49 protein-coding genes and 1 pseudogene are annotated in these 57,671 nt (G+C 69.0%); 20 read left to right on the plus strand and 30 right to left on the minus strand.

What is annotated here, in order from left to right:
• Nucleotides 1-163 precede the first annotated feature (163 nt).
• From M1M07_RS17315 to alaS, 4 genes are read right to left on the minus strand one after another with little or no spacing between them, the layout of a single operon-like run.
• Nucleotides 164-997 carry a shikimate dehydrogenase gene (locus tag M1M07_RS17315; protein WP_197255795.1) on the minus strand — a complete coding sequence of 278 codons (834 nt, stop codon included), beginning with the start codon at nucleotides 995-997 and terminating at the stop codon, nucleotides 164-166.
• Nucleotides 987-2,846 carry an endolytic transglycosylase MltG gene (gene mltG, locus M1M07_RS17320; RefSeq protein ID WP_248674996.1) on the minus strand — a complete coding sequence of 620 codons (1,860 nt, stop codon included), beginning with the start codon at nucleotides 2,844-2,846 and terminating at the stop codon, nucleotides 987-989. The genes M1M07_RS17315 and mltG overlap by 11 nt, the downstream gene beginning before the upstream one ends.
• A complete protein-coding gene (gene ruvX / locus M1M07_RS17325; protein ID WP_197255797.1) occupies nucleotides 2,843-3,364 on the minus strand; it encodes a Holliday junction resolvase RuvX in 522 nt (173 codons plus the stop codon). The genes mltG and ruvX overlap by 4 nt, the downstream gene beginning before the upstream one ends.
• 2 nt (nucleotides 3,365-3,366) lie before the next feature.
• Nucleotides 3,367-6,033 carry an alanine--tRNA ligase gene (alaS, locus tag M1M07_RS17330; RefSeq protein WP_197255799.1) on the minus strand — a complete coding sequence of 889 codons (2,667 nt, stop codon included), beginning with the start codon at nucleotides 6,031-6,033 and terminating at the stop codon, nucleotides 3,367-3,369.
• Nucleotides 6,034-6,242: 209 nt separating this feature from the next.
• On the opposite strand from alaS, the gene M1M07_RS17335 reads away from it, so the two are divergent.
• The gene (locus M1M07_RS17335; RefSeq protein WP_197255801.1) at nucleotides 6,243-6,485 is read left to right on the plus strand and encodes a hypothetical protein; all 243 of its coding nucleotides are present in this window, start codon (nucleotides 6,243-6,245) and stop codon (nucleotides 6,483-6,485) included.
• Here M1M07_RS17335 and M1M07_RS17340 read toward each other — a convergent pair.
• Complete coding sequence (locus M1M07_RS17340; protein ID WP_248674997.1) at nucleotides 6,482-7,888, minus strand: replication-associated recombination protein A; 1,407 nt, start codon at nucleotides 7,886-7,888, stop codon at nucleotides 6,482-6,484. The genes M1M07_RS17335 and M1M07_RS17340 overlap by 4 nt on opposite strands.
• 159 nt (nucleotides 7,889-8,047) lie before the next feature.
• Here M1M07_RS17340 and M1M07_RS17345 point away from each other — a divergent pair, with 159 nt between their 5' ends.
• The gene (locus M1M07_RS17345) at nucleotides 8,048-9,667 is read left to right on the plus strand and encodes an alkaline phosphatase (RefSeq protein WP_248674998.1); all 1,620 of its coding nucleotides are present in this window, start codon (nucleotides 8,048-8,050) and stop codon (nucleotides 9,665-9,667) included.
• Nucleotides 9,668-9,692: 25 nt separating this feature from the next.
• On the opposite strand, the gene M1M07_RS17350 is transcribed toward M1M07_RS17345, so the two are convergent.
• Together M1M07_RS17350 and aspS are read right to left on the minus strand one after the other, a co-directional pair.
• On the minus strand, nucleotides 9,693-10,862 hold the full coding sequence (locus tag M1M07_RS17350) for a kinase (protein WP_248674999.1): 1,170 nt from the start codon (nucleotides 10,860-10,862) through the stop codon (nucleotides 9,693-9,695).
• A 314-nt stretch (nucleotides 10,863-11,176) separates the two neighbouring features.
• Nucleotides 11,177-12,985, minus strand: a complete 1,809-nt coding sequence (aspS, locus tag M1M07_RS17355; protein ID WP_248675000.1) for an aspartate--tRNA ligase — start codon at nucleotides 12,983-12,985, stop codon at nucleotides 11,177-11,179.
• Between the two features lie 140 nt (nucleotides 12,986-13,125).
• Here aspS and M1M07_RS17360 point away from each other — a divergent pair, with 140 nt between their 5' ends.
• The gene (locus M1M07_RS17360) at nucleotides 13,126-14,037 is read left to right on the plus strand and encodes a neutral zinc metallopeptidase (protein WP_197255809.1); all 912 of its coding nucleotides are present in this window, start codon (nucleotides 13,126-13,128) and stop codon (nucleotides 14,035-14,037) included.
• 619 nt (nucleotides 14,038-14,656) lie between these two features.
• On the opposite strand, the gene M1M07_RS17365 is transcribed toward M1M07_RS17360, so the two are convergent.
• Nucleotides 14,657-15,157, minus strand: coding sequence for a macro domain-containing protein (locus M1M07_RS17365; RefSeq protein ID WP_248675025.1), 501 nt, complete (start codon nucleotides 15,155-15,157; stop codon nucleotides 14,657-14,659).
• A gap of 51 nt (nucleotides 15,158-15,208) precedes the next feature.
• A pseudogene (locus M1M07_RS17370) lies at nucleotides 15,209-16,120 on the minus strand (ADP-ribosylglycohydrolase family protein); the annotation flags it as partial.
• A gap of 64 nt (nucleotides 16,121-16,184) precedes the next feature.
• On the opposite strand from M1M07_RS17370, the gene M1M07_RS17375 reads away from it, so the two are divergent.
• On the plus strand, nucleotides 16,185-16,865 hold the full coding sequence (locus M1M07_RS17375; protein WP_197255813.1) for an NUDIX hydrolase: 681 nt from the start codon (nucleotides 16,185-16,187) through the stop codon (nucleotides 16,863-16,865).
• A 58-nt stretch (nucleotides 16,866-16,923) separates the two neighbouring features.
• Nucleotides 16,924-17,115, plus strand: coding sequence for a hypothetical protein (locus M1M07_RS17380; protein WP_197255815.1), 192 nt, complete (start codon nucleotides 16,924-16,926; stop codon nucleotides 17,113-17,115).
• 9 nt (nucleotides 17,116-17,124) lie between these two features.
• Here the strand turns inward: M1M07_RS17380 and M1M07_RS17385 are convergent, their stop codons facing one another.
• Nucleotides 17,125-17,505: a hypothetical protein gene (locus M1M07_RS17385; protein ID WP_248675001.1), complete on the minus strand. Its 381-nt coding sequence runs from the start codon at nucleotides 17,503-17,505 to the stop codon at nucleotides 17,125-17,127.
• Nucleotides 17,506-17,799: 294 nt separating this feature from the next.
• Here M1M07_RS17385 and M1M07_RS17390 point away from each other — a divergent pair, with 294 nt between their 5' ends.
• A complete protein-coding gene (locus M1M07_RS17390; RefSeq protein ID WP_248675002.1) occupies nucleotides 17,800-18,171 on the plus strand; it encodes a polynucleotide kinase in 372 nt (123 codons plus the stop codon).
• Here M1M07_RS17390 and M1M07_RS17395 read toward each other — a convergent pair.
• The 4 genes from M1M07_RS17395 to M1M07_RS17410 are packed head-to-tail and all read right to left on the minus strand — an operon-like array spanning nucleotide 18,147 to nucleotide 23,021.
• Nucleotides 18,147-19,598 carry an FGGY-family carbohydrate kinase gene (locus M1M07_RS17395; protein WP_248675003.1) on the minus strand — a complete coding sequence of 484 codons (1,452 nt, stop codon included), beginning with the start codon at nucleotides 19,596-19,598 and terminating at the stop codon, nucleotides 18,147-18,149. The genes M1M07_RS17390 and M1M07_RS17395 overlap by 25 nt on opposite strands.
• Complete coding sequence (locus M1M07_RS17400) at nucleotides 19,595-20,527, minus strand: carbohydrate kinase (protein ID WP_248675004.1); 933 nt, start codon at nucleotides 20,525-20,527, stop codon at nucleotides 19,595-19,597. Before M1M07_RS17400 ends, M1M07_RS17395 begins: the two co-directional genes overlap by 4 nt.
• Nucleotides 20,524-21,996, minus strand: a complete 1,473-nt coding sequence (locus M1M07_RS17405) for a mannitol dehydrogenase family protein (protein WP_197256252.1) — start codon at nucleotides 21,994-21,996, stop codon at nucleotides 20,524-20,526. Before M1M07_RS17405 ends, M1M07_RS17400 begins: the two co-directional genes overlap by 4 nt.
• A gap of 5 nt (nucleotides 21,997-22,001) precedes the next feature.
• Complete coding sequence (locus M1M07_RS17410) at nucleotides 22,002-23,021, minus strand: NAD(P)-dependent alcohol dehydrogenase (protein ID WP_197256250.1); 1,020 nt, start codon at nucleotides 23,019-23,021, stop codon at nucleotides 22,002-22,004.
• 108 nt (nucleotides 23,022-23,129) lie between these two features.
• Here M1M07_RS17410 and M1M07_RS17415 point away from each other — a divergent pair, with 108 nt between their 5' ends.
• From M1M07_RS17415 to M1M07_RS17440, 6 genes are all read left to right on the plus strand, one after another.
• Nucleotides 23,130-24,197, plus strand: coding sequence for a sugar-binding transcriptional regulator (locus M1M07_RS17415; protein ID WP_248675005.1), 1,068 nt, complete (start codon nucleotides 23,130-23,132; stop codon nucleotides 24,195-24,197).
• Between the two features lie 98 nt (nucleotides 24,198-24,295).
• Nucleotides 24,296-25,651 carry a sugar ABC transporter substrate-binding protein gene (locus M1M07_RS17420; protein WP_197256243.1) on the plus strand — a complete coding sequence of 452 codons (1,356 nt, stop codon included), beginning with the start codon at nucleotides 24,296-24,298 and terminating at the stop codon, nucleotides 25,649-25,651.
• Complete coding sequence (locus M1M07_RS17425) at nucleotides 25,648-26,613, plus strand: carbohydrate ABC transporter permease (RefSeq protein ID WP_197256242.1); 966 nt, start codon at nucleotides 25,648-25,650, stop codon at nucleotides 26,611-26,613. The genes M1M07_RS17420 and M1M07_RS17425 overlap by 4 nt, the downstream gene beginning before the upstream one ends.
• Before the next feature lie 89 nt (nucleotides 26,614-26,702).
• The gene (locus M1M07_RS17430; protein ID WP_231611494.1) at nucleotides 26,703-27,500 is read left to right on the plus strand and encodes a carbohydrate ABC transporter permease; all 798 of its coding nucleotides are present in this window, start codon (nucleotides 26,703-26,705) and stop codon (nucleotides 27,498-27,500) included.
• Between the two features lie 33 nt (nucleotides 27,501-27,533).
• Nucleotides 27,534-28,613: an ABC transporter ATP-binding protein gene (locus M1M07_RS17435; protein WP_197256240.1), complete on the plus strand. Its 1,080-nt coding sequence runs from the start codon at nucleotides 27,534-27,536 to the stop codon at nucleotides 28,611-28,613.
• A gap of 51 nt (nucleotides 28,614-28,664) precedes the next feature.
• On the plus strand, nucleotides 28,665-30,407 hold the full coding sequence (locus tag M1M07_RS17440; protein ID WP_197256239.1) for an alpha/beta-hydrolase family protein: 1,743 nt from the start codon (nucleotides 28,665-28,667) through the stop codon (nucleotides 30,405-30,407).
• 55 nt (nucleotides 30,408-30,462) lie between these two features.
• On the opposite strand, the gene M1M07_RS17445 is transcribed toward M1M07_RS17440, so the two are convergent.
• The 5 genes from M1M07_RS17445 to M1M07_RS17465 all read right to left on the minus strand — a co-directional run bounded on the left by M1M07_RS17445 (nucleotide 30,463) and on the right by M1M07_RS17465 (nucleotide 35,175).
• Nucleotides 30,463-30,960, minus strand: coding sequence for a DUF2505 domain-containing protein (locus tag M1M07_RS17445; protein ID WP_197256237.1), 498 nt, complete (start codon nucleotides 30,958-30,960; stop codon nucleotides 30,463-30,465).
• Nucleotides 30,961-31,053: 93 nt separating this feature from the next.
• Nucleotides 31,054-32,100, minus strand: a complete 1,047-nt coding sequence (locus M1M07_RS17450; protein WP_248675006.1) for an alpha/beta hydrolase — start codon at nucleotides 32,098-32,100, stop codon at nucleotides 31,054-31,056.
• 86 nt (nucleotides 32,101-32,186) lie between these two features.
• Nucleotides 32,187-33,569: an NAD(P)-binding protein gene (locus M1M07_RS17455; RefSeq protein WP_197256235.1), complete on the minus strand. Its 1,383-nt coding sequence runs from the start codon at nucleotides 33,567-33,569 to the stop codon at nucleotides 32,187-32,189.
• An 80-nt stretch (nucleotides 33,570-33,649) separates the two neighbouring features.
• Nucleotides 33,650-34,213, minus strand: a complete 564-nt coding sequence (locus M1M07_RS17460; RefSeq protein ID WP_231611488.1) for an LppP/LprE family lipoprotein — start codon at nucleotides 34,211-34,213, stop codon at nucleotides 33,650-33,652.
• A gap of 110 nt (nucleotides 34,214-34,323) precedes the next feature.
• Nucleotides 34,324-35,175, minus strand: a complete 852-nt coding sequence (locus M1M07_RS17465; protein WP_197256231.1) for a universal stress protein — start codon at nucleotides 35,173-35,175, stop codon at nucleotides 34,324-34,326.
• A gap of 84 nt (nucleotides 35,176-35,259) precedes the next feature.
• Between M1M07_RS17465 and M1M07_RS17470 the strand changes: the two genes are divergently transcribed.
• The 6 genes from M1M07_RS17470 (at nucleotide 35,260) to M1M07_RS17495 (ending at nucleotide 42,705) form a co-directional block, all read left to right on the plus strand.
• Nucleotides 35,260-36,504, plus strand: coding sequence for a serine hydrolase (locus M1M07_RS17470; protein ID WP_197256229.1), 1,245 nt, complete (start codon nucleotides 35,260-35,262; stop codon nucleotides 36,502-36,504).
• Between the two features lie 107 nt (nucleotides 36,505-36,611).
• A complete protein-coding gene (locus M1M07_RS17475; protein ID WP_248675007.1) occupies nucleotides 36,612-38,012 on the plus strand; it encodes a wax ester/triacylglycerol synthase family O-acyltransferase in 1,401 nt (466 codons plus the stop codon).
• A gap of 400 nt (nucleotides 38,013-38,412) precedes the next feature.
• The gene (locus tag M1M07_RS17480; protein ID WP_197256225.1) at nucleotides 38,413-39,585 is read left to right on the plus strand and encodes an LLM class flavin-dependent oxidoreductase; all 1,173 of its coding nucleotides are present in this window, start codon (nucleotides 38,413-38,415) and stop codon (nucleotides 39,583-39,585) included.
• Nucleotides 39,582-40,796, plus strand: a complete 1,215-nt coding sequence (locus tag M1M07_RS17485; RefSeq protein ID WP_248675008.1) for an SfnB family sulfur acquisition oxidoreductase — start codon at nucleotides 39,582-39,584, stop codon at nucleotides 40,794-40,796. The genes M1M07_RS17480 and M1M07_RS17485 overlap by 4 nt, the downstream gene beginning before the upstream one ends.
• A 313-nt stretch (nucleotides 40,797-41,109) precedes the next feature.
• Nucleotides 41,110-42,228, plus strand: coding sequence for a dimethylsulfone monooxygenase SfnG (sfnG, locus tag M1M07_RS17490; RefSeq protein ID WP_197256221.1), 1,119 nt, complete (start codon nucleotides 41,110-41,112; stop codon nucleotides 42,226-42,228).
• Nucleotides 42,229-42,408: 180 nt separating this feature from the next.
• Nucleotides 42,409-42,705 (plus strand): hypothetical protein, encoded by a 297-nt coding sequence (locus tag M1M07_RS17495; protein WP_197256219.1) that lies wholly within the window; start codon nucleotides 42,409-42,411, stop codon nucleotides 42,703-42,705.
• Nucleotides 42,706-42,750: 45 nt separating this feature from the next.
• On the opposite strand, the gene M1M07_RS17500 is transcribed toward M1M07_RS17495, so the two are convergent.
• Nucleotides 42,751-43,134 carry a VOC family protein gene (locus M1M07_RS17500; RefSeq protein ID WP_248675009.1) on the minus strand — a complete coding sequence of 128 codons (384 nt, stop codon included), beginning with the start codon at nucleotides 43,132-43,134 and terminating at the stop codon, nucleotides 42,751-42,753.
• Nucleotides 43,135-43,206: 72 nt separating this feature from the next.
• Nucleotides 43,207-43,914 (minus strand): hypothetical protein, encoded by a 708-nt coding sequence (locus tag M1M07_RS17505; RefSeq protein WP_248675010.1) that lies wholly within the window; start codon nucleotides 43,912-43,914, stop codon nucleotides 43,207-43,209.
• A gap of 169 nt (nucleotides 43,915-44,083) precedes the next feature.
• On the opposite strand from M1M07_RS17505, the gene M1M07_RS17510 reads away from it, so the two are divergent.
• Nucleotides 44,084-44,233, plus strand: coding sequence for a hypothetical protein (locus tag M1M07_RS17510; protein WP_197250450.1), 150 nt, complete (start codon nucleotides 44,084-44,086; stop codon nucleotides 44,231-44,233).
• Between the two features lie 97 nt (nucleotides 44,234-44,330).
• Here M1M07_RS17510 and M1M07_RS17515 read toward each other — a convergent pair whose 3' ends face one another.
• Nucleotides 44,331-46,151 (minus strand): NAD(P)/FAD-dependent oxidoreductase, encoded by a 1,821-nt coding sequence (locus tag M1M07_RS17515; protein ID WP_197250451.1) that lies wholly within the window; start codon nucleotides 46,149-46,151, stop codon nucleotides 44,331-44,333.
• Nucleotides 46,152-46,311: 160 nt separating this feature from the next.
• Between M1M07_RS17515 and M1M07_RS17520 the strand changes: the two genes are divergently transcribed.
• Nucleotides 46,312-47,571, plus strand: a complete 1,260-nt coding sequence (locus M1M07_RS17520; protein WP_248675011.1) for a GAF domain-containing protein — start codon at nucleotides 46,312-46,314, stop codon at nucleotides 47,569-47,571.
• Nucleotides 47,572-47,757: 186 nt separating this feature from the next.
• On the opposite strand, the gene M1M07_RS17525 is transcribed toward M1M07_RS17520, so the two are convergent.
• The 8 genes from M1M07_RS17525 to M1M07_RS17560 form a co-directional block, all read right to left on the minus strand.
• Nucleotides 47,758-48,576 carry a sugar phosphate isomerase/epimerase gene (locus M1M07_RS17525; protein ID WP_248675012.1) on the minus strand — a complete coding sequence of 273 codons (819 nt, stop codon included), beginning with the start codon at nucleotides 48,574-48,576 and terminating at the stop codon, nucleotides 47,758-47,760.
• Entirely contained in the window at nucleotides 48,573-50,300 is a 1,728-nt protein-coding gene (locus M1M07_RS17530; protein WP_248675013.1) for an FAD-dependent oxidoreductase, read from the minus strand. The genes M1M07_RS17525 and M1M07_RS17530 overlap by 4 nt, the downstream gene beginning before the upstream one ends.
• Nucleotides 50,297-51,385, minus strand: coding sequence for a Gfo/Idh/MocA family protein (locus M1M07_RS17535; RefSeq protein WP_248675014.1), 1,089 nt, complete (start codon nucleotides 51,383-51,385; stop codon nucleotides 50,297-50,299). The genes M1M07_RS17530 and M1M07_RS17535 overlap by 4 nt, the downstream gene beginning before the upstream one ends.
• Nucleotides 51,385-52,230, minus strand: coding sequence for an aldo/keto reductase (locus M1M07_RS17540; protein WP_248675015.1), 846 nt, complete (start codon nucleotides 52,228-52,230; stop codon nucleotides 51,385-51,387). Before M1M07_RS17540 ends, M1M07_RS17535 begins: the two co-directional genes overlap by 1 nt.
• Nucleotides 52,227-54,176 (minus strand): FAD-dependent oxidoreductase, encoded by a 1,950-nt coding sequence (locus M1M07_RS17545; RefSeq protein ID WP_248675016.1) that lies wholly within the window; start codon nucleotides 54,174-54,176, stop codon nucleotides 52,227-52,229. Before M1M07_RS17545 ends, M1M07_RS17540 begins: the two co-directional genes overlap by 4 nt.
• On the minus strand, nucleotides 54,173-55,114 hold the full coding sequence (locus tag M1M07_RS17550) for a shikimate dehydrogenase (protein WP_197250457.1): 942 nt from the start codon (nucleotides 55,112-55,114) through the stop codon (nucleotides 54,173-54,175). The genes M1M07_RS17545 and M1M07_RS17550 overlap by 4 nt, the downstream gene beginning before the upstream one ends.
• 47 nt (nucleotides 55,115-55,161) lie before the next feature.
• Entirely contained in the window at nucleotides 55,162-56,526 is a 1,365-nt protein-coding gene (locus M1M07_RS17555) for an MFS transporter (RefSeq protein ID WP_248675017.1), read from the minus strand.
• Between the two features lie 147 nt (nucleotides 56,527-56,673).
• Nucleotides 56,674-57,567, minus strand: coding sequence for a LysR family transcriptional regulator (locus M1M07_RS17560; protein ID WP_197250459.1), 894 nt, complete (start codon nucleotides 57,565-57,567; stop codon nucleotides 56,674-56,676).
• Nucleotides 57,568-57,671: the final 104 nt, after the last annotated feature.

Consider the following 57,671-nt stretch of genomic DNA (forward strand, 5'->3'; position numbering starts at 1 on the left):
GGGGTGACACAGTCGAGGACTCGTCCTGCACCCGAAGCGTCGGTGTGGGACACGGTCGAGCCCGCAACATCGCACGATGGTGTGGTGGGTAGCCGTGAGAAACGTGGATCTTCACCGCCTGCCACGTCAGTGGCAGGAAGTATCAGATCTACGAAGACGCTCCCTACAGTCCGACGGCCTTCGCCATCTCGTCGCGCGGTGCGGGACGGCCCGTGAACTGTTCGACCTGACCGAACGCCTGGTGCAGCAGCATGTACAAGCCGGACACGACGACGCTGCCCCGGGCCTGCGCCGCCGACGCGAGCGGCGTGGGCCACGGGTCGTAGATCGCGTCGAGGATGAACGGGGCGCGCGCCAGAACGTCGGCGAACGGTGCGGCGCCCGCGGCCGGGACGGTCGACACCAGGGCCCCCGCCTCGGCACACACGTCGCCGAGGCCCGGATCGTCGAATGCGACCCACCGCGGCGTGACCCCGACGGCTTCGGCGCAGTCGAACGTCTCGGTGGCGCGAGCCTCCGACCGGGCGACGACGGTGATCTCCCGAACGCCGAGGGACGCCAGTCCGACGATGGCCGGCCGGGACGTTCCGCCGTTGCCGACGACGACAGCGGAACGGCCGGTGAGGTCGGTGACGCCGATCGTGCCGAGCGCGCCGGTCACGCCGTCGACGTCGGTGCAGTCGGCACGCCAACCGCTCTGGGTGCGGACGAGGGTGTTCGCCGAGCCGATGGTCACCGCTCGGTCGGTGCGTTCGTCGGCGTAGGCCAATGCCGCGAACTTCCCGGGCATCGTGACCGACAGGCCGACCCATTCCGGGCCCAGCGAGTCGACGAATGCGGGAAGCTGCTCGCCGGCGCACTCGATCCGGTCGTACGTCCAGTCGGTCAGGCCCAGGGCCCGGTAGGCGGCCAGGTGCAGCAGCGGCGACTTCGAATGCTGGATCGGGCTGCCGAGGACCGCGGCCTTGCGCGCACCGGTCGGGTTGTCATCTACCACTGTCGAGAATTCCGCTTTCCAAGGCTCGTTCGGTGTTCACGAGGTGCTCCTCGTAGTTGTCGGCGAACAGGGTCGTGCCCTGCGCGTCGATGGTCACGAAGTAGATCCAGTCGCCCGGCTCCGGGTTCTCCACGGCCTGCAACGCACCGATGCTCGGCGACGAGATCGGCGTCGCCGGCAGGCCGGGGCTCGCGTAGGTGTTCCACGGAGTCACCCGTTCCCGGTCCGCATCGGTCGTGGCCAGTTCGGTTTCGTCGAGCGAGTAGTTGACCGTCGAGTCGAACTGCAACGGCATGTCGATCGCGAGCCGGTTGAGGACCACGCGCGCGACCTTCGTGAAATCCGGAGGGAGCGCTTCACGTTCGACGAGGGACGCCGCGACGAGCAGTTCGTAGGGCGACAGACCGGCCTTGGCGGCGGCCTCGGCGATCCCCGTGCGGTCGTACTGCTCGGCGCTGGCCGACACGAGCTTGGCGAGCACCTCGGTGGCGCTGGCGGACGGATCGAAATCCCAGCTTCCCGCCGCGATGAGCCCTTCGAGCTGCCGATCACGGTCCGGCACACCGGTGACCGCCTGGCGTGCCCACGCGGGAACTCCGAGCGCGGCGAGATCGGTGCTCGCGCCGGCTCGGTTGAGTTCGTCGTATGTCAGGCAGTGGGAGGTTCCGCTGTCCTCGTAGCAACTCGCTTCCGCGATCAGCGTGTAGATCCCCTTGCGGACCGCGCCCGTGTTGACGTCGCGAATGTCGTGCAGCTGGCGGCCTTCGGACACGACCAGCGCACCGACCCGGGATGTCGGATCGACAAGTTCGGCGACGGCCTCGACAGCCGGGAGGTTCGTCGCGAGAGCGTAGAAGCCCGGTTGCAGCGAGTTCATCCCGGTGTTCTGCACGGCAGCATTGAAGAACGCGGACGCGCTGGCGACGACGCCCTTCTCGGCGAGTTCGACGGCGATGTCGTCGGCGGTTTCACCCGAGCGGACCTGCACGATGACGGCCGGACCGGCGGGGCCGGTGAAGTCCGGGGGCAGGTCGGGACCGACGATCTTCTTGTACACGAAGAAGCCGCCGCCGACGGCGAGGACGAGCAGCAGCGCCACGGCGAGCGAACCGATGACCCGCCCGCGCTTCTTCCGTGCGCCGGCCTCCCGTTCGTGTGCGCGCCGCGCCGGGGACACGCCCACCGCGGCCGGTTCGGCGCGCTCGGCGTCGGGCCACGGTGTGGGTTCGTTTTCGTAGGGTGCGGCGTAGGGGTCCTCATCGGCATAGCGGGCTTCCTCGCCGGCACTGTCTCCCCGGCCGTAGACCTCGGCGCGATCGGCATAGCGATAGCCGCCGACGTACTCGTCGTCGTCGTAGCCGTCGCCCCTGTAGTCGTAGGCGTACCCGTCACCGCTGTAGTCGGCCTCGGCGGTGCCGACCTGAGAGCCACCGTCGGCGGCGCCGACCTGATAACCACCGTCGGCGGCGCCGACCTGATAGCCACCGTCGGCCGAACCGACCGCATAACCACCGTCGGAGGTACCGAACGCGTAACCACCCTCAGAGGCGTAGCCACCGTCGGCGGCGCCGACCTGGTATCCACCGTCGGCAGCGCCGACCTGGTAACCAGCGTCGGCGCTCCCGGTGCTCGGCGGCGGGCCGTCGAACACACCCTCCTCGAAGTGCAGAACCGTCGTCGGTTCGTCGTCGGGGCGTGTTTTCGGTCGGAGCTCCTGCTCCGGCTCCGAGCGGATTCTGTCGAAGGCGCCACCGACCTTCCGGCGACCGTCCACGGGTTCTTCCCCGAAACCGTCACCGAAGAAATGCTGCTGTGTTGCCTCGTTGTCGTCGTCGGACCGTCCGGTCACCGGCCACCCCCCTGGTCGCCGTCCTCGGCCACGTTCAAAGCTGCACTCCGCTCGTCCAACCAACCCTGCAAGATGGCGACGGCCGCGGCCTGGTCGATGACCGGCCGTGCACCGCGCGCGCTGACTCCGCTTTCGCGGAGGGCTCGCGCCGCAGTGACCGTGGTGAAGCGTTCGTCGGCCATCCGTACGGGAACGTCGGGAAGTTGCCGCCGAAGCCGGCGCGCGAAGTCGCTCGCCAGTTTCGCAGCCTTGCCGGGCTCACCGCGCAGCGTCTGCGGCAGACCGACGATAACCTCAACGGCTTCGTATTCCATAACGATTTGGATAATGCGCCGGATGTCGGGCGCGTCGGGCCCGCGGTCCTTGGACCGCGGGACCGTCTCCACCGGAGTCGCGAGGATGCAGTCGGGGTCGCTCGAGGCGACCCCGATCCGGACGCTGCCCACATCGATGCCGATGCGGCGGCCGCGTCCGGGGTCGTCGTCGCCCGGGCGATCCGGGCCGGCGACTGCCGCCACGGTCAGCCGGCCAGCTCGCGCAGTCGCGCCCGGAATGCTTCGAGCGCCGCGGGGATTCCGGAGGCATCCGAACCCGAGCCCTGAGCCATGTCCGGCTTGCCGCCGCCGCGGCCGCCGATCGCCGGTCCGAAGCTCGACACCAGCTCGCCGGCCTTGATGCCCTTCTCCTGGGCCGCCTTGGTGGTGGCGACCACGAACGGAACCTTGCCGTCGGCGCTGCCGAGCAGCAGCACGACAGCGGGTTCGCTGCCGAGGCGACCACGCACGTCCGTGGCGAGGCTGCGCAGGTCGTTGCCCGCGACGCCCTCGGGTGCCGCTTCGGCGATGACAAGGACATCGCCGATCCGCTGGGCCTTCTCGGCGAAGGTGCCGGCCGACGCGAGGACCGCGGCGGCGCGGGTCTTCTCGAGTTCCTTCTCGGCGACCTTGAGACGCTCGATGAGCGATTCGACGCGGCCGGGCACTTCTTCGGACGGCACCTTCAGGGTCGAGGACAGACCGGCGAGCAGTGCGCGTTCCTTCGCGAGGTGCCGGTAGGAATCGAGACCGACGTAGGCCTCGACGCGACGGACGCCGGAGCCGACGGACTGCTCCCCGAGGAGGGTGACGGTGCCGACGTGCGACGAGTGCTGCACGTGGGTGCCACCGCACAGTTCCATCGAGAACGGTCCGCCGATCTCGACGACGCGCACTTCGTCGCCGTAGTTCTCGCCGAACAGCGCCATCGCGCCCATCTTCTTGGCCTTGTCCAGGTCGGTGACGAAGGTGTTCACCGGGAAGTTCGCGGCCACGGCCTCGTTGGTGACGGCCTCGATGTCCTGCTTCTGCTGCTCCGACAGGGCGCCCGGCCAGGAGAAGTCGAAGCGCAGGTAGCCGGGCTTGTTCAGCGAGCCGGCCTGCACGGCGTTGGGGCCGAGAACCTGCCGCAGCGCGGCGTGCACCAGGTGCGTGCCGGAGTGGCCCTGGGTGGCACCCTTCCGCCAATCGGGGTCGACCTGCACGAGGACGGTGTCGCCCTCGGTGACCTGACCTTCGAGCACCGTGACCTTGTGCACCCACAGCTGCTTCGCGATCTTCTGCACGTCGTTGACCTTGATGCGCAGTCCGGTCGCGGTAATGGTGCCGATGTCGGCGATCTGGCCGCCGGCTTCGGCGTAGAGCGGGCTGCGGTCGAGGATCAGCTCGACGTCCTGGCCTGCCTGCGCGGCGTGGAGGCGTTCGCCGCCCGTGATGACGGCGAGCACGTTCGCCTCGGACACCAGTTCGGAGAAGCCGGTGAACTCGGTGGGTCCGCGGTCGAGCAGTTCCTTGTACACGGTGAGGTCGGCGTGCGCGTGCTTGCGGGCACGGGCGTCGTCCTTGGCGCGCTGGCGCTGCTCGGCCATGAGCGACCGGAAGCCCTCTTCGTCGACGGACAGGCCGGCCTCGGACGCCATCTCCAGCGTCAGGTCGATCGGGAAGCCGTAGGTGTCGTGCAGCGTGAACGCCTCGGCCCCGCCGAGCACGGTCCGACCTTCGGACTTGACCGCCTCGACGGCACCCTCGAACAGCTTCGAGCCGGTGTCGAGGGTCTTGAGGAACGCCGTCTCCTCACCGACCGCGACCGTTTCGATACGCGAGAAGTCGGTGGCCAGCTCCGGGTAGGACGGGGCCATCGTGTCGCGCACGACAGCCATGAACTGCGCCATCGTCGGGGCGGTCGCGCCGAGCAGGCGCGCCGAGCGCACGATGCGGCGCAGCAGCCGGCGCAGCACGTAGCCGCGGCCGTCGTTGCCGGGGTTGACGCCGTCGACGATGAGCATCGCGGCGGTACGAGCGTGGTCGGCGATGACCCGGAATCGCACGTCGGAGGCGTGCTCGGCGCCGTAGCGGCTGCCGGTCAGTTCCTCTGCCTTGTCGATGACGGGACGGAGCAGATCGGTCTCGTAGACGTTCTCGACGCCCTGCAGCAGGAAGGCGACGCGCTCGACGCCCATGCCGGTGTCGATGTTCTTCTTCGGCAGCGGCCCGAGGATCGGGTAGTCCTCCTTGGCACCGCCCTCGCCGCGCTCGTTCTGCATGAACACGAGATTCCAGATCTCGATGTAGCGGTCCTCGTCGGCTTCCGGGCCGCCCTCGACACCGTATTCCGGGCCGCGGTCGTAGAAGATCTCCGAGCACGGACCGCACGGGCCGGGGATGCCCATGGACCAGTAGTTGTCCTTCATGCCGCGCCGCTGGATGCGTTCCTCGGGCACACCGACCTCGTCGCGCCAGATACCGAACGCCTCGTCGTCGTCGAGGTACACCGTGGCCCAGAGCTTCTCCGGGTCGATGCCGTAGCCGCCCTCCTCGACGGACCCGGTGAGCAACGACCAGGCGTGCTTGATCGCCTCGCGCTTGAAGTAGTCGCCGAAGGAGAAGTTGCCCGCCATCTGGAAGAACGTGTTGTGGCGGGTGGTGATGCCCACCTCTTCGATGTCGAGGGTGCGCACACACTTCTGCACCGACGTGGCCCGCGGGAACGGCGGGGTCTGCTGACCGAGGAAGTACGGGACGAAGGGGACCATGCCCGCGTTGACGAACAGCAGATTCGGGTCGGCGAGGATCAGCGAGGCGCTGGGCACTTCGGTGTGGCCGGCCTTCACGAAGTGGTCGAGAAAGCGCCTGCGGATCTCGTGGGTCTGCACGTCATGGTCCTTCGGGGTCTGGCGGTGTGGTGTGTGCCCGCGGTAGGGCTGCCGACTCCGACGAATCGGCCATCGTTCAGCTTATCGCGACTTCCGAAGGCGGCGTCGGTCCCCTCACCGGGACCGCCTTTTCCACGGTGAGGCCGGCTCTCTATCCTTTCGGGCAAGAGAGACATAACGGACTCTCGGTGCCGAAGATTGGAGCATCAGTGTCTGGACAGAACGCGCACGGCACGGACACGTGTGACACGGACAGAGGGGTCGCCGAGCGGGCCCGCACCCTCGCGGACGCACTCGCCGCCTCGCTCGACACGTTATTCGACCACATCGAGACGACCCGGCGCATCCCGGAGCAGGAACTGCAGCGGCTCACCGAGATCGTGGCCGGCTGGAACGACACCGTAGCGCAGCTCGACGTCGCCGCCCGGCCCGCGGGCGTGACCGCCCTCTAGCCACGCACGATGCGCCGCAGCTTCGGCACCCGCGCTCCCAGTTCCCGTTCCGCGCCGTGCGCGGTGGGCTTGTAGTAGTCCACGCCCACGAGTTCGTCCGGCGGATACTGCTGCGCCAGGACCCCGTCGGGATGATCGTGCGGATAGCGGTAGCCGATCGCGTTGCCCAGCCCCTGCGCCCCCTTGTAGTGGCCGTCGCGCAGGTGCGGCGGCACCGGCCCGGCCCGGCCTGCCTTCACATCCGCGATCGCCGCGCCGAGCGCTGCGGTCACGGCCCCCGACTTCGGTGCCGTCGCGATGTGGATCGTGGCCTGCGCCAGGGCGAGCTGCGCCTCGGGCATTCCGACCTGCTGCACGACCTGCGCGGCAGCGACCGCGGTCTGCAGGGCGGTCGGATCCGCCATACCCACCTCTTCACTCGCCTGGATCATCAGCCGCCGCGCGATGAACCGGGGGTCCTCCCCCGCGACGATCATCCGCGCCAGATAGTGCAGTGCCGCGTCGACGTCCGAGCCGCGCAGCGACTTGATGAAGGCGCTGGCCACGTCGTAGTGCTGGTCGCCGTCGCGGTCGTAGCGGACCGCGGCCTTGTCGATGCTCGATTCGACGGTCGGCAGATCGATGACCGCGTCGCCGCCGGCAGCCCGATCCACCGCCGTCTCGGCCGACGCCTCGAGTGCCGTCAGCGCCCGCCGAGCGTCACCGCCGGCGAGCCGCACCAGGTGATCGAGCGCATCGTCGGTGATCGCGACCGTGTCGGCGAGCCCGCGCGGATCGGTGCGGGCACGTTCGAGCAGGGCGCGGATGTCCTCGGGCGAGAGCGGCTGCAACTGCAGCACCAGCGACCGCGACAGCAGCGGCGCGACCACGGAGAACGACGGGTTCTCGGTGGTGGCCGCGACGAGCAGCACGATGCGGTTCTCGACGGCGGCCAGCAGGGCGTCCTGCTGGGTCTTCGAGAACCGGTGGACCTCGTCGATGAACAGCACGGTCTGCTCGCCCTGGGCAAGCCGACGCCTCGCGAGTTCGATCACGCCGCGCACGTCCTTGACGCCGGCCGAGAGCGCGGACAACGCCTCGAATCTGCGGCCGGTGGCCCCGGAGATCAGCGAGGCGAGCGTGGTCTTGCCGGTGCCGGGCGGCCCGTAGAGCACGACGGACGCCGCGCCCGAACCCTCCACCAGCCGTCGCAGCGGCGCCCCCGGCGCGAGCAGGTGCTGTTGCCCGACGACCTCGTCGAGACTGCGCGGGCGCATCCGGGCCGCGAGCGGTGCGCCCGGGCCGCTGGGCCCGAGGTTCGCGCGTCGGATCGACGGCTCGGGTTCCGGTTCCGGCGCCGTCGGCGCCTCGAACAGGGCATCCGGAGAAGCGGCAGGATCGTCCGCCCCGAAGAGATCACTCACGCCCACGACGCTACAAGGCCCGGCGGACACGCGGCACGGGCCGCCACCGCGCGTGAACATCGGGGATACCCGTGTGTCGGTCTTTACCTCGACCCGAGGGTGTGGTCGGATCGGCCGGTGCCCCCTACTTCGCCAGGCCCGCGGGTTCCCAGGCGGGTTGTGCTGCGTTCCGGCGCGATCGCCGTCGGCGTCGCCGCTTTCGGGACGTCCGTTCCCGCGTCGGCAGTCCCGGCTGCGTTCGCGCACGGCATCGCCTCCGGAGATCCGCTTCCCGACCGGGTGATCCTGTGGACCCGGGTCACCCCGTCCCCCGAGTCGACGCCCGGCTCCGGGCTGGGCCCGGACACCGCGGTGCGCTGGGAAGTCGCGTCCGACGAGAGTTTCCGCGAGGTGACCGCGTCCGGCACGGTCACCGCGACCGCGGCGGACGACCACACCGTGAAGGTCGACGCGACCGGTCTCGACCCGGACACCACCTATTTCTATCGGTTCACCGTGCTCGGATCCGGTGCGGTCTCCCCGATCGGGCGGACCCGCACGGCTCCCGGCGACGACACCAGCCCCGATCGGCTCCGGTTCGGTGTCGTCTCGTGCGCGAACTGGGAGGACGGCTACTTCTCCGCGTACCGGCACCTCGCGGCCCGCACGGATCTCGACGCGATCGTGCACCTCGGCGACTATCTGTACGAGTACGCGACCGGCGAGTTCGCGCCGCGCAGCGGGCCGGTGCGACGCCATGCGCCGCTGCACGAGACCGTCACGCTCACCGACTACCGCATCCGGCACGGCGAGTACAAGACCGATCCGGACGTTCAGGCGCTGCACGCGCGGCTGCCGTGGATCGTCACGTGGGACGATCACGAATCCGCGGACAATGCCTGGTCCGGCGGCGCCGAGAACCACGAGCCCGCGATCGAAGGCTCCTGGGCCGATCGCATCGCCGCGTCCCGCCGCGCGTACCTGGAATGGATGCCGGTGCGGACCACGGGCGCGGACCCGCGGTTGTATCGGCGGCTGCGGTTCGGTGACCTGGCGGAACTGTCGATGCTGGATCTGCGCAGCTACCGATCCGCGCAGGCCCACTTCGGTTCGGGCGTGCGGGCGGTCGAAGACCCGGCCCGCACGATCACCGGTGCCGAGCAGATGGCCTGGCTGACCGCCGGGATCACCAGCTCCCCCACGCGCTGGCAGCTCGTCGGCAATCCGGTGATGTTCTCACCGCTGCTGGTGCCACCACTCGATGCGCACACGACGGCTGCGTTGACCGAGCTCCTGGGCGTCCCCTCGACCGGAGTTCCCGTCAACCTGGACCAGTGGGACGGATACGCCGCCGACCGCCGTCGGGTGCTCGACGCGATCACCGCGGCCGGGCGCCGCAACGTCGTGTTCCTCACCGGTGACATCCACACGTCGTGGGCGTGCGACGTCCCGGTCGATCCGGCCGCCTATCCGGCGGCGGGCACCGCCGCGACCGAACTGGTCGTCACGTCGGTGACCTCGCAGAACATCGACGATCTTCTCGGCATCCCGCCGCGCACGTCCTCTCCCGGCATCGAGTCGGCGATCCGCGAGCTCAACCGTCACGTGCGCTATGTGGAACTCGACTCGCACGGTTTCGCGGTCCTCGACGTCACGCCCGACGCCGTGCAGATGGACTGGATGTACGTGCTGGATCGGGCAGATCCGGCGACCCCTGCGCGGTACGGCGCGAGCATGCGGGTGGCCGCCGGGTCGGCTCGCGTCGAGCCGGCGGCCCCACTGGGCGATGTCGTGCGCTGACGAGCGCCTGACGTACGCGCCCTGTCTAGACGTCCTCGCGACGACCCCGGATGCACGCCAACACGTCGTTCGCGTGCTCGGCGACGTCGTCGTGTCCGGTAGCGGCGGCGAAACCGGCGAGCAGCGACCACCGCGCCTCGAGCGCATCGAGCCGGTGCACCGACAGCTGGTGTGTCCGCACCGACGCGATCCGGGCGTGGTCCTCGGGGAGGTACAGCTCGGTGCTCAGCCACACGCAGGCGAGCTGCGCGTCGAGCAGACGCGTGACGAACACTTCGTCGAACGCCAGCTGCGGCCACATCGCCACGACCTCGGCGCGCCACGCGTCCGCCATCGCCCGGACCCGGTCGGGGGTCAGCGGTGCGGTGCACAGGCAGGCGGGGAACGAGGTGAGCGCGTAGGCGATGTCGAGGGTGGCGTCCCGGAAGCCGCCCCACTCGTAGTCGAGGAACTGCACGCCTTCGTCGCCGACGACGATGTTGTCGGGGCACAGCTCCGACGGGCTGAAGGCCCGGAACCGTCCGCCGGTGAACAGGTTGGCGGCCCGGTCCGCACGGTCGAGCACGGACTGCGGGACGGTGAGCCCGAAGTCGCGGGCGAGCAGGTCGGGCACCGCGCGGATGGCCTGCACCGCCTGCTGGGCCATCACGTCCGCACAATTGCCGATGTCGGCGCGGCGCAGCAGCGCGGCGAAGTCCTCTTCGCGGCCAACGGTCGCGGCGTGCATGCGGCCGAGGGCCTGCGCCAGGGCCATCAGGGTGTTGCCGACGGTGTCGGCGTCGCCGCTGCGCAGCAGCGAGGCGAGCGGGGTCGCGTCGCCGAGATCGCTGAGAACGAGCAGGCGGGTTTCGAAATCGTAGGCGAGCAGTTCGGCACCGGGCCGGTTGTCCTTCGCGAGGGCGGTCGCGAACTGGTAGGACACCGCCTCACGCAGGAACGCGACCTCCTCGTCGGTTTCGGCGCCGCGGAAGTCGACGTGTCCGATACCGCGGGTGCGCGGCAGTTGCTTGAGGACCAGGGTCCGGGGAAGCGAGAAGGGGTTGGCCGCGACTCGCACGCGGAGGACGGTGGAGAGGCCGCTGCCACCCAGGTCCACGGGGTCGGCGAGGGTCACCGGCGCACCGGTGCGCCGGGTGAGCAGCTTCTCCGCCGCCTGAACAACCTCTGAAATGGGGTCTGCCAATGTTGCAGTCATCGCCTCACAATCTACCTGGTGTGAGGCTCGGGCAGGTCCTGCAGAAGTCTCGATCCGACTAGGACCTAAGGTTCGAAGGACACGGAACGGACGCACGATTCCGCAGGTCCGTCACGGTCGACGCTCCGGCGGACGGAACGACGGATCCGGCCGGTCGAGGTCCGGATTGCCCGGGTCCGTGGCGTGTCGGCGCAGGACGTCGACACGCCACGGACCGGCAGGTCCCAGGGGGCACGGACCGGCAGGTCCCAGGGGGCACGGACCGGAAGGTTCCAGCGGTACGGCCCCGAGGTCCCGGCGCGGACCGGTCGCTTCTACTGGGCCGAGATCGCGGAATCGTCCTTCTTCGCCGCGTCCTTCTTCGGCTCGGGCTTGAAGTCCATGCCGGACTCCTTGCGCTGGGCCTCGCTGATCGGGGCGGGCGCGTCGGTCAGCGGGTCGACGCCGCCGCCGGACTTCGGGAACGCGATGACCTCGCGGATCGAGTCCACTCCGGCGAGCAGGGCCGTGATGCGGTCCCACCCGAACGCGATGCCACCGTGCGGCGGGGCGCCGTACTTGAAGGCGTCGAGCAGGAAGCCGAACTGCTCCTGCGCCTCCTCCTCCGAGATGCCCATGACCTTGAAGACGCGTTCCTGCACGTCGGGGCGGTGGATACGGATCGAGCCGCCACCGATCTCGTTGCCGTTGCAGACGATGTCGTAGGCGTAGGCCAGGGCTGAGCCGGGATCGGTGTCGAAGGTGTCGAGGAACTCGGGCTTCGGCGAGGTGAACGCGTGGTGCACCGCCGTCCACGCGGACGAGCCGAGCGCGACGTCGCCGGACGCGGTGGCATCGGCGGCGGGCTCGAACAGCGGCGCGTCGACGATCCACACGAACGCCCATGCCTTGGGGTCGATCAGGTCGAGCTTGCGGGCGATCTCGCCGCGCGCGGCGCCCAGCAGCGCGCGCATCGGCTTGGTGGCGCCGGCGGCGAAGAAGATACAGTCGCCGGGCTTCGCGCCGACGTGGTCGCAGAGGCCGGCGCGCTCGGCGTCGGTGAGGTTCTTCGCGACCGGACCGGAGAGTTCGCCGTCTTCGCCGACCAGGACGTAGGCCAGACCCTTCGCGCCGCGCTGCTTGGCCCATTCCTGCCAGGCGTCGAGCTGGCGGCGGGGCTGGCTCGCGCCGCCCGGCATGACGACGGCGCCGACGTACTCGGCCTGGAACACCCGGAAGGTGGTGTCCTTGAAGAAGTCCTTGCATTCGACCAGTTCGATGTCGAACCGCAGATCCGGCTTGTCGGAACCGAACCGGCGCATCGCCTCGGCGTAGGTCATGCGGGGGATCGGAGTCTGGAGTTCGAAGTCCACGAGCCGCCACAGGGCGTGCAGGATCTCCTCGGCCAGCAGGATCACGTCCTCCTGGGTCACGAAGGCCATCTCGACGTCGAGCTGGGTGAACTCGGGCTGGCGATCGGCGCGGAAGTCCTCGTCGCGGTAGCAGCGGGCGATCTGGTAGTACCGCTCGATGCCGCCGACCATGAGCAGCTGCTTGAACAGCTGCGGGCTCTGCGGGAGTGCGTAGAAGTTGCCGGGCTGCAGGCGCGCGGGCACGACGAAGTCGCGGGCGCCCTCGGGCGTGGAGCGCGTCAGCGTGGGCGTCTCGACCTCGACGAACGAGTGGTGCGCCAGGACCGCGCGGGCCGCGGCGTTGACCTTGCTGCGCAGGCGGATGGCCTTGCCCGGTCCTTCGCGACGCAGATCGAGGTAGCGGTACTTCAGGCGCGCTTCCTCACCGGCCTGGTCGTCGAGCTGGAACGGCAGCGGCGCAGCCTCGTTGAGCACCTCGAGCTTGGTCGCGTTGACCTCGATGGCACCGGTCGGAATGTCGAAGTTCTGGTTGCCGTCGGGCCGCACCTCGACCACACCGGTGACCTTGACGCAGAACTCGGCGCGCAGGCGGTGGGCCTGTTCGAGAACCGCGGCGTCGCGGAAGACGACCTGGGAGACACCGGATGCGTCACGCAGGTCGATGAAGATCACCCCGCCGTGGTCGCGCCGCCGGGCAACCCAACCGGTGAGGGTGACGGACTGCTCGGCGTGCTCGGCTCGCAACGAGCCGGCGAGATGGGTGCGCAGCACGGAATTCCTTTCGAAATGATCAACGAGGTTCTTCGTCGGCTGTAATCCTACGAAAGACACGAGGGCGACGAGGACACCCGTACCCGATTCGACGTGCCAAGCTTGTGCGGCTGTAGCACCTGCAACAAGAAGGCGATGCGATGACGTTCAACGACGGGGCACGGATCGAGGCGGGCCGGGTCCGCCAGGGCGGCGGCGGACGCGGCGGCAAGATCGCCGTCGGCGGCGGCGTGGGCGGCATCCTCGTGCTGATCCTGGCGCTGCTGTTCGGTGGAGATCCCGGCTCGCTGCTCGGATCGGGCACGGTCGATCCGAACACCCAGGCCGGGGCCGGGACCCTGGAGGGCTGCGAGACCGGTGCCGACGCCAACGAGGATGTGGACTGCCGGGTCGCCGCGACCGTGGGCAGCCTCGATCTGGTGTGGGAATCGCAGCTGCAGGCGCAGACGGGCGTGCGCTACGTGCGTCCCGAGGTCGAGATCTTCTCCGGCGCGACATCCACCGGGTGCGGCAACGCCACCAGCGACGTCGGCCCGTTCTACTGCCCGGCCGACCAGACCGCGTACTTCGACACCAGCTTCTTCCAGGAGCTCGTGACCCGCTTCGGATCGAGCGGGGGCCCGCTGGCGCAGGAGTACGTCGTCGCCCACGAGTTCGGACACCATCTGCAGACGCAGCTCGGCGATATCGGCCGCGCGCAGGCCGACCCGCGCGGCCCCGAGTCCGGTGCGGTGCGCACGGAACTGCAGGCCGACTGCTACGCAGGCGTGTGGGCGTACCACGCGGACAAGATGGCGGACCCGAACACCGGTCAGCCCTTCCTCGTCCCGCTCACCAACGACGACGTCCGTGACGCGCTCTCCGCGGCCTCGGCGGTCGGCGACGACCGCATCCAGGCGGCCGCGACGGGTCGGGTGAATCCGGAGGGCTGGACGCACGGTTCGTCGGAGCAGCGTCAGAAGTGGTTCCTCGCCGGTTACCGCACCGGCCAGGTCGCTGCGTGTGACACCTACTCGGCGTCGGACCTCGACAATCCGCCGGCGCTGCGCTGACCTGCCGTACGCCGCAACAACGAAGCCGGGTGCTCGAACGAGCATCCGGCTCTTGCGTTTTCGGGACCGTTTCGACGCTTTCCCACGAATCGTTCGGAGAGGTCGGAAGATCACTTTCCACTATCCTGGAAGATCAGTTTCGTCCTGCCGGGAAGTTCGGTTTCCGAATGCAGAAGATCAATTACGGTCGAATCACGATCGGAATTACACGAATGGCATTTGTCCCTGAACGAACCGCGACGTCCGTGCGGAATCCGACAAAATGCTCGGAAGCAATCTCTTGCCGGAAAACAAAAGAGACCTGCAGGTACATACCTGCAGGTCTCTGATGCGCTAAGACTACTGGCTGCTCAGGCCCGAGAAGAAGTCGAGGGCACCGAACAGGTCGGCGGCGTTGCTGAAGATGTCGGCCAGCGTGGCGAGATCGAGCACGGGTAACTCCTAATTGTGATCTTGTATTTCAGTGACGCCGTCGTGCGCCGCATCAATTGTTACCTCGATCCCGCATTGTGCGCAATTCGGAGACATTTGCGAAAACTCGGACACGATTCGATTAATTATGATTGCGATCACATTTTGTGGCCGATTGCGGCAGGCCCGGCGTAACCTTCGCCTTTTTCTACCCGACTTCCCGGCGCAGCAGCGCGGCCGCGCGAGCGTCGGCCGCGACCAGCGTCACCTGCTCGAGCGCGGTGTGCACCTCGGTGAGAGCGGCGACGGCGTGGCGCACCGCGTCGTCGATCGGCCAGCCCGCGGCACCGCCGGCGATCAGCGGAAAGGCGACCGTCCGGGCGCCCACCGCTTCGGCGGCCGCCAGGCTTCGCGTATACGCCGCGCGCAGCTGCGCAGTGCGATCCTCGGAGTGCGAATAGCGCGGACCCACCGTGTGGACGATCCACGTCGCCGGGAGGTTGCCGGCAGTCGTCGCCACGGCGGCACCCACGCTCAGCCCGTGCGGCAGGGTGGTTGCGCGCAACGTGTCGCAGGCTGCGCGGATCGCCGGTCCACCGGCCCGGTGCACGGCCCGATCCACGCCGCCGTCACCGCTGAAATTCGGGTCGGTCGGATTCACGAGGGCGTCGACGCGCAGGGTTGTGATGTCTCCCTGCACCACCCTGATCCGGCGCCGCGGATCGGTTCCCCGCGGGCCGCCGTTCACAGTGTCCAGCGCGAGCCGGATCAGGTCGTCGGCGGTGTGGCCCGGCCAGCCGTGCAGCATGCGACGCCACCGTGCCGGGATCGCCGCGGCGCCCCATCGCGCTCCGAGCAGCCCACCCGCGATCGCGGCGGTGGTGTCGGTGTCGCCGCCCGCCCGCACCGCGGCCTCGAGCGCGCCGCGCAGGTGCTCCTCGCCGGCACCGGAGGTGGTGGTGATCGCCCACCACGCGGTCTGCAGGGCGTGTACGACCCAGCCGTTGTTGGCGAAGTCGGCGGGCGTGCCGCGTTCCGCCTCGTCGAGCAGCGGGCGCCAGAAGTCGGCGACCTCGGGTGACGCGATCTTCAGGAAGCCGCGCACACCGTCGAAGGTTCCGTACAGCACCGCGTGCCGGATGGCGTGGGACCACAGGCGGCACGCCTGTTCCGCGGTCGGATCGTCGTGCGTGAGCGCGCTGATCTGCGCGGCAGCTTCGAGGCATCCGGCCCCGTCGTCCAGATAGGCGAGTGCGACGGGAGCGGTACGCATGAGCGATCCGTTCCCCGCTTTGCGGCCGGTCAACGCCCGGGCATGCGCCTGCATGGTGGCGGCGTCGCCCGCGCGACGACCCAGGACGTTGCGCGTCTGGTTGCCGATGTCCTTCGGATTCGAGTCGTACCAGCGGACGAACTCCGCGGCGACCGCATCGAGGCCGCGGCCGCGCCCGATGTCGACGCCGGTCGCCGCGACGGACGCGATCGCCAGGGCCATGGCGGTGTCGTCGGTCCACTCCCCCGGCTCCCACGCGAACGTGCCGCCGCCGATCATGTCGATCCTCGTGACGGCCGAGGGGTAGGTGAATTCGTAACCGGCCCCGAGGGCGTCGCCCGCGGCGGTTCCGAGCAGTACCCCGACGGCCCGATCCCTCTGCTGTGCAGTCACATTCATTGCAGCCTCCTCATTAGATCAAGATTGCGCTAAGGTTAGATCAGCATTGCGCTAATATGCAAACGTGAGTGCACCGAAGGATCGGGCGGGCAAGACCCTCGCCGACTACGACCGCCCCTCCGTCGCCGTCGATGTCGCGGTGCTGACCTGTCTGGACGGCGAGCTACGGGTCCTGGTCGTGGATCATCATCTCGGCGGTCGCGCTCTCCCCGGCACATTCCTGCACCGCGGCGAGCGTCTCGTCGACGCCGCCGAGCGCGCACTCCGGGACAAGGCACACATCACCGGCCTGAAGTTCCACCAGCTGCGGATGTTCGACGATCCCGACCGCGACGAACGCGGCTGGGTGATCTCGATGGCGCACACCGCCGCGGTCCCCGTCACCGACCTGCCCGACGACGCGACACTACACGTCGTCCACGGCGGCACGGTCGACGGTGATCTCGCGTTCGACCACGCCGATATGGTGCGGCTGGCCGTCGACGACCTGCGCGCACGCTACGCGGCACAGGTCGACCCCGATCGGCTGCTCGGCGAGGAGTTCACCGTGCTCGATCTGCGCCTGCTGTACGAGGCGATCTTCGACCGGCCGCTGCAGAAGGACTCGTTCCGCCGCCACGTCGTCGCGGCCCTCGACAGCACCGGACGGCTGTCGAATCCCGGGCACGGCCGGCCCGCCGAACTGTTCCGCCGACGCGGGGCCGCACAGCTTCCGGCGCAGGCCGCGGTCCTGCTCACCGGCTGAGTTTGCCCCGCGCGGTCCGCGGGTATCTGGCTCACGCCGAGCCGAGGAGGGCAGCACTGTGACACAAGCGGACGACAGCGGTCCGGGGACACGAGCCGACGACAAGGGTCCGGGCCACGAGCTCAGCGGCATCGTGGACGACCTGGAACGCAAGATAGAGCGTGAGCGCGACGAACGCGATGTTCCGGGGAGCAGGTCCGACCGGGAAGATGTCGAACCCGTCGAACCCGGGGACGAGGCACCCGACTGAGCCGTGAGGTCAGGGCCTCCGCGCCGCCGTGAACAGTGTGACGAGAATTGCGATGCCGCTGCCGACGATGCCCAGCCCCAGCAGGATTCGCACGACGAGCGGCCAGTCGAACGCGTCGGTCCCGAAGTCGAACGGGAACACCTGCCAGATCCGCAGCAGCGCGACGAGACCGACCGCCGTGGTGGCGATGTCACCGAGCGCCTTCAGCCACCGCGGATCCCGCACCAGATACACCAGATTCGCCACGAGACCGACGACGATCGAGGCGTTGACCCATCCCAGCACCGCCGGTGTGTCCTCGGTGAGGAAGGGCACCACCTCCCAGCCGGGCCGGACGTTGATCGCATACAGCATCGCGGCGTCGATCAGCACCGCCACGACGTAACCCACGCGGCGAGCCGCGGCCGACCTGCTGCGATCGGATGTTTCGGATGTCGCGCCCACCGAACCCCCTACCCGGACACCACCTGGGACGTCCCACCGCCATCCCACAGTGCGCCTCCGTTCCACCGAAGGCAACAGGTGGTATCCACGGTCGTGACCAGGAAGACCCGACACCGAGAGCACCCGGCGAGGAAACGGCATCGTCCTCCGAGCGGGGCGGCTCCGCCACCGGCGCGGTACGTCGAGGATCCGACGCTGCCCCCGGCCTGGCTCGTCGACATCGACGGCACTCTCGCGCACATGAGCGACCGCAGTCCCTATCACTGGCACCGGGTGGGTGAGGACACCGTCTCCCCCGCCGTCGAGGCCGCGGTCAGAGCGTTCGCCGCCGCGCCCGACGGGTTCGCCGTCGTGCTGCTCTCGGGCCGCGACGGCGTCTGCCGTCCCGAGACCGAGGAGTGGCTCGCCCGGCACGAGATCCCGTACGACGAGCTGTACATGCGCGCGGCCGGTGACAATCGCAAGGATTCGATCGTCAAGGCCGAGTTGTTCGACGCCCACATCCGGCACCGCTACCGCATCGTCGCGGTCCTCGACGATCGCGATCAGGTGGTGCGCATGTGGCGGCGGATGGGCCTGGTGTGTTTTCAGGTCGCCGAGGGCCACTTCTGAACCGGCGCACCGTCGGTCAGGTCTCGCACCTGCGCGTAGCGCTCCCGCACGTGCGGAGTCGGGTCGGCTTCGAAACGCCGGACCGCACCCGGCTCCCAGGCCGGAGGCTCGTCACCGCCGCGCAGCGTCCAGGCGGCCTGCCGCGCCGCGCCGCGCGCGACGTACTCACCCGGTTCGGGGACGTCGACGGGCATACCGAGGACGGCGGGGGCGACTTCACACAGTGCCCGCGAGCGGGCTCCACCCCCGATCAGCAGCACCCGGCGCACGTGCGTGCCCTGCGCGACGATGTGGTCGATGCCCTCGGCGAGCGAGCAGAGCAGACCTTCGACGGCGGCGCGCGCGAGATGCGCCGGGGTCGCGGTGGCCAGGTTCAGTCCGTGCAGGGCGCCCGTGGCGTCGGGCCGGTTCGGGGTCCGCTCCCCCTCGAGGTACGGGACCAGCACCAGGCCGCCGCTGCCCGGCGGGGCCGACAGTGCCAGGCGGGAGAGTTCGGCGTGGTCGACGCCGAGCATCGTCGCCGTGGCGTCGAGAACTCGGGCACCGTTGAGCGTGCACACCAACGGCAGGTGCCGCCCGGTCGCATCGGCGAAGCCCGCGACGTAACCGTCGGCGTCCCGCGCGGGTGTCGGCGAGACGGCGGACACCACCCCCGAGGTGCCGATCGAGACGACGACGTCGCCCTCACGGACATCGAGCGCCAGGGCCGCGGCGGCGTTGTCACCGGCGCCCGGGCCGAGTACCGCGCCCGACGGGGTCCGCCCCACTTGCTCGGCCGGCCCGGCGACCCGCGGGAGAACCGGAGGACGGCGGCGCAGCGCCAGTTCGAGCAGATCGCGGCGGTAGGTGTCGGTTGCCGCGTCGAAATATCCGGTGCCGCTGGCGTCGCTACGGTCGGTGACCAGAGCGTCGAGGGTCCGGTCGGTGCGCAGGGTCCAGGTGAGCCAGTCGTGCGGCAGGCACAGGGCAGCGGTGCGCCGTGCGTTGCCGGGTTCGTGGTCGGCGAGCCACCGCGCCTTCGCAACGGTGATCGCGGCGAGCGGAACCACGCCGACGGCGTCGGCCCACGTCGCGACGCCACCCAGTTCATCGACGAGATCCTGTGCAGCAGAAGATGATCGGGTGTCGTTCCACAGCAGCGCATCGCGCACGACGGCACCCTCGACGTCGAGGCACACCATGCCGTGCTGCTGCGCACCGACCGCGACGGCCGCGACGTCGTCGAGCCCCCCGGCCTCGGCACACGCCAGCTCGTAGGCCGACCGCCACGCCACCGGATCCACTTCGGTGCCGGACGGATGCGCCGCGCGGCCCTCGCGCACGACGGCACCGGTCTCGGCGTCGCACACGACGACCTTGCAGGACTGCGTGGAGGAGTCGACTCCGGCGACGAGCACGGACGGGCCGACCCCCTCGACGGGGGTCACGCGACGCCCTCCTGCGCGGCGTCCCGCTCGGCACGGGTGGGCAGGTCGGCTCCGGCACGCGCGACAGTCAGCGCCGACGTCCACGCCGCCGTCCCGAGCACGTCGCGCAGGTCGTCGACCGTGATGGCACGCAACGCGTCCCGCCGGTCGGCACCGAGCAGGCCGCGGGTCCACAGTCCGTCGAGCAGTCCGGCGGTGAACGCATCGCCGGCACCGACGGTATCGGCCACCTCGACCTGTACCGCCGGGACCTCGACGACACCAGCCGCGCACACCGCCACGGCGCCTTCCGCGCCGCGGGTGACGACGACGATCGCCGGTCCGCGCGAGAGCCAGTCGCGTGCGGTGTCGAGTGGGTCGCGGTCGGGCGCGAACCACGCGAGGTCCTCGTCGCTGGCCTTGACGACGTCGGCGAGCGCGACGAGGCGTTCGATGCGGGCCCGGCCCCGGGCGACATCGGAGATCAGCGCCGGCCGGATGTTCGGGTCGAAACTCACCGTGGATGCGCTCGACTGCTGCGCAACCAGTTCCGCGATGAGGTCGCAGCCCGGTTCCAGCACGACGGCGATGGACCCGGTGTGCACGAGGACGGCGTCGACCGTGGGCGGGGGTTCGACGGGATCCCAGGCGATGTCGAATTCGTAGTGGGCGGCGCCTCGGTCGTCGATCGTGGCCTGTGCGGTGGCGGTGCGTTCGGCGGCGGCACTGCCCGGGGTCAGGCTCACGCCGGATCCGGCAAGGTGGTCGATGATGCGGGTGCCCCGCGGATCGTCCGCGACCCGCGTCGTGAACCGCACCGCCCGGCCGAGACGTCCGAGTCCCACCGCGACGTTGAGCGGGCTTCCACCCACGTGTTCGACGGGTTCCTTCCCGTCCCGCTGCACGATGTCGACGAGCGCTTCTCCGACCACCAGCGCGTGCCCGTTCATCGGTGTTCTCCCGCAAGCACTTCCAGCGTGGCCCGTGCACCGTCGCGGTGCAGGGTGTCGAGCGCCCCGGTGTAGGCGTCGACGAACCGGCGGTTGCCGGCGAGATCGCCGAACACCTCGGTGTTCTCGACGAACGCGGTGGGGTGCGACCGTTGCCGGCGCGCGAGGGGAACGAGCGTGTCGGCGAGCCGGTCGACCACCTCGATGGGTTGCCCGTGTTCGTCGACGCCCTCGGCGTAGCGGGCCCACGACGCGACGATGGCGGCGGACAGTCGCACGGGACCTCCCGCGGCCAGGTTCTCCCGAATCACCGGCACCAGCCATTTGGGGATCCGGTCGGACGATTCGGCACACAGCCGGGCGACGGTGTCGCGGATCTCGGGGTTGGCGAATCGTTCGATGAGCGTGCGCTTGTAGTCGTCGAGATCGATACCCGGCACCGGTTTCAGTGTGGGTGTGGCCTCGCGGTCCATGTAGTCGCGGAGGAATCCGGCGATGAGCGGGTCCTGCGCGGCGTCGTGGACGAGCCGGTATCCCATCAGATACCCGAAATAGCCGAGCCCCTGGTGACCGGCGTTGAGCAGGCGCAGTTTCATCAGTTCGTAGGGCGCGACGTCGTCGACGACCTGCACCCCTGCCTTCTCGAAGGGGGGCCGGCCGTCCGCGAAATCCTCCTCGAGGACCCACGCGGCGAACGGTTCGGCGGCGACCGGCCAGCGGTCCTGCACGTCGAAGCGTTCGGACAGCGCCGTCACGACCTCGTCGGTCGTGACGGGGGTGATCCGGTCGACCATCGAGTTCGGAAACCGGACGTTGTCGGAGATCCACTGTGCCAGTTCGGGATCGACGAGCCGGGCGTAGGCGGTGAACACCCGCCGGGCGACGTCGCCGTTGCCTTCGATGTTGTCGCAGGACATCACCGTCGGCGCCCGCAGTCCACGGGCACGCCGACGGGCGAGAGCCTCGGTGACGAGCCCGAACACGGTGGCCGGCGGCTCGCCGGAGTCGAGGTCGCGCCGGACCGCGGGATCGTCGGCGTCGAATTCCCCGGTGTGGTGCCGAATGTTGTAGCCGCCCTCGGTGATGGTCAGCGAGACGATCCGCGTGGTCGGCGCCGCGAGGAGTTCGACGACGGCCTCGGGATCGTCGGGGGCGTAACGGTAGTCGACGATCGATCCGATCACCCGCGGCTCCCATCTGCCGTCCGGGTGCGTGAGGACGAGAGTGTAGAGACCGTCCTGCTCGTCGAGGGCCTCCTGCATCCGGCGGTCGCGCGGCATCACCCCGACGCCGCAGATGCCCCAGTCCTGCGCGAGCCCCTGCTCGAGGAGCCGGTCGACGTACATGGCCTGGTGGGCGCGGTGGAAGCCGCCGACACCGAAGTGCACGATGCCGACGGTGACGTCCTCGCGGCGATAACTCGGTACGGGTACCTGCAGGTGGGGCAGTGTCTGCCGGCTCACGCGCATGGTGGTCATTCCTCTCCGGGCCGATCGGTCACGTCGACGACGGCCTTGATGTTCCCGGGCGTCCGGTCGGATTCGAGCGCCTCGGCGGTCTTGTCGAGCGAGAACCGCGCGGTGACCATGGTGTCGAGATCCACCCGTCCCGACTCGACGAGGGCGAGCGCCGTCGGCCACGTGTTCGCATAACGGAACACGCCGGTGAGGACGAGTTCGCGGTTCTGAATGATCTGCACCGGAAGCGTCATCGTCTCCGCGCCGGCGCCGACGAGTACGACGGTGCCTCCGGGACGGACCGCCCGGATCCCGGAGTCCACCGCGCTCGGAGCGCCGGAGGCGTCGATGTAGCTGTCCACCTGCAGGCTCGCCGGGTCGTCCACGCGCGGGTCGAGTGCGCGGGTGGCACCGTACGACAGTGCGCTCGTGCGGCGTCGTTCGTCGAGGTCGGTCACCACGATCTCGAGCGCACCGAATGCCCGGGCGACCTGGGCGACGACGATGCCGACCGGTCCGGCCCCGGTGACCAGGACGCGCGATCCGGCCGTGATCCGGGCCTTGCGCACGGCGGCGATGCCGACGGACAGCGGTTCGCACAGGGCCGCGGCGTCGTCCGAGACGGCCGCCGGCACGGGGTGCGCGAAGGCGGCGCCGATGGTGACGTACTCGCACAGCGCCCCGTCGACGGGCGGGGTGGCGAAGAACCGCATGTGCGGGCACAGGTTGTAGTCGCCGCGCCGGGTCTCCTCGGTGAGCGGATCGGGGCGTTGCGGTTCGATCGACACCCGCTCTCCGATCCGGTGCGCGGGCACACCCTTGCCCACGGCGACGACGACCCCGGCGGCTTCGTGCCCCAGGACGAGGGGGCCGGTGACGACGAACTCGCCGATTCGCCCTTCCCGGTAGTAGTGCGTGTCCGATCCGCACACCCCGACCGTGGTGACCCGGACGAGGACGTCCCCGGGGTCGGGAGCGGGTACGGGTCGCTCCTGCATCTCGATTCGGCCCGATTCCACGAGAACCGCGGCGCGCATGGTTCGGGGGATCGAAGCGACGACTGTTGTGTAGGTCACACTGCGATGCTAGCGTAGTGAGCAAATGAACGCACCTATGAGCAAATGCTCACAAGTCAAGGAGAGCGTGTGACCACGCCCGGCACGACCACCACCGCAGAGAAGGACACCTCGGCGACACCCGAGGACCTGCGCCTCGCCGTGCGCGCCGCGACGCTCTACTACCTCGACGGACTCACCCAGGCCGAGGTCGCGCAACGCCTCGGGGTCTCCCGGCCCACCGCGGGCCGCCTGGTGGCCCGGGCCCGAGCCCAGGGAATCGTCCGCATCGAGGTCGCCGTGCCGCCGTCCCTGCGCGACGACCTGCACGCCGACCTCGAACGCGCCCTCGAGGAGCGGTACGGCCTCACCGAGGCCGTGGTGGTCGGCGCCCGCGTCGACGACACCGGCCCGGTCGAGGACTCCGCGAGCTTCGCCGCACTCGGGCGTGCCGCCGCAGCTCTGCTCACCCGCCGCATCCGCCCGACCGATACCCTCGGGTTCACGTGGGGACCGGAAACCGTCGCCGTCGCGCAGGCCCTGCCCTCCGGTGTCGCCGCATGCGCGCGGATCGTCCAGCTCGACGGCTCGGCCTCCGCGAGCACCTACCAGACGGGCACCGAGTTCGTCCTCGGCCGGTGCGCGGAACAGCTCCGGGCACAACCGCTTCGGCTTCCCACTCCCCTCTACGCCGACGCGGCGACCGTGGCGTCGATGCGCGCCGACTCGCTCATCTCCCGCACCCTGGAAATCGGCCGCAGCGCCGACATGATGATCTACGGGGTCGGCGCCGTCTCCACGGCCACCACCCTGTTCGAGGGCAGTTTCCTCGACACCACCGTGCTCGACGAACTCGACAGCCTCGGCGCCGTCGGGGAGATCGGCGGCCGGTTCTTCCACACCGACGGCACCCCCGTCCGCGGCGACCTCGAGGCACGTACGATGTCCGTTCCGCTCGAAGATGTAAGAGACTGCACCACAACGATTCTCGTCACCGGAGGGCAATCGAAGCACCGCGCCGTCCTCGGCGCGCTCCGCGGTGGGCTCGCCACGATGCTCGTGTGCGACATCGCCTGCGCCCAGTACCTGCTCGGTACGGATCGGGCACCCGAGACCGCCTCCGTGCACGACGAGGCAGCACCCTTCGCCGACGGATGAACAGCACCCGTCGCCGACGGACGAACAGCACCCGTCGCCGACGGACGAACAGCACCCGTCGCCGACGGACGAACAGCACCGAAACGAGGTAGTCCATCGTGCCTACAGCAAGAAGATCCACCCGCGCGGCCGTCGCGGGCGCCGCAACCCTGTGCCTCGCGCTCAGCGGGTGCGCCGGCGCCGGATCCCTCGGCACATCCGGCCGGACCGTCACCATCGCGATGGTGTCGAACTCCCAGATGCAGGACGCACAGCAACTCGCGTCGCAGTTCGAAGCCGAGAATCCCGAGATCGACCTGAAATTCGTCACCCTCTCCGAGAACCAGGCCCGCGCCAAGATCACCGCCTCCACGGCGATGGGCGGGGGCGAGTTCGACGTCGTGATGATCAGCAACTACGAGACGCCCCAGTGGGCGGAGTATGGGTGGCTGACGAACCTGTCGCCGTACATCGAGCAGACCGAGGGCTACGACGCGGACGACATCATCCCCTCGCTGCGGGAAGCACTGTCGTACGAAGGCGATCTGTATTCGGTGCCGTTCTACGGCGAATCGTCGTTCCTCATGTACCGCAAGGATCTGTTCGAGGAAGCCGGAATCACGCTGTCCGATCCCCCGACCTGGACCGAGGTCGCCGACGCCGCCGCGCGACTCGACAGCCCGGACGTGAACGGGATCTGTCTACGCGGCAAGCCCGGCTGGGGCGAACTGCTCGCGCCGCTCGACACCGTCGTCAACACGTTCGGCGGCCGGTGGTTCGACGAGAACTGGAACGCGCAGCTGAACAGTCCCGAGTTCCGCGAGGCCGTGCAGTTCTACGTCGATCTCGTCCGCGAGTACGGCCAGCCCGGCGCTGCCACGAGCGGATTCAGCGAGTGCGCAACGCAACTCGCCCAGGGCCGGGTCGCCATGTGGTACGACTCGACGTCCGCGGTGTCGACGCTCGAGGATCCCGCGTCGAGCAACGTCGTGGGGAAGATCGGGTACGCGGCGGCTCCGGTGCGGGAGAAGGACCCCTCCGGCTGGTTGTACACGTGGTCGCTCGGCATCCCCGCGAGCAGTGAACACACCGACGACGCGTGGAAGTTCATCTCGTGGATGACCGACCGGGACTACCTGCGCACCGTCGGCGAGCAACTCGGCTGGGAACGGGTTCCGCCGGGCAGCCGGTTGTCGACCTACGAGATTCCCGAATACGCCGAGGCCGCAGCGGCCTACGGTCCGATCACCCTCGAATCCATCGAGACCGCCGATCAGAAGAACCCCACGGTCGACCCCGTTCCCTACACGGGCATCCAGTTCGTGGCCATCCCCGAGTTCCAGGATCTCGGCACCCGGGTCAGCCAGCAGATCAGCGCGGCCATCGCCGGACGTCAGACGGTCGACGAGGCACTCGAGCAAGCACAGAAGTACGCCGAGGCCGTCGGCGAGACCTATCGGGAGGCGTCGTCATGACCGCACCTGCAGCGCAGCGTCCGACACCGGACACGACCGAGCGCATCCGTTCGCTCCGGGACTCCAAGGAGGAGAGGGTCTCGCGGGCCGAGGGCTGGCGCCGGCGCGGTCCTCTGCTCCCGGCCCTGATCTTCACGATCGTGGTCACCCAGGTTCCGTTCCTGTTCACCCTGTACTACTCGACGCAGTCGTGGAACCTCGTCCGCCCCGGCTCCCGCCGGTTCGTCGGCCTCCAGAACTACGTCGACGTCTTCCAGGACAGCCAGTTCTGGCAGGTGGCGATCAACACCGTCGTCCTCATCGTCGGCACGGTGCTGGTCTCGGTAATCCTCGGCCTGATGCTCGCCCTGCTGCTGGACCGGGCCTTCCTCGGGCGCGGCATCGCCCGGACGCTGCTGATCACACCGTTCCTCGTCACCCCGGTGGCCGCCGCCCTGGTGTGGAAGACGGCGATGTTCGATCCCGTCTTCGGCATCGTCAACTTCGTGCTCTCGCCGTTCGGTGTCGGCGAGGTCGACTGGATCAGCCGCTTCCCGTTGCCCGCGGTCATGATCGCGCTGATCTGGCAGTGGACGCCGTTCATGATGCTGCTCATCCTCGCCGGCCTGCAGTCGATGCCCCGCGACATCCTCGAGGCGGGCCGGGTCGACGGGGCCGGGGCCTTCGCCCTGTTCCGTGAACTGACGCTGCCGCACCTGCGCCGGTTCATCGAACTCGGCACCGTACTCGGCGCGATCTACCTGGTCAACACGTTCGACGCGATCTACATGATGACCCAGGGCGGTCCCGGCACAGCCAGCGCCAACCTGCCGTTCTACATCTACCAGCGCGCATTCCTGGGCTTCGACATCGGTCAGGCCGCCGCCATGGGCGTGGTGGTCGTCGTCGGCACCATCGTCGTCGCGACCTTCGCCCTGCGCCTGATCTTCACATCGTTCACCGGCAGGGAGGAGGCGGCATGAGCACCACCGTCACGACGCCGCAGGCATCGGACACCGCGGCACCGACCGGCCGCGTCGCCCGGACCGCGCGCAAGCGCAAGAACCGCCGGATGAATCCGTGGGGAGTCGTTGCCTGGATCGCGGCCATCGGCTTCTTCTTCCCCGTCTTCTGGATGGTGCTCACCGCCTTCAAGCAGGAGGCCGACGCCTACTCCGCCCCGCCGAAGTTCTTCTTCTCCCCCACCCTGGACCAGTTCCGCGGAGTGTTCGAGACCGGAGTCGGAACGAGCCTGCTCAACTCGGCGTTCGCCACGATCGTCTCCACGATCCTGGTTCTGCTGCTGGGCATTCCGGCGGCGTTCGCGCTGTCGCTGCGCCCGGTGCGCAAGACCAAGGACGTGCTGTTCTTCTTCATCAGCACCAAGATGCTGCCGATCGTCGCCGCGATCATCCCGCTGTACGTGATCGTCGCCGAGGTCGGTCTGCTCGACAACATCTGGGCCCTGATCGTCCTCTACACGGCGATGAACCTGCCCATCGCGGTGTGGATGATGCGCTCGTTCTTCCTCGAGGTTCCGGGCGAACTCCTGGAAGCGGCGAGCATGGACGGCGCGAGCCTGTGGACCGCGGTGCGGGAGCTGATCCTGCCCCTGGTCTCCCCCGGCATCGCCGCGACCGCCCTGATCTGCGTGATCTTCTCGTGGAACGAATTCTTCTTCGCGGTCAACCTCACTGCCGTTCAGGCACAGACGATTCCGGTCTTCCTCGTCGGCTTCATCACCGGTGAGGGCCTGTACTGGGCGCGGCTGTCCGCCGCGGCGACGATGGCGGCACTTCCGGTCGTCCTCGCCGGTTGGCTCGCCCAGAACAAGCTCGTACGCGGCCTGTCGTTCGGCGCCATCAAGTAGACCCGAACCTCTTTACCAGCAAGGACTTCCATCATGGCTGACATCACCTACGCCAACGCCTCGTGCATCTACGAGAACTCCGACACGTTCGCGGTCGACTCGCTGAACCTCGACATCGAGGACGGTGAATTCGTGGTCCTGGTCGGACCGTCCGGCTCCGGCAAGAGCACGGCGCTGCGGATGCTCGCCGGACTCGAGGACATCGACGAGGGATCGATCTCGATCGGCGGTAAGGACATGACCGGAGTGCCGTCGAAGGACCGGGACATCGCGATGGTCTTCCAGAACTACGCGCTGTATCCGAACAAGACGGTCGCCGAGAACATGGGCTTCGCACTCAAGATGCGCGGCGTGAGCGCCGACGAGCGTCGCCGCAAGGTCGAGGAGGCCGCGAAGATCCTCGATCTCACCGACTACCTCGACCGCAAGCCGGCCAAGCTCTCGGGCGGGCAGCGTCAGCGGGTCGCGATGGGACGCGCGATCGTGCGTGAACCGCAGGTGTTCTGCATGGACGAGCCGCTGTCGAATCTCGACGCGAAGCTGCGCGTGCAGACCCGCACGGAGATCGCGGCGCTGCAGCGACGCCTGGGCACCACCACCGTGTACGTCACCCACGACCAGGTGGAGGCGATGACGATGGGCGATCGCGTGGCCGTGTTGAAGAAGGGGGTGCTGCAGCAGTTCTCCAGCCCCACCGAGCTCTACGACCGTCCCGCCAACGCCTTCGTCGCCGGTTTCATCGGCTCCCCCTCGATGAACCTGCTCACGGCGCGGGTCGCCGACAACGGCGTCGTCGTCGGCAGCACCGTCGTCCCCGTCGAGCGGCAGCGGATCGCCAAGCTGCGCGCGGCCGGCATCGAAGAGGTCACCGCCGGTATCCGGCCGGAGGACTTCGAGATCGCCGACGAGGGCGTCGAGGCCGTCGTCGAGCTCGTCGAGGAACTCGGCAGCGAGTCGTATCTGTATACGCGGATTCCCGGCAGCGGGAACCAGGTGGTCGCGCGGGCGCTGACCCGAACCCCCGCCCGACTCGCCGACACCGTGCACCTGCGCAAGCGCGAAGGCACGGTGCACCTGTTCGACGTCGAGACCGGCGAACGGGTGGGCGACTGACGGCGCTCCGTCGCGACGGCGCGAAGCACCCGCGCAGGTTAGTGTCGGCGGGTGAACGCCCCACGAACCCCCGACGCGCCGGGCACGGACGCGCCCGGCACAGACGACACGCGCGCTCATCCCGTGACGGTCCTCGGACTGGATTTCGTCGGGCTCGTCGTCGGCCTGTTGTTCTTCGCGTGGAGCCTGAGCCCGTCCCTGATCCCCCGGGACTGGTTGTATCAGGGGTTGATCAGCGGCATCACCGCCGTGACCGGCTACGGCATCGGCGTGCTGATCGCCTACCCGGCACGACGGTGGATCGTGCCGCACCTGACATGGTGGCGCCGCCGCCACACGGTCCGGCAGATCACCCAGGCCGTGGTGGCGGTGCTCGTCGTCGCACTGGTGGTCGCGGCGCTGCTCGTCGCCGCCGATCGGCAGAACGAGATCGAAGCCCTCATGGGCATGGACGCAACCTCCTCGTTCGCGTATCTGCGCACCGGTCTCGTCGTCGCCGCCGTCTTCGCCGTGGTGCTGCTGATCGCCCGGGGCCTGCGCCGCCTCGCCGACGCGTTCGCGCGGTTTCTCGGTGCGCGCCTGCACATTCCGGTTCCGATCGCCCACGTGGTCGCCCCGGTCCTGCTGGCCGTCCTCGTCGTCGTGTTCGTCGACCAGGTACTGCTGGCCGGCAGTTCCAAGGCCGCGAACCTGGTCTTCTCCGGCGACAACAACAGCACCGATCCCGGCGACACGCAGCCGGTGGAACCCGAGCGGTCCGGCAGCCCGATGTCGACGGCCCCCTGGGACACCCTCGGCCGGCAGGGTCGCTCGTTCGTCGACGGCGGCGCACGGGCCGCCGAACTGACCGCGATCAACGGCCTTCCGGCGCGTGAACCGATCCGCGTGTACGCGGGGCTGGAATCGGCGCCGGACACCGCCGCCCAGGTCGACCTGGTGCTCGACGAACTCGACCGCACCGGGGCGTGGGATCGGCAGGTGCTCGTGGTCTCCGCGACCACCGGCACCGGCTGGGTCAATCCCGTCGCGGCGGATTCGATCGAGCTGATGTACAACGGGGACACCGCGATCGCCGCGATCCAGTATTCGTATCTGCCGAGCTGGATTTCGTTCCTCACCGACGGGTCCGCGGCAGCTTCCGCGGGCGAGGCGCTGATCGACGGGGTGCAGGAGCGGTGGTCGCAGCTGCCGGAGGATGCGCGTCCCCGGCTGCTCGTCTACGGAGAGAGCCTCGGGTCGCAGTCCGCGGAGGCCGCGTTCGACGACATCGCGGACCTGCGCTCGTCCGTCGACGGGGCGTTGTTCGTGGGACCACCGAATTCGAACACCCTGTGGCGTTCGCTGGTGGACGGGCGCGATCCCGGCAGCACCGAGGTGTTGCCCACCTACCACGGTGGTCTCGAGGTCCGGTTCGCCGACAGCGTGGAAGCGCTGGAACCGAACGGGCAGCCGTGGCTCGACCCGCGGGTCCTGTATCTGCAGCACGCGTCCGATCCGGTCGTGTGGTGGGGCCCGGACCTGCTGTTCACCCGCCCCGACTGGCTCTCCGAACCGCCCGGCCCGGACCGGGTTCCGTCGATGCGCTGGTATCCGATCGTCACGTTCTGGCAGGTGGCCGGCGATGTCATGCGCGGCACCTCACCACCGGTCGGGCACGGGCACAACTACGAGGATCTGATCCCGTACGGCTGGGCCGCGATCGCGCCTCCCGACGGGTGGACCACCGCCGACACCGAGCGGGTCGCGAAGGTGGTCGAAGCCACGGCACTCGAGGACTCGGTGCCGGTCGGCTGAGAAGCTCGGGGCGCCGCCGGACCGCACGCGCGGTCCCGCGACGCCCCTCGACGAATCAGTTTCCGGAGAGGATCTCGTTCAGAGCGTTGCCGTCACCGGAGACGATGGCCTCGACCATCTGCAGGACCAGACCCTCGATCTGGCCACCGACGACCGGAACCTTGACGGTGACCTGGCCGCGGACCTCGAGGACCGCACCGCCGTCGCGAGCGCGCAGCTCGGAGCGCCCCTCGATCGACACCGGGAAGCTGGACGAGCCACCGGTCAGCGTGCCCTGTGCGGCACCGCCCTCGAGCGGGCCCCACTCGTCGGTCCGCTGCATCACCAGCGGTCCGCGCAGAATGCCGCGGACCACAGCCGGAAGTCCCGAGGTGTCGGTCTCGTCGGTGAGCGTGACCTTGACCGTGCCGGGACCTGCCGGGGAAGCGATTTCCACTGAGCCGGTCGTGCTTCCGCCCAGGCGGCCCTTCCAGTACTCCTCGCTGATCAGGGCGGCGTGGACCCGCTCCACGTCGTGGTCGATATCGGCGCTGAAAGAAAATTCTTTGGACATGGGCGCAAACAATAGCGTCCTCCGCGGGGGTCGCCTACAGCGCTCCCGGCAAAGCCGACGACGCCCTGCCGCGGGCCCGTCCGGCCCGGAGAATCAGGCGCCCGGGTGCTCCGATTCGGTCACTTTGCGGGCGAACTCGATGGTCCGCTCGAGGGCGATCCGAGCGTCTTCGAGCGAGAGATCGAACTGGTACTCGTGGCCCAGTTCCGGCTCGTGGTCCTCGGGATAGAACAGGGCGTCGACGGTGACACCGAGGTCGGTGAGCTTCGCAGCCAACGGTTTCGACTGGGTGTTCGTCAGGGGATCGCCGTTGCCGCCGGTGATGTAGGTGGCGGGGAACTCGCCGGTGACCCACCGCAGCGTGGACATCTGCGCGGCCGCCTCCGAGGAGCGGAAGTCCCGGGCCCCCGTGTAGGCCCACAAAGCCTGCTTCACACCCCACCCGATCAGGCCGCCGCTGCCGCCCATCGCGGGAACGTCGTAGATTCCGCAGTTGAGCACCACGCCGCGCAGCCGCTCCGGGGTCAGCGCCGGAGTGATCCCGATCGCGGCGGCATAGGCCGGGTCGGTGACCGCCGCGGCGAGCTGCGCCGACAACTGTGCGCCCGCGGAATCACCCGCCAGGACGATGCGATCCGGGTCGATGTGCAGTTCGTCCGCGTGCTCGACCAGGTAGGCGTGCGCGTCGTTGAGCTGGTGCACGGGCGTCGGGTAGCGATGTTCGGGGGCGAGCGAGTAGCCGAGCGAGACCACGGTGAACCCGGCGTCCGCGAGCCGCCGGTAGTAACCGGCATAGTTCGTCCGGTCCCCGGACAGCCACGCGCCGCCGTGCGTCCACACGATCGTCGGCAGCGCGGTCGTCGTTCCGGTCGGGGTGTAGACGTCGAGATACGCGTCGGGGTCGCCGGCGCGATACGGCACGTCGGCGACGAGATCGGTGACCGGGGCCCCGACCTCGAGTTTCGCGGTCTGGTCACGGGCACCACGTTCGAACAGCACGCGGACCAGAAGCGCCCCGGGCGTCGGCGTCAGGGCGAAGGACGCGGCGATGATCGCGAGCACCACGACGATCACTGCCAGAACCCACCGCAGGACGTGCCGACGCGGGCGAACTCGAGGGGTGGGGCTGGTCGTCGTCACTCGTTCTCCTGCCGTGGGTCGGGCCCGGTCTGCCCGCCGGGACCGTCCCGTTCGAGCCCGTCGATCATCGCAAACCGCGGCTCGTTCTACGGGACCATCGCGCGCAGTGTCGCGAGCGCGGGACGGACGTTCGCGAGGTACCGGGCCATCGCGTCCTGCACCTTCGGCCGGTCGAAATGCTGCCGCAGCCCTCGGGCCGTGTTGAGACGGGCGCGTTCGAGCCACTCCGCGATGTCCGGTTCCTTCGACCACATCCGGTCGGCGGACATCTCGACGAGCAGACCCCGCGCCCAGTCGAGCGGAACGTCGGGCAACCGGTTCGTCGGGCACAGCCGGTTCTTCTCGTCGAGGGGACGGCCGGTCGACTCCACGAACCCGACCATCGCGGCGTTGAACGGGACGAGCCCCGACCGGACGGGCTGCAGCGTGATCCGGCCGGGCGCGAAGATCGGCACGGCCGGTGCCGGATTCAGGCCGCGGGCGGCGCAGTGCACGTGCACCGCGTCCGGCACGGTCGCGACCGTGCCGCCGTCGAGGTGGATCTCCCGGCCGTCGAGGCGTCGTACATGCCCGAGCCGCACCACATCCCGGATCTGCCGCAGCATCTTCAACTCGGCGGTGCTCATCGTCGGCGCCTTGTACATCGAGGGTGTGACGCGGTCGTCGACCCGGAACAGCTGTTCGCTTGCCTCGAGCCGGGCGAACAGGTCGTCCGGCGAGGTCGCGTGCGCCGCCGATTCCAGTTGCCGCGCGATGCCTTCGATCAGATCGTCCACCAGTTCGCCGCCCTGCGCGAAGAACCGGTTCCGCAGCCACGCCTCCCGCGGCTTGATCCACCGGATCGCGTCCGGGTCGACACCGGTCTGCAGCAGCCACAGGCACGCGTCGATCGCGGTCTTGCCGGCACCGATCACGACGTAGCATCCGGCCGGTCCCGCCACGTGCGGCAACTCGCCGACGGGAATGCATTGGGCGTCCGGGGCGACGGCGAACGGCGGCGCAGTGGTCGCCGGGACCGCCGGTTCGAGATAGGTGGCGTCGACCACCGCCTCCCGGACCTTCACCTCGAAACACTCGCCGGACAGGCGCGAGACGAAGCGCTCCCCACCGACGTATTCGCACATCGGGAAGTACCGGACCGCACCGGAATCGAGCAACGACGTGCGCATGACCCGGTCGTAGTATCCGCAGATCTCGGCGGCCCCGGCCTGCTCGTACATGCCGGCGTTCGGCCCGGTCCGATCGATGGTGTCGGCGCCGAGCGGCAGCGAGTTCACCCCGTAGTAGGCCGACGGCTGGTGCAGCCTCACGAACGGGTAGGCATCGTTCCAGTGCCCGCCCGGCGCGTGCCTGCGGTCGACCATCACGACGTCGGCGTCGGAATCGGCGATCAGCGCGTCGGTGAACGCCATCCCGGCGGCGCCGGCGCCCACCACCAGGTAATCGGTGTCGAGGGTGTGGGTGACCATGTTCGTCCCGCTCTCCGTGCTCTCCCACGATCGCACGCGCTCCCGGGCCTGTCACGAGAACGGGCCCGGGAGCGCGCCGGTCACCACACGTCGCAGAAGTTCATCGCGAGGTAGTCGTGGGGCAGACCGCCCTCCGTGATCACGTCCCCTTCCCACCAGCGGAAGGTCTGCGCCGCGAAGCCGGTCGCGGCAGCGTGGATCTCCCCTTCCCGCGGGTAGTGGTATTCGACGTGGATCGAGTCGGCCGTCTCCGCCACGACCGTCGGGTGCAGCGCGCATCCGGTCGCGGTGCCCAGATAGCTACCGCGGTGGAACAACAGCAGATGTGTCGGCGACCAGCCGGTGGCGTCGACGATCCCGACCTGCGCGTAGCTCAGGTCGGTGCAGCGGTTGTAGTTGCCGTTGTACGCGTAGAGCCAGGTCGCGTCCGGAATCTGCTGCGGCGCAGGCATCTCGTCGATCGCCGCGAACACCTCGGGTGCCGCGAGATCGATCTGCGCGTCGCACGACGCGTCCTCGCGGAACAGCGGCGCCGGGAACGCGTCCCGCGCCGGAACGGCAGCCTGCGCATTCCCCACCGCAGTGCAGGCCACCACGATCGCGGCCGCGCTGCTCAGCAACGCGGCCGTGGTCTTCCCCCTCAATTCCCCATCCCTTCGTCGGATGCGCTCGCGTGTCGAGCACAGAGCGGGTATCGAACCCCGACGGGATTTCGTAACACCGCGGCCCGCACCCGGATCCGCGGCCGGGATTCCTATCTCGCGGGCGGACAGATCACCACGGGACATCCGCTGCGCTGCAGCACATCGCGGCCGACCGACCCGATCACCGCGCCGGCGAACCGGCCGCGGCCGTGACTGCCGACGCAGATCAGCTGGGCATCGGCGGCGTGCCCGAGCAGCGCGTCGGCCGGATCGCCCTCGACGGACACTTCGACGACGGGCACCTGCGGAAACCGCTCCCGGGCAGCGGCCAGGGCCTCCGGCGGCACGCCGCGGGACGGCTCGGTCACCCCCGGCAGCGAGAACCACGCGTGTACCGCCACCACGGAGGTCCCGAACAGTGCGGCCAGCTCGAACGCCACCAGCGCGACGCTCGCGCCGCGCGGTCCCGGTTCGATACCGACGACGACCGGACGCTCGTCGTCGGGAAGGCGGCCCGGCTGTCCCCGCCAGCTCGCGACCGGGCAGGAGGCACGTCGCACCAGGTCCTGCGCCGTGGACCGGCGCAGCAGTGCTTCGAGTGCGCCGCTGCCGCTTCCGCTGTGCCCCAGCACGACCAGGTGGGCGCCTGCGCTCGCGGCGGCCAGTGCCGTGGTGACCGGCCCGGATTCGACCCGGCCCTCGACCTCCAGCCGCGGAAAATACGCGCGCACGACGGTGACGACGTCGGTGACGATCGCTTCCGCTGCGCGATATTGCTCCTCGGCCAACGGTTCCCGACCACCCACCTCGGGCGCGGTACTCGGGCGGCGCCGCTCCGGCAGGACGTACACGACGTGGAGTCCGCATCGCCGACGCGCCGCGACCGCCGCCGCCCATTTCGCGGCATCGGTGGCGGACCGCGATCCGTCGACTCCGACCACCATCACGCCGTTTTCGGCCATGTGCACCGCCCGTTCACGGTTCCCGGAAGGTTCGACGGGACGAGAATACCGGCAGTGTCGCGGCGGACCTGACAGACTGCCGATATGTCGATCGGGTGGAGGGTTCTCGCGCTGTTCTGCGCGTTCGGGATACTGGCTGCGTGTTCGTCGTCGAACGGGTTGCAGGACACGGCGCGGACACCCGCCGGCGTCGAGAGCGCCGACCCCGCGCAGGCCGACGCGATCATGCGGATCGTCGAGCAGGCGATGGCGGACCGTCACCTGCGGGCGGTGATCGTCCGGGTCACCGAGGACGGCGAGGAGATCGTCACGCGCGCGGTCGGCGAGTCGATGACCGGGGTGCCCGCGACCCCGGACATGCACTTCCGCAACGGCGCCGTCGCGATCTCGTACATCTCGACGGTGCTGCTGCAGCTGGTCGACGAGGGCACGGTGACGCTCGACGACCGGGTGTCCCGGTGGCTGCCGGACATCCCGCACACCGACCGCGTCACGCTCGGCCAGCTCGCGCAGATGACCTCGGGCTACCCGGATTACGTCATCGGCAACGACGAGTTCGCGAACGCGATCTACGCCGATCCGTTCCGGTCGTGGACACCCGAGGAGCTTCTCTCGTATGCGACGTCGAAACCGTTGCTGTACGAGCCCGGCACCAACTGGAACTACGCGCACACCAACTACGTGATCCTCGGCCTGGCTCTCGAGAAGATCACCGGTAAGACCGTCGAAACGCTTGTGCAGGAACGGATCCTGGACCCACTGCAACTCGACGACACCCAGGCGACGCAGACCCCGGCGATCCCGGATCCCGTGCTGCACGCGTTCAGTTCGGAGCGCCGCCAGTTCCTGGGTATTCCTCCCACCACTCCGTTCTACGAGGAGACCAGCTTCTGGGATCCGTCGTGGACGATCACGAACGGCGCCGTCCAGACCAGCAACATCTACGACCTCCACGACACCGCGGTCGCGGTGGGCACCGGCCGGTTGCTCTCCCCCGAGTCGCACCGAGCGATGGTCTCGACCGATCTGCGCGGCAGGACACACGCACAACCCGGCTGCGCGACGTGCGCCGAACAGACCGAGGGCTACACGTACGGGCTGGGCGTCGTGATCTCCGGCGACTGGCTGCTGCAGAACCCGCTGTTCGCCGGGTACTCGGCGGTCGAGGCGTATCTGCCGGACCGGAAGATCGCGATCGCGGTCGCGGCGACCTACGGTCCGGAAGCGTTCGCCGACACCGGCGCATACTCGAATCAGGCCCAGGCCCTGTTCCGGGAGATCGGTGCACAGATCGCGCCGGACCACGCCCCACCGGCGCCGCCCGGGTAGGCGGCGCGTGCGACACACCGCCTGCGCGGCGAGCCGTTCGGTTGCCGACGTGCGAAGCTGCGGCGGGGAGTCCTGACGCGGGGGCCACAGGCGGGGGAGGTAGTGCGATGGCGGCAATGGACGCGATGGGTGCCTTGATGATGACGGCCGAGGAGCTGTCGAATCCGATGCACATTTCTGCGCTGATCGTCCTGGCACCGCCCGAGGGTGCCGGGTCTGCCTTCGTCGACGAGATCCACCGCGCGTGCCGTGTCGACGCGGACCTCCTCGACCCGCGGCTGCGCCGTCGTCCGCACCGCGGCGTCGACACGGGCGGGGCGTGGACCTGGCGCGACGCCGACCCGGACATGAGCGAGCACGTGTTCCGGAGGACGCTGCCGGCCGGTTCGGGCCGGGAGGCACTGTGGTCGTTCGTCGGTGACGTGCACGCCGAGCCGCTCGATCGGTCGCGGCCCATGTGGCAGGTGCACGTGATCGACGGTTTCGACGGCGATCGGATCGGATTGCTCGTCAAGGTGCACCATTCGGTGGTCGACGGCATCGGCGGCATCCGGATGATCGAGTCCTGGGTGTGCGACGATCCGGACCGCCGTGGCATGCAGTTGTTCACCGCAGAGCCCTCCCGGGAACGGGATTCGAGTGCCGGCACCCGGTTCCCGGGACCGCTCGCACTGGCCCGCTCGACGGTCGAGGCCGCGGCGGCAGGCGCGGACTTCGCGGTGCGGCTCGGCAAGGGTGGATTCCTGAACGTCTTCAAGGCGTTGACCGGAGGCAGCGCGACCCTGCCGTTCTCGGCGCCCGACACCAGGTTCAACGGCAGGCTCGCGCCCGCGCGCTCCGTCGCCGGGGCCGAGATCTCCCGTGCCCGCGTCCGCGCGGTCGCCCAGGAAACGGGCACCACCACCAACGACGTCCTGACCGCCGTCGTCGCCGGTGTGCTGCGGTACTGGCTGCTCGCCCACGACGAACTTCCCGACGAATCCCTGGTCGCGATCTGCCCGATCACGGTCCGGCCCCGCGACGCCGCCGCGGACGACGCCGCCGCCAATGCGTTCGGTGTCGCGCTGTGCACGCTCGGCACCGAACTGGACGATCCGGCGCAGCGGCTCGCCACCGTCCATCGGTCCATGTCGGAGGCGAAAGAGCAGGTCGCCGATCTCGGGTCGGGAGCGTCGCTGGCCGTGGCCCTGCCCGCCATCGCGCCGACGGTGCTGCTCCCCCAGATTCCGTTCGCGCCGACTCCGCGGCCGGCGTTCAACCTGGCGTTGTCGAACGTGCCGGGTCCGCCCACCGACCGGTACTGGAACGGCGCCCACCTCGAGGCGATCTACCCGGTCTCCACGGTGTACGACGGTCTCGCCCTCAACATCACCGTGTGCTCGTACGACGACAAGCTCGACATCGGGTACGTCGCGGGGCGAGAACAACTTCCCGACATCGAGACGCTCATCCCGCTCACGGAACGGGCGCTGTCGGATCTCGAAGCGACGGTGGGGATCACGCGGTAGTCGGAGACACTCCGATCGTATACGGACGTGATCGTAATCGAATTCCGCTGCGGTAAAGACGAATACGCAGCCGCGATATCCCGGGGAGGTCGCCAGATCCCGCATCCACGACACCTGCGCGACGAGCTGGTCCCGCGGATTCGGGTTCTCGCGAGCGACTCTTGCCGAAGCCACCGCGGCGCACGGCCGCGGGCTGCGCGTCGGCGGCGTGGTCGAGATCGAACTCGGCGCCGACCACGACGCGAACGGCACCTCGGTCCACGAGTGCGGAGAACTCGCCACTCGGCAGGGCCTGTCACCGAATCGGGACCGCACAAGAAACCCGAGCGGCATCCAGGGTTGCAATCACGCTGATTGTAATCCTCGACAGCGCGACGATCGGCCCCTACCGTTCACGATCATGTCTTTAGCGTTCCACTGGTTTCTTCCCACCTACGGCGACAGCCGCTCGATCGTCGGAGGTGGTCACGGCACTCCAGCAGGGAAAGCCGGTGGCGACCGGCGAGCGAGCATCGGCTACCTGTCCTCGATCGCCCGAGCTGCGGAAGAGTTCGGTTTCACCGGAGCGCTCACCCCCACCGGAGCCTGGTGCGAGGACGCATTCCTCACCACGGCGATGGTCGCCCGCGAATCCGAGAAGCTCGCGTTCCTCGTCGCGTTCCGACCCGGCCTGATCAGCCCCACCCTGGCGGCACAGATGGCCGCCACGTTCTCGTTGCACGCCCCCGGCCGCATCCTGCTCAACGTCGTCACCGGCGGCGAAGCCCATGAACAGCGTGCCTACGGCGACCACCTCGGCAAGGACGATCGCTACGCCCGCGCCGACGAATTCCTCTCCATCGTCCGGCGACTGTGGGCCGGCGAAACCGTGACCCACCACGGACAGCACATCAATGTCGACGAGGCGGCGCTCGCGACGCTTCCGAGCCCGGTTCCCCCGCTCTACTTCGGCGGATCGTCGCCGGCCGCGGGCCCGGTCGCCGCCGAGCACTCCGATGTGTACCTCACCTGGGGCGAACCGCCCGCCGCCGTCGCCCAGAAGATCGGCTGGATCCGCGATCTCGCCGCCGCCCGTGGCCGCACCGTCCGCTTCGGGATCCGGCTGCACGTCATCACCCGCGACACCGCGGAGGAGGCGTGGGCGCAGGCCGACAAGCTCGTCGCGGCCCTGGGTCCCGATGCGGTCGCCACCGCCCAGGCCGGCCTGGCCCGCAGCGAATCCGAGGGGCAGCGCCGCATGCTGGCCCTGCACGAGGCCAACCGGCGCAGCGGCGACTGGCGCGACGCCCGCAATCTCGAGGTGGCACCGAACCTGTGGGCCGGTGTCGGGCTCGTGCGCGGCGGCGCAGGCACCGCGCTGGTCGGCAGCCACACCGAGGTCGCCGACCGCATCGCCGAATACGCCGCCCTCGGCATCGACGAATTCGTGCTGTCGGGATACCCGCACCTCGAAGAGCTGTACTGGTTCGGCGAGGGTGTGTTGTCCGTGCTGCGCGAACGCGGACTGTTCACCGGTGGCATCGACACCACCGGAACCGGGAACGTGCCGTTCCTCGCGGTGGCGTCGAGGTGACCGCCGCACCGACCGCGGTCCGCATCACGAGCATCGACGACGCACTCGAAGTCGCCGCGCAACTGTCCGAAGAGTTCGCCGGCGATGCCGCCCGACGCGACGCCGAGCGGGAACTGCCGCACGCACAGATTCGGCAACTGGCGGCGTCCGGGTTGCTCGCGGTGACGGTGCCGCGCGCATACGGCGGTCTCGATGTGCCGTTCGAGGTGGTTGCGGAGATCTTCCGTCTGCTCGCGGCGGGCGATCCGAGCATCGGCCAGATCCCGCAGTCGCACTTCACGTTCCTCGAGGCACTGCGCACCCAAGGCAGCCCCGACCAGCAACGCTTCTTCTACGGCGAGGTGCTCTCCGGCGCGCTCCTGGCGAACGCGCAGAGCGAACGCGGACCGCATCCGATCAACGTCGACACCACGGTGCTGACCCGGCTCGGCGAAGACTACGTCCTGTCGGGCCGCAAGTTCTACAGCACCGGCGCATTGTTCGCCGACTGGATCATGGTGCGCGCCAGCCTCTTCGAAGGGCCCGGCACCCCGGATGCAAGCACACCGAAGGCGGTGGCGTTCGTTCCGCGCGACACCGAGGGGCTCACGATCGTCGACGACTGGGACGGGATGGGTCAGCGCACCACGGCCAGCGGCACCGTCACACTCGACCACGTGGTGGTGCCCGCGTCGTCGGTGGTGCCCTACTCTCCTGTCTTCGCCGGTCCGAACACCTACGGCTCGCAAGCCCAGCTCGTACACACAGCGATCGACGTGGGCATCGCAACCGGAGCGCTCCGCGAGGCGGTCGTCCAGGCAGGACGAGCCCGCCCACATTTCGAGGCGAATGTCGCTCGGGCCACGGACGATCCGCTCCTGGTTCAGATTGCCGGTGAAGTGACGGTGACGGTGCGGGCCGCGCAGGCGCTGCTGTCGGTGGCGGCCCGCGCGGTCGATGCCGCGCGCGCCGACACGACCGACGAATCCACGGCAATCGCATCGATCGAGGTCGCGACCGCGAAGGTCGCGGCCGCCCGGGCGGCCGTCGAGGCCGCGAATGTGTTGTTCGAGCTCGGCGGTACCCGCAGTGCGTCGGGTGCGGCGAATCTGTCCCGCTACTGGCGCGACGCGCGCACCCACACGCTGCACGACGCGACGCGATGGAAACTCCAGCACATCGGCCGCTGGACCCTCGACCGCACGCCCCCGCCCAGGCACGGGGTGATCTGAGCGCACGAAGTGGTCATTCGAGCAGTGCGGGAACGGCCGGGACGGAATTGTTTCGTCCCGGCCGTTCCCGTCTCCATAATGCCGCCGCACATTGCCGACGGCTCCTGCCTCGACAACGATGCGCTCCCTGACACGCCTCGGTATGCGACTGCGCAACTCCATGCGGCCGTCTCGTGATTTCACCATGCCCGGCGGCAGTCTGGCCGGGCGGCGTTTTCCGACACCGACGGGGACGATCTGCCAGGTACAGAGTTCGAATCCCGAGAATTTTTATTATTGGAAGTGACACAGAACAACGATTGAATCGTTACCCATGTCAACCGAACGCATTGCCGACCGGACCACGTTCGCCTACTGGGTGCCCAATGTCAGTGGAGGTCTGGTCACCTCGGACATCGAGCAGCGAACCAGCTGGGACTACGACTACAACGTCAAGCTTGCTCGCACCGCCGAGAACAACGGTTTCGAGTACGCCCTGAGCCAGGTGCGTTACGAGGCCAGCTACGGCGCCGAGTTCCAGCACGAGTCGACAAGTTTCAGCCTGGCGTTGTTGCTGGCCACCGAGCGGTTGAAAGTCATCGCCGCCGTCCACCCGGGACTGTGGCAGCCTGCGGTGCTGGCCAAGCTCGGCGCCACTGCCGATCAGCTTTCCGGCGGCCGGTTCGCCGTGAACGTCGTCAGCGGCTGGTTCAAGGACGAGTTCACCCACATGGGTGAGCCGTGGCTCGAGCATGACGAGCGCTACCGGCGCAGCGCCGAGTTCCTGCAGGTGCTCCGGAAGATCTGGACCGAGGACGACGTCGATTTCCGCGGCGACTTCTACCGAATCCACGACTTCACACTGAAGCCGAAGCCCGCGAACACGCCCGAGCGACCTAACCCCGAACTCTTCCAGGGCGGCAACTCCACCGCGGCGATCGCGAACGGCGGACGCTACGCCGACTGGTACTTCAGCAACGGCAAGGACTACGACGGCATCACCGCGCAGATCGACGAGTTGCGCGATGTCGCCCGTGCCCACAAGCGCGAAGTCAAGGTCGGGCTGAACGGGTTCGTCATCGCCCGCGACACCGAGAAGGAAGCGCGGGACACCCTCCGCGAGATCGTGGAGAAGGCGAACCGGCCCGCGGTCGAGGGTTTCCGCGCTGCTGTGAAGCATGCCGGCTCGTCCACCTCGGATAAGAAGGGCATGTGGTCGGACTCGACGTTCGAGGACCTCGTCCAGTACAACGACGGCTTCCGGACCCAGCTGATCGGGACACCGGAGCAGGTCGCGCACCGCATCGTCGAATACCGTCGTCGCGGCGTCGACCTCATCCTCGCCGGGTTCCTGCACTTCCAGGAGGAGGTCGAGTACTTCGGCGAGAAGGTCCTGCCGCTGGTTCGGGAAATCGAAGCCTCCGAGAGCACGGTCGAACTCGCAACCGTCTGAGCCCCTCGTTCCGGGCGTCGACAGCGATGCGCTGTCGGCGCCCGGCCGTGTTCCCCGGTCGATCAGCTCGCGTGACCTGTGAGACGCGACAGCGGGTGTGTCGTACCCCACTTCTGTGTAACAAGGGCGATAGCGTCACACGATAGAGAGGTCACACGCAGAGTTGGCAGGGGGTTCCCAGTGACTACAACCCAGAGGCGCCTGTTGTTCGTCGGCCATCCCGACGAGGCCGAGATCTCCCAGTGGACGTCCGTGCGAGATCTGGCCTCGCAGCAGGGATGGGAGACCACCCGGCGGTTCACGCCGGATCTGATCACGTGCGCGATCGCGACCGACGACGTACTGGGGGGCGTCTGCACCCCCACGGAGGCGTCGACCCTGCGCGCCGTGACCGCGTCGTCGATCCCCTGCATGCGCGCCGGGGACGCACTCGTTCAGCTCTTCGCTCGCGGCGACGTCGCGGACGCGACCGCCTGACCGGCAGCCTCGTCCGGCGAACGTCGGCGTGCAGGCACGCGGGTATCAGTTGTCGCGCGCGGTTTCCCAAAGCCCCATAAGGTTGCCCTCGGAGTCCTTGAAGTACGCCGCGAAACCCATCGTGCCCACGGGTGTACGGGGCGAGACGGTCTTCCCACCCAGTGATTCGATCTTTTCGAGTGCCTGATCGATGTTGTCGACGTCGATGGTGACGACCGGTGCAGCGGCTTCCCCTCGCTGCATCATGCCGCCGCCGATGTAGCCGGGTTCGGACGACATTCCGGTCTCGTCTGTCGGACCGGTGACGACGATCGTGTAGTCCATCTCGGGCATCTCGTTGATCTGCCACCCGAATGCTTCCCGATAGAAGCTGCGGGCGCGGTCACCGTCGTCGAACGGGATCTCGAAGTGCACAACTTTGCCGGACATGGCTGGTGCCTCCTTCTTGTGGGCCGCCGGAGGTGCGGCTTATTCCACGGTAGGACGAACGGTTGCGGTTCGTCACCGGTCACCGTGGAGACCGGCGGGGTCGACGAGCTCGACCGTCGCCCCCGTCACGGCGTCGAACAACGCCGCGGTGGCGGGGTCGTCCCGGTCGACGCCCCCCTCGTTCCGGGCGAGATTCGCCTCGAGAAATGCGCGGACCGGCGAGGCGTCGATGCTGCGTTCGCCGCGGCGGCATTCGTCGGAAACCGCGAACGTCATGAGGAACAGGTGCAGGACACGCTCACCGCCGGCCTGGATTGCCGGCTGGAAGTACGGAACCGGGATGATCTCGGCGCCGGCGGCCGCGTAGAACTTCAGGCGCCTCTCGGGGTCACCGAAGCCGATGTCGGTGTGGTGTCGCGGGTCCTCGACCTCCCCCAGGATCAACAGTGGATCGACGCGTCGCTGCCAGTCCGCGAGCACCGCCCGCAGGATCCTGCCTCCGATTCCGCCGCCCCGCCGCCCCGGCCGGATCGCCAGGTACGCGGTCAGCATGACCCGGCATTGCGGAAACCATTGGCCCACAGCACCACCGAGGATCTCTCCGGCGTCGTCGAATGCCACGGAGGCAACGGTGTCACCACCGGGATCGTTCAGGTCCGCAAGGAATTCGGCGCGCGGGATCAGTTCGGAGTCGGCGAACGACGGCGCGAGCACCGAATCGTAGAACTCCTCGATCTTCGATGCCGGAAGATCTCCGGAGTCGCGGACGTCGAGTTCCACAGTCACTCCTTCGCCGGGTGCGCGGGTCCCCGGAGCGGAGCCTACCGGTGCGCTGACGCGCCGGTGTGCCCTAATGGCGCCTCCCACCGCCACTACGGCACACCGGGGGTGTTTCAACCGGTGCCGTGGTGGGTACGTGAGCCGAGCAGAGGCCCGGTAGGAGGTCGTGATGAACGCCAACGTCGTCCAACTCGTGCTGCTGCTGGTGTTTGCGCTGGCGACGGTGGCCGTTCTGCAATGGCGGATGGCGCGGGCACGCAACACCCATCGGCACCCCGGCGCCACCGACCCGGGTCCGCATTTCCGGCCGACCGGGTAGGTCATCCGCGCGCGGTCGGCGATCGTCGCGCCGCCCCTACCGCTCGTGCGCGGTTTCGGTAGCGGGGGCTACCGAAACCGCGCACGAGGGCGAGGGGTCAGCTGAGGTGGTGCACCTCCTGCAGCCCGAACACCGGTGTCGGGATGCCCTCGTACCGGGCCTTGAGCTGCAGCGCGAGATACAGCGAGTAGTGGCGGGACTGGTGCAGGTTGCCGCCGTGGAACCACAGCCCCTCCTGCTGGGTCGGCTTCCACATGTTGCGCTGCTCGCCTTCCCACGGTCCCGGATCCTTGGTGGTGTCCGAGCCGAGACCCCAGCACTTGCCGACCTTGTCCGCGACGTCCTGACCGATCAGATCGGCGACCCAGCCGTTCATGGACCCGTAACCGGTGGCGTAGACGACGAGGTCGGCTTCGAGTTCGGTGCCGTCCTCGAGGATCACGCTGTGTTCGGTCAGCTCCCGCACGTTGCCGTGGGCGAGTTTGATGTCGCCGTTCGCGACGAGTTCGGATGCACCGACGTCGATGTAGTAGCCCGATGCCCGGCGCAGGTACTTCATGAACAGGCCGGAGCCGTCGTCGCCCCAGTCGTGCCGGAACCCGGCCTTTTCGAGCCGGTCGTAGAAGTCGGCGTCGCGTTCCCGGATCTTGTCGTAGACGGGGATCTGGAACTCGTGCATGATCCGGTACGGCAGCGACGCGAACGTCAGGTCGGCCTTGTGGGTGGTTACGCCGGCCGCGAGCGCCCGCTCCGAGTAGAGGTCGCCGAGGCCGAGCTCCATGAGCGATTCGGACTTGACGATGTGTGTGGACGACCGCTGCACCATCGTCACGTCCGCCCCGACCTCCCACAACGCACCGCAGATGTCGTGCGCGGAGTTGTTCGCGCCGATCACCACGGCCTTCTTGCCCGCGTAGGCGTCGGGTCCCGGGTGTCGGCTCGAATGGTGCTGTTCGCCCTGGAACCGGTCCATGCCCGGGAACGACGGAATGTTGGGCTTGCCGGACATCCCGGTGGCGATCACGAGCTGCTTCGGGCGCAACACCAGCGGCTGCCCGTCGCGTTCGATGTGGACGGTCCACTCCCCCGCCGCCTCGTCGTAGGACGCCGACGTGCACGTCGTCTTCGACCAGTACGGCACCTCCATGACCCGGGTGTACATCTCGAGCCAGTCGCCGATCTTGTCCTTCGGCGCGAACACCGGCCAGTTGTCGGGGAACGGCAGGTACGGCAGGTGGTCGTACCAGACCGGATCGTGCAGGCACAGCGACTTGTACCGGCCGCGCCACTGGTCGCCGGGCCGGTCGTGCTTGTCCAGCACCAGGGTGGGCACGCCGAGCTGCCGCATGCGGGCGCCGAGCGCGATCCCGCCCTGACCACCGCCGACGATCACGACGTACGGCTGGCGGGTGTACCCGAGTTCGCGTTCCTCCGCCTCGCGCTGCTCGGACCAGGTCACCCGGTTCCGGTCGGCACCGTGGGTGGTGCCGCGCGGGCGCCGCACGCCCTTGCCCTCCTCGTGTCCGGTCAGCTCCTGCAGCGTCGTGAGCAGCGTCCACGCGCCCTCCTCGACGAGGCGCAGGTGCCCTTCCCCGCGTCCGGTCGCCGTCTCGAACGCGATCCACGCGCTGACGACACCGTCCTCCTCGGTGGGTGGCTCGGTGGTGCGGAAGCCGCGTGGGTCGGTGTCGTCGAGCCGCTCGTGCAGCATGTTCGCGACACCGTCGCGGCCCTCGACCGTCTTGAGGTTCCAGGTGAAGGCGACCAGGTCGCGCCAGAAGCTGTCGGTGGCGAACATGCCCGCTGCGGCGTCGACGTCGCGGGAGGCGAGCGCGGCCTCGAAATCGTGCAGCCACTGGTCGACGCGTCGCTGCGGGTCGAGGCCCTGGTCGGTGGGCTGCTCGAGGATGTCGGTCATGGCGGATCCCCTTCCGGTCGTTGTTGTGATCCAGCACACAGCCGAGCACGGGGTTGCTGCAATCGTTGCATCACGTTGCACGGCGCGGACGCGCGCTTGTGGCGCAGACCACAGCGCGGCGCCTATGCTCCGGGGGATACCCGGAGACCGGAGAGGAACCGTGAGCAGTTTCAGCGCGATCGCACCCGGCACCGATCTGCCGCGTCACGCACGCGACCTCGTCCGGATGCACGACGCGGTGATCGGCGGGGGCAAACCCGCGATGCGTCCCCGCGCGGTCGTCGCCCGCTCGTGGTCGCGGGTGTTCGAGACCGGACTCGACCCGTCCGGCGGCAACGTCCGCATCCCCTTTCCGGTCGAGGAGGTCGAACGCCGCCGCCGGCAGTCGCCGCTGTCCACCGTGATCGGCGACCTCACGCAGATCGTCGCGCCGGTGGCGGATGCGTCGCAGCTGCTTCTGGTGGTGACGGACGCCGACGGAGTGATCCTGTGGCGCAACGGTTCCGCGCGGATCCGGGCCCGCGCCGACGCCCTCGGATTCCGCGAGGGATCCGTGTGGACCGAATCCTCCGTGGGCACCAACGCGATCGGAACGGCACTTGCCGAAGCCGCTCCGGTCCAACTGTTTTCGGGTGAGCACTTCGAGCAGAGCCAACATCCCTGGTACTGCACGGCGGCACCCGTCCACGACCCGATCAGCGGTGAACTGCTCGGCATCGTCGACGTCAGCGGACCGGCGCTGACGCTGCATCCGGCGATCAGCGCGCTGGTCGACACCGCGGTGCGGCTGGCCGAATCCCAGCTGTGGCGGCGGCACGAGCAACGCCTCGACCATCTGCGCACCCGTGCGGCGCCGGTGCTCGCGTCGGTCAGTGGACCGTTGCTGCTCGTCGACGACCACGGATGGGTCGCGCACGCCTCGGGAGTCGCGACCACCGGACGAGTCGCCGCCCCGCGGGGCGACCGGCCGATCACCGTCCCCGGCCTCGGGCTGTGCATGCCGGAGCAGCTCTCCCACGGGTGGCTGATCCGCCCTGCCGAGCGGACGTCGAGAATCTCGATGACACTTCGTCTTTCGTCGACTCCCTCGGTGGAGGTGACCGGCGCGGACTCCTCGTGGCACAGTTCCGTGACGGTGCGGCACGCCGAGATCCTGCTACTGCTGCACCGCCACGGCCCCGCGGGCATGACGGTCACCGATCTCGGTCACGCATTGTTCGGCGACGCCGATCATGCCGTCGCGGTGCGCGCGGAGGTGTCGCGGTTGCGCCGCGCGCTCGGCACCGTGGTGGACAGCCGGCCCTACCGGCTGACGGAGTCCGTCGATCTCGTCGTCGAAACGCCCGGCGCGGAGCGCCTCTCCGAATGTGCGTTCGTGCGCCGGTCGACGAGCCCCGGGGTGCGGGCACTGGCCACGTGAATGTCCATTGCATCGGACCACGAGGACCCGACAAGAATGGGGTCTTTCCGAATGGCCGACCACATGGATAACGCCACCTTCGCGCCGGCGCTCAGCACGCCGGCCCCGATGTGCACCCGTGTCGATCACGAGGACCGATAGTGAGGGAATCGCGAGGTCCCTCTCTCTCGAAGTCGGCACTCGGCATTACACAGCCTGGATCGGCGCGATGGTCCTCCTCGTCGCAGAAATGATCTTGTCGAGCCACGCATCGTCCCCCAGCGCCCGGCGCAACGGCTCGTTGGGTAGCTCGATGCTCACAGGGAGTCCTTCAGGTAGCGCAGAACAGATTCCGCGCAAGTCGATCCCGCCTGTTCCGGGCACGAGCCGTTCTTCACGTGCCTGCCGGATCAGTTCAACGTCGGCTGTCGGAGCCGGCAGGGACCCGTCGCATATCTGCACATAGTGCAACCATTCCCGAGGAATCGCTGCGAGATCGTCGAGAGTCGTGCTCGACCGGTCCGTGTGCAGGGCGTCGACGAGCACACTACGTGCGGGTCCGTCGGCCTGTGAGACGATGTCGACTGCAGCTTTGGCGTCGGGAACCGCTGTCCAAGGCATGAATTCGAGACTTGCGACGATGCCGTATTCAGCGCACACCAGCGCCAGCCGCGCGTACGAGTCGGTCAACCGTGCACGGTCGGGGTCGTCGCCGCCGACCAGTACGGCCCGCGCCCCGAGCCGCGCGCCTGCCTCGAGCAGGGGCCGGTAGGCCGAAGTGTCGAAACCCTCTGCGATGCGGATGATCTCGACGTCGAAGACCTCGATTGGCGAGTCCGCGAGTCGGCGTACGAGAGCATCGAGTTCGGTGGGATTCTCGTGCAGTGGGTACGCGGTGGTACCGGGCGCGGCGGGCAGCAGCCGCAAACCGACGGTGTCGAAGCCGTGTCGTTCGGCGAGATCGACATGCTGCAGCGGCGGGATGTCCAGGACGGTGAGGGCGGCGAGTCCGAGCGGGGCGGTCATCGGGAGAATCCTGTGGTCGAGGCGAGTCGGCGTCCGGTGAGATAGCCGAAGGTCATGGCGGGGCCGAGGTTGATTCCGCCGGAGGGGTAGTGACCGCCCATCACGCTCGCCTGGTCCACCCCCACGGCGAAGAGACCGTCGATCGGCTCGTCGCCGGAGTCGAGCACGCGGGACTGCGCGTCGGTGACGAGCCCTGCGAACGTGCCGAAGCTGCCGGGGACCACCTTCACCGCGTAGAACGGGCACTTCTCGAGCGGCGCGAGCGATGGATTGGGCCACGGGTTGCCGACATCCCCCGACCGGACGTTGAACGGGGTCGATCCGCGGCCGAACTCGGGATCTGTCCCGGCCCGGGCGTTCTCGTTGAACACGGCGACGGTCTTGTCGAGTCCGTCCGGGTCGACACCGATCTTCGCGGCGAGTTCCCGGAGGGTGGCGGCGCGGGTGAGGTACCCGGACCGCAGGTACGGCCAGGTGGGGATCGGAAACGGCTTGGCCATCCCCAGCGGGTAGTACTTCATGTATCGCGCGTCGGCGATCAGCCATGAGCACACCTCGTCACCGTCCGGGACCTGCTCGATCATGGCGAGCGTGTAGTCGTGGTACCCGAGCGCCTCGTTGACGAACCGGCGGCCGTCGGCCAGCACACCGATGGCGCCCGGCTTGGCGCGGTCCATGATGTGCGGGAAGACACCCTGCTTGCCGTTGCGGTATCGGATCAGGGAGACGGGGCAGTACGCGACGGGCGACGCGAGCGTTCGGTCCAGGCGCCCACCGACCGATTCACCCAGCGAGATCCCGTCACCGGTGGTGGTCGGCGGGGTGAGGGTCCAGTGCTCGCGTCCGGTGGGTGTGCGCGGGAACAGTTCCCTGCGCCGATCGAGGTCGTGGGTGAATCCGCCGGTCGCGAGGACGACACCCCGACGGGCCGTGACGGTGTACTGCCCGCCGGGACCGGTAAGGCGGACTCCGGTCACCCGGCCGTCGTCGGTGGTGAGCGCGGTGGCCGCGGTGGACACCCGGAACTCGACCCCGGCGTCGAGCGCCGAGCGCAACAGGCGACCGACGAGCGCGGTGCCGTTGACCAGTTGCTGACCGCGACGCTTGGTGACGAGGTCGAACATGTGCGTGGTGACACGACGCGCGCAGTGCGCGAATGCCTTCGCCGAACGCGTCGAGTGCAGGAAGGCCTGCAGGTCGGGGCCGGCCATGATCCCCATGCCGAGGAACGAGGTCTCGTACAGCTGCCGACGCAGCAGCGCCGCGACGTCGGGGCCGAGTGTGCGCAGGCTCACCGGTTTCGGCGCGACGGAACGGTGCCCGGTGCCGGCACCGGGGGTGTCGCCGTGGATGTCGGCGATGCCGGCGCCGGGCACGAACTGCAGGGTCGTGCGCGTCTCGAAGAACTCGACCATCTCCGGGGCGCCGTCGAGCAGCGCGTCGACCTTGGCGGCGTCGAAGTTGTCGCGCAGCCGGTGTTCGAGATAGGTGCGCGGCAGGGCACGGTCCTCGTGGACGCCGTCGGCATGCGCGAACAGGTTGCGCGGTGTCCACATCCAGCCGCCGGACCATGCGGTGGCGCCGCCACACACGGCGGCCTTCTCCACCACCAGGACCGACGCGCCGCCGTGCGCGGCCGTGACGGCGGTGGACAGCCCGCCGGCGCCGGACCCGACGACCACTACGTCGAAGGTGTTCCCGTCGGTGGAAGGTTCGGGGGTCATCGGTTCTCCTCGGTTGTGGACACGAGTGCGGGGGCCGGCGCGACCGGCCGGCCGGTGCGGGCGGATTCGTAGACGGCTTCGATCACGGCGAGCGATGTGCGGGCGTCGCGGCCGGTGACGGCGGGTGGGCGGCCGGTGCGGACGGCCTCGGCGAAGTCCTGCACCTGCAGGGTGTGGAAGTCGGTGAGGCCGGCGTTGACGTCCTCGACGTCGAGGTTGGCGTGGGTGGCGCTGTCGTAGGGGGTGTTCAGCACGAGTTCGCCGGGCAGCGTCCACAATTCGTTCACGCCTTCGCGACCCTCGGGGAATTCCAGCACGCTCGCGACGGCTCCGGTCGCCCCGATGACGGTGACGCGGTTGCCGAGGTTGTGGTTGACGCCGGTGGTGGCGGTGATCGTGGCGGTGCCTCCGGACGCGAATGTGACCACCGCCGAGGCGGTGTCCTCGGTTTCGATGTGGTCGCCGTGGAAGCGGGTGCCGATGCTGCCGGCCACCGAGACGGGTTCGCCCATGAACCACTGCAGCATGTCGATCTGGTGCACGGCCTGCGTCATGAGCACGCCACCGCCGTCGGTGTCCCACCGACCCCGCCAGGTATCGGCCGAGTAGTAGCTCGACGGACGGTGCAGCAGCACCGACACCTCTCCGAGCACCGGGACGCCGAGCCGGCCGTCGTCGATCGCAGCCTTGATGCGCCGGGCAGCGGGCCAGAAGCGCCGTTGGAACAATACCCCGAACGTGATGCCGGCGCGGTCCGCGGCGGCGATCATGCGGTCCGCAGCGGCCACGTCCACCGCGATCGGCTTCTCGCACAGCACATGGATGCCGGCCGCGGCCGCGGCGACGACGATCTGCTCGTGCACGGGATGCGGGGTGCACACGGTGCAGGCGTCGAGGCCGAGCGCGAACAACCTCTCCACCGAGCCGACGGCGTGGGCGATGCCGTGCCGCCGCGCGAACGCGGTGGCCCGATCCGGGTCGGCGTCGGCGCAACCCACCACCTCGACGCCGGGACTCTGCTGCAGGGCCCGGGCATGGTTACCGGCGATACGTCCGCATCCGACGATGCCTGTACGCAGCGACATCAGAAGTGCTCCTCTCGTTCGACATCGCGTGCGGCGCTCTCGCCGCGATCGAGGTCGTCGAGCGCCGCGACGTCGGCGGGTTCGAGCCGCACGTGGGCTGCGGCGAGGTTCTCCGCCTGTCGCTGCGGGTTCGCTGAGCGGGCGATGGGAACCACGTCGTGCGCGCGGTGCCACGCGAGGATCACCTGGGCTGCCGTGATGCCGAGGCGGTCGGCGATCGCGGTGACGACCGGCGAGCGCAGCGTCTCACCCCGCCCGAGTGGGCTCCACGACTGGGTGAACACGCCGAGTTCGTTGTCGGCGCGGCGCACCGGAACCCGGGCGAGTGTCGGGTCCATTTGAATCTGATTGACCGCGGGCGCTTCACCGGTTTCGGAAACGACCCGGCGCAGGTGGTGTTCGAGGAAGTTGGACACGCCCGCGTACCGGACGAGACCCGCGTCGCGGCACTCGAGGATCCCTTCGAAGGCGGCAACATAGCGGTCGAGGCGCGGCAACGGCCAGTGGATGAGGAACAGGTCGAGGTAGTCGAGACCCAACCGCTCGAGGCTGCGTTCGACGGCGCCGCGGATGTCGCCCGAAACATGGTCACTGCCACGTAGTTTCGTGGTGACGAACAGCTCGTCACGGGCCACACCGCACGTGGTGAGGGCCGTACCGACGGCGTCCTCGTTGTCGTAGATCGTGGCGGTGTCGATCAGTCGGTAGCCGGCTTCGATGCCGGCGAGCACGGCGGCGGTCGCATCCGGCCCGACCAGCGGCCAGGTACCCAGGCCGACCGGTGGCAGTGCATCGCGCACGTCGGTGCCGTAGGTCTTTGCGGCTGTGCCGATTTCGGGTTTCATGCGAGGGCCTCGACTCGGGTACGTGCGGATGCGGTGATACGGGCGGTGACGTCGGCGGCGGTGACGATGGCGGCGTGGATGGATCCGCCGTCACCGCTCGCGTCGCCCACACTGTGGACGCCGAGGCGCGGGGCGAGCCGGCGCAGCGCGGTGAGCAGGTCGGTGCGGGGTTCGATGCCCTGGGAAACGAGCAGCTCACCCGGGGCGGACACCGTGGATTCGGTGCCGTTCGTGGAGATCACCACGTGGTCCGCCTCGACGCGGGTGACGATCGACGACAGGTGGGCGGTGAAGTTCGCGGCCGCGGCCAGCCTCGGCAGCAGCACGATCTTGGCGCGCCGGCCGACATCGTGGGCGATGGTTTCCTGCGGGCCGATCATGACGACCTGCGTGCCCTTCTGCAGCAGGTCGTCGGCCACCGCCGCGGCTTCGCGGTCGGCACCGAAGATGGTGATCGACGCCGGTGCCGGATCTCCGGAGGCGAGATAGTCGCGCACATCCCGCACGCGACGGGTCTCCAGACCGGGCACGTCCAGCGCGGGACCGCGGCCGCCGGTCGCGAGGACGATCGCGTCGAAGTCCTCGGCGGCCAGGGTGTCCGCCTCGACGCGGACACCGGTGTGGCACGTTACGTCCAGATCGGCGAGCTCGGCGAGATACCAGTCGACGATGCGGCGGTACTCCGGGTACTCGTGCAGGGCCGAGGCCAGCGCGAAATCGCCTCCGAGCGTGTCACGTTCGTCGTAGAGATCCACGCGGTGTCCGGCGGTCGCGAGTTCCCGGGCCGCCGACAGGCCCGCGGGTCCACCTCCGATCACCGCAACGCGGACCGGGATGCCGGCGGCTTCGGTGGGCTGCTCGAGTTCACGACCCACCCACGGGTTGACCGAGCACGGTACGGGCCCGGCGGCCAGGCTGTCGATGCAGTAGTTGCAGGCGATGCACGGTCGGTACCGGCTGCCGGCGAGTGCACGGTTCGGGAACTCGGGGTCGGCGTGCAGGGTGCGGGCCATGCTCACGAAATCGGCCTGACCCGAGGCGATGATGTGTTCTGCGGCCTCGGGGGTGCTGATGCGGCCGGCGACGCCGACCGGGATGTCGAAATCGCGCGTGTACGGCGCGGCGTGGGGCGCCAGGAGGCCGCGAGGCCATTCGCCCGGCTGGATGATCCACTGGCCCGCTTCGTAATTGCCCGCCGACACGTCGAGGAAGTCGAGGCGGTGGGTGTCGATCGCGTCGATGCGCTCGCGGGTGGACCGCGCGTCGAGGCCGCCGTCGACGCCTTCGAATGCGGAGAAGCGCAGCCCCAGGGCCACCCCCGGAGCCATCGCCCGCACGGCGTCGATGACGCGGTTGACGAACAAGGTGGGCTCGGCCCACTTGTCGTTCCTCTTGTTGTAGGCGGGCGAGAGGAACTGGTGGATGAGATAGCCGTGTCCACCGTGCAGCGAAATCACGTCGACACCGGCCTTTTCGCACCGCGCCGCGGCTTCACCGAAGCATTCGATGATGTGCTCGATGTCGGCGTCGTCGAGTTGTTCGGGCATCTCGCCGCCCACCACCGTGCACGGGATCGGCGTCGGCGCGACGGGCACGAATCCGCTGACCGCGCCCTGTGCGGTGCGGCCGCCGTGGTTGAGTTCGACCCCGGCGAGTGCACCGTGGGCGTGCAGGGCGTCGGCCATCCGTGCGATGCCGGGGATGCGGTCGTCCTCGTCGACACCCATCTGCCGGATGCGTCCCTTGCCGTCGGCGCGCACGTAGCTGGCTTCGGTGAACACCAGTGCCGCTCCCCCGGCGGCGCGGCGTTCGAGGTAGGCGATGTAGTCGTCGGTCATGGTGCCGTCGGGGGCGCAGTAGTTGCGTTCCATCGGTGCCGACACGAAGCGGTTGCGTAGCCGGACCGGCCCGAGGTCGAGGGGCCGGGCGAAGGCGGGGGTGGTCATCGCATCTCCTCGGTCGTCGGGGTTGCGGCCGAACCGGCCGAGGCGGCGGCGAGGTCTCGTTGTTCGATCAGGTCGCCGAGGTGGCGGCGCATACGGCCTGCGTCGGGGGTGACTCCGGTGAGCAGCGCGAACGTGTCGGCGGCCTGCGCCACGAGCATCTGCCCGCCGTCGAGTACCTCGCACCCGAGAGCTGTTGCAGCGGAGACGAGTTCGGTGCGCAGGGGCCGGTAGACGATGTCGGCGACCCACTGGCCGGACCGCAGTGCGGCGGTGTCGAAGGGCGTTCCGGGGTGTCCGGTCATACCGATCGGCGTCGCGTTCACCACCCCGTGGCACGTCTGCAGCGCCGTGGCGACGTCCGCGGCCGCGACCGGCGTGACCGACGCCGCCGGGAACGCCGCGGCGACCCGGATGCAGACATCTGCGGCGCGGGCCGGGTCGACGTCCGAGATGCTCAGTTCGTTCACGCCCGCTGCGCCGAGCGCGTATGCGACGGCGGAGCCGGCCCCGCCCGCCCCCACGAGGAGCACCGAGTCCAGCGCGGCACCGGGAAGTCCCCGCTGCAGGGCCGCAAGGAACCCGCTGTGGTCGGTGTTGTGTCCGATCAGCCGGCCGTCGCGGACGACGACGGTGTTGACGGCGCCGAGCAGCCGGGCGGTGTCGGACAGTTCGTCGAGGGCCGGGATGACGAGCTGCTTGCACGGGTGGGTGATGTTCAGCCCGGTGTAACCCTTGCGCACGGCGGCGCGGACGAACTCGGCGGTGTGCGCGACCGGCACGGTCCGCGTGTCGAGGTCGAGCAGGTCGTAACGGTAGCCGGTGAGCCCGAGTTCGGCGGCTTCGCGTTCGTGGAGTGCGGGTGAGAGCGATGAGGCGATACCGGCACCGACGAGTCCGATGCGGTGCGCAGCAGTGGTGGACACGATGTGCTCCTCCATGGGGTGTGCCTCGGTGCCCGGATCGAGCACCGAGGCGGATCGGTCGGTCAGGCGTCGGTGCGAACGAGGCTGTTTGCCGCGACCGCCGGTACCGGGCGCTTCGGTTCTCCGAGTTCCTCGGTGGGCGTGCGATACGTCTCGGGTCCGGTCAGTGCCGCGGCCGCGGCGAGCACCGCGAAGCCCATGCACATCGACGCGACCGGGACCCAGTTCGCGGCGTCGCCGGCCGACAGGATCTGGGCGACGGCCGGGGTGAAGCCCGCTACGAGCAGTCCGAGCATGAGGCTCACCGCCATGCCCGTGTAGCGGACCCTGGCCGGGAACTGCTCGGGGAAGTACGCGGGGTAGATGCCGTTGGGCATCGCGTAGAAGAAGCCGATGAGAACGATTCCGCTGGCGAACACCATTGCCGTGCTTCCGGTTCCGATCGCGTGGAAGAAGGCGAAGACCATGGCGCCCGAACCGAGGGCACCGAACACGAATACCGGCTTGCGGCCGATGCGGTCGGCGAGGATGCCGAAGAGCGGCTGGGTGAGTACGGCGACGAAGTTGGCAGCGGCGATCGCCCACAGGATCGTCGAGCGTTCCATGTCCTGGACGCCCACGGCGTAGGCGAGGGCGAAGACGTTGACGATGGTGTTGATCATCGCGAACGTGGCGCTGAGGGCGATACGGATCACCGCGCGCCAGTGGGAGCGGAACGTTTCCACGACCGGCAACGCCGCCGTGTCCCCGCTCTCCTGAATCTCCTCGAAGACTTCGGGTTCGTCGAGCTTGCGGCGCAACCACATTGCCACGACGGTGACGACGATGCTGAGCCAGAACGGTACCCGCCAGCCCCACGAGTAGAGGGCGTCGTCGGGCAGCGAGGCCACGGGGATGAAGACGAGGCTCGAGATGACGATGCCGAACATGATGCCGCTCATCGTGAACGAGGTGAAGAATGCCCGGCGACGCGCGGGGGCGTGTTCGAGGGTGAGCGACGACGACCCCGGTGATTCACCGCCGGCGGACAGGCCCTGGAGCAACCGGAGCAGCACCAGGATCACGGGTGCGGCCATGCCGATCTGGTCGTAGGTGGGCAGACAGCCGATGACGAAGGTCGAGATGCCCATCGTGAGCAGGCACGCCAGGAGGGCGTTTCGGCGGCCGAACTTGTCGCCCCAGTGTCCCCACAGCACCGCGCCGAGGGGGCGGGCGACGTAGGCGACGCCGAGGGTGCTGATCGACAGCAGGGTTGCGGTCGCGCCGCCACCGGGGAAGAAGATGTGCCCGAAGACCAGGGCCGCGGCGGAGCCGTAGATGAAGAAGTCGTAGTACTCGAGGGTGCTGCCCAGGAAGCCGGAGATGGCGGCCCTGCGGGCGTTGGCAGCGCGGTGCCCGTCGCGATCCGATGTGTGACTGTTCGTCATGGGTTTCCTTTCGTCCCAGAATCCGACGAACACGGAGGGCCGATCCGCTGAGACGGCCCTCACACTCGCCGGGACGAACCGAGACTGTCACGCAAGACTATGTGGCGTCCAATACCGAAAAAGTCTTTGAAAAAGACCGTTTGCATCTTAATCGGGGGTCGGGAGGATCTCCTCGGCAAGCCGGAGCGCGACCTCGAGCGCGGGCGACACCCGCTTGGGCGACCACCCGAGACCGTGCAGCATGTAGACCGGCTCGCCCGTCAGGGGCACGAACACCGTGCCCGGTGGGGCGATCGGCGCCATGCCCGAGGTCATGAGCGCGACGCCGACGCCGGTCGAGACGAGCAGCAGGATCATGTACGGATCGGTGATCTCCTGGACCACCCGCGGACGGAATCCGGCGTCGAGGCACGCCCGCATCGTGACCTCCTGCAGCGACGATCCCGCCGAGATCGGCGTGGTGATGAACCCGTCCTCGGCGAGATCGCGCAGCTCGATCGCGGTCTCGCCCGCCAGCGGGTGGTCGACCGGCAGCACCGCACCGAACGGCTCGCGCCGGATCAGCCGGGCACTGACACCCGCCGATTGCACGGGCATGCCGACGAACGCGAGATCCAGTGCGCCACTTTCCAGTTGCGCGACTGCATCGCGGGTCATGATGCGGCCGACCAGGGTGAGTTCGATGTCGGGATATCGCTGCCGCAGCGCCCGGGTCAGCGGCGGGAGCGACAGGTGGTTGAGCACACCCGTGAATCCGATCTTGATGCGCCCGTACACGCCTCCCGCGGACGCGCGGGTGGCCTGGCGTGCGGTCTCGACGCTCTCGAGAATGTGGTACGCGTGCGGCAGGAACGCATGACCACCCGCCGTGAGCGCCACACTGCGGGTGTTGCGTTCGAACAGCGGTACGCCGATGTCCTTCTCGAGCTTGCGCACGGTCTGGCTCAGCGGGGACTGCGCCATCTGCAACCGCGCGGCGGCCCGCCCGAAATGCAACTCTTCGGCGACGGCAACGAATGCCTGCACCCAACGGATCTCCACGGGACCCTCTCCTTCGGCGGGTTGACGGCCACGCCGCAGCCGTATATTCATCTTGAATACAGTGCGAACCTTATTGTTTCGATATCGCACATAGATTGAGACTA

This window comes from Rhodococcus sp. HM1 (genome assembly GCF_023218075.1).
Lineage (GTDB): Bacteria > Actinomycetota > Actinomycetes > Mycobacteriales > Mycobacteriaceae > Rhodococcus.

What these genes read in the sequence shown, in the direction of transcription:
- M1M07_RS17350 (WP_248674999.1), bottom strand. Translation starts at nt 10,862, where the DNA reads ATGACTGCAACATTGGCAGACCCCATTTCAGAGGTTGTTCAGGCGGCG.
- M1M07_RS17360 (WP_197255809.1), top strand. Translation starts at nt 13,126, where the DNA reads ATGACGTTCAACGACGGGGCACGGATCGAGGCGGGCCGGGTCCGCCAG.
- M1M07_RS17390 (WP_248675002.1), top strand. Translation starts at nt 17,800, where the DNA reads ATGAGCGACCGCAGTCCCTATCACTGGCACCGGGTGGGTGAGGACACC.
- M1M07_RS17400 (WP_248675004.1), bottom strand. Translation starts at nt 20,527, where the DNA reads ATGAACGGGCACGCGCTGGTGGTCGGAGAAGCGCTCGTCGACATCGTG.
- M1M07_RS17405 (WP_197256252.1), bottom strand. Translation starts at nt 21,996, where the DNA reads ATGCGCGTGAGCCGGCAGACACTGCCCCACCTGCAGGTACCCGTACCG.
- M1M07_RS17410 (WP_197256250.1), bottom strand. Translation starts at nt 23,021, where the DNA reads ATGCGCGCCGCGGTTCTCGTGGAATCGGGCCGAATCGAGATGCAGGAG.
- M1M07_RS17425 (WP_197256242.1), top strand. Translation starts at nt 25,648, where the DNA reads ATGACCGCACCTGCAGCGCAGCGTCCGACACCGGACACGACCGAGCGC.
- M1M07_RS17430 (WP_231611494.1), top strand. Translation starts at nt 26,703, where the DNA reads ATGAATCCGTGGGGAGTCGTTGCCTGGATCGCGGCCATCGGCTTCTTC.
- M1M07_RS17435 (WP_197256240.1), top strand. Translation starts at nt 27,534, where the DNA reads ATGGCTGACATCACCTACGCCAACGCCTCGTGCATCTACGAGAACTCC.
- M1M07_RS17445 (WP_197256237.1), bottom strand. Translation starts at nt 30,960, where the DNA reads ATGTCCAAAGAATTTTCTTTCAGCGCCGATATCGACCACGACGTGGAG.
- M1M07_RS17455 (WP_197256235.1), bottom strand. Translation starts at nt 33,569, where the DNA reads ATGGTCACCCACACCCTCGACACCGATTACCTGGTGGTGGGCGCCGGC.
- M1M07_RS17465 (WP_197256231.1), bottom strand. Translation starts at nt 35,175, where the DNA reads ATGGCCGAAAACGGCGTGATGGTGGTCGGAGTCGACGGATCGCGGTCC.
- M1M07_RS17470 (WP_197256229.1), top strand. Translation starts at nt 35,260, where the DNA reads ATGTCGATCGGGTGGAGGGTTCTCGCGCTGTTCTGCGCGTTCGGGATA.
- M1M07_RS17475 (WP_248675007.1), top strand. Translation starts at nt 36,612, where the DNA reads ATGGCGGCAATGGACGCGATGGGTGCCTTGATGATGACGGCCGAGGAG.
- M1M07_RS17480 (WP_197256225.1), top strand. Translation starts at nt 38,413, where the DNA reads ATGTCTTTAGCGTTCCACTGGTTTCTTCCCACCTACGGCGACAGCCGC.
- sfnG (WP_197256221.1), top strand. Translation starts at nt 41,110, where the DNA reads ATGTCAACCGAACGCATTGCCGACCGGACCACGTTCGCCTACTGGGTG.
- M1M07_RS17500 (WP_248675009.1), bottom strand. Translation starts at nt 43,134, where the DNA reads ATGTCCGGCAAAGTTGTGCACTTCGAGATCCCGTTCGACGACGGTGAC.
- M1M07_RS17510 (WP_197250450.1), top strand. Translation starts at nt 44,084, where the DNA reads ATGAACGCCAACGTCGTCCAACTCGTGCTGCTGCTGGTGTTTGCGCTG.
- M1M07_RS17515 (WP_197250451.1), bottom strand. Translation starts at nt 46,151, where the DNA reads ATGACCGACATCCTCGAGCAGCCCACCGACCAGGGCCTCGACCCGCAG.
- M1M07_RS17525 (WP_248675012.1), bottom strand. Translation starts at nt 48,576, where the DNA reads ATGACCGCCCCGCTCGGACTCGCCGCCCTCACCGTCCTGGACATCCCG.
- M1M07_RS17530 (WP_248675013.1), bottom strand. Translation starts at nt 50,300, where the DNA reads ATGACCCCCGAACCTTCCACCGACGGGAACACCTTCGACGTAGTGGTC.
- M1M07_RS17535 (WP_248675014.1), bottom strand. Translation starts at nt 51,385, where the DNA reads ATGTCGCTGCGTACAGGCATCGTCGGATGCGGACGTATCGCCGGTAAC.
- M1M07_RS17540 (WP_248675015.1), bottom strand. Translation starts at nt 52,230, where the DNA reads ATGAAACCCGAAATCGGCACAGCCGCAAAGACCTACGGCACCGACGTG.
- M1M07_RS17545 (WP_248675016.1), bottom strand. Translation starts at nt 54,176, where the DNA reads ATGACCACCCCCGCCTTCGCCCGGCCCCTCGACCTCGGGCCGGTCCGG.
- M1M07_RS17550 (WP_197250457.1), bottom strand. Translation starts at nt 55,114, where the DNA reads ATGGAGGAGCACATCGTGTCCACCACTGCTGCGCACCGCATCGGACTC.
- M1M07_RS17555 (WP_248675017.1), bottom strand. Translation starts at nt 56,526, where the DNA reads ATGACGAACAGTCACACATCGGATCGCGACGGGCACCGCGCTGCCAAC.